At 69.5% G+C, this 56,965-nt stretch carries 48 protein-coding genes and 1 tRNA gene (2 of these 49 cut by a window edge); 26 read left to right on the forward strand and 23 right to left on the reverse strand.

All coding sequences use genetic code 11. The features are described from left to right. The 3 genes from hslU to KY572_RS23865 all read left to right on the forward strand — a co-directional run. A protein-coding gene (hslU, locus tag KY572_RS23855) for an ATP-dependent protease ATPase subunit HslU (RefSeq protein WP_317987891.1) crosses the window boundary here: on the forward strand, positions 1–213 show its end. 1,179 nt of this gene lie to the left of the window's left edge; 213 of the gene's 1,392 nt are visible here — the last part of the coding sequence; the start codon falls outside the window, past its left edge; it ends in the stop codon at positions 211–213. A 122-nt stretch (positions 214–335) separates the two neighbouring features. Continuing rightward, positions 336–1,517, forward strand: a complete 1,182-nt coding sequence (locus KY572_RS23860) for an acetylornithine transaminase (RefSeq protein WP_407659992.1) — start codon at positions 336–338, stop codon at positions 1,515–1,517. A 10-nt stretch (positions 1,518–1,527) separates the two neighbouring features. After that, positions 1,528–2,463: a J domain-containing protein gene (locus KY572_RS23865; RefSeq protein WP_224245251.1), complete on the forward strand. Its 936-nt coding sequence runs from the start codon at positions 1,528–1,530 to the stop codon at positions 2,461–2,463. A 157-nt stretch (positions 2,464–2,620) separates the two neighbouring features. Here KY572_RS23865 and KY572_RS23870 read toward each other — a convergent pair whose 3' ends face one another. The 4 genes from KY572_RS23870 to KY572_RS23885 form a co-directional block, all read right to left on the reverse strand. Continuing rightward, positions 2,621–9,199: a myxosortase-dependent M36 family metallopeptidase gene (locus KY572_RS23870; protein WP_224245252.1), complete on the reverse strand. Its 6,579-nt coding sequence runs from the start codon at positions 9,197–9,199 to the stop codon at positions 2,621–2,623. A 394-nt stretch (positions 9,200–9,593) separates the two neighbouring features. After that, positions 9,594–10,772, reverse strand: a complete 1,179-nt coding sequence (locus KY572_RS23875) for an SDR family oxidoreductase (protein ID WP_224245253.1) — start codon at positions 10,770–10,772, stop codon at positions 9,594–9,596. Between the two features lie 23 nt (positions 10,773–10,795). Next, positions 10,796–11,392: a dephospho-CoA kinase gene (gene coaE / locus KY572_RS23880; protein ID WP_224245254.1), complete on the reverse strand. Its 597-nt coding sequence runs from the start codon at positions 11,390–11,392 to the stop codon at positions 10,796–10,798. 7 nt (positions 11,393–11,399) lie between these two features. After that, a complete protein-coding gene (locus KY572_RS23885) occupies positions 11,400–11,864 on the reverse strand; it encodes a hypothetical protein (protein WP_224245255.1) in 465 nt (154 codons plus the stop codon). A gap of 146 nt (positions 11,865–12,010) precedes the next feature. Here KY572_RS23885 and KY572_RS23890 point away from each other — a divergent pair, with 146 nt between their 5' ends. The 7 genes from KY572_RS23890 to KY572_RS23920 all read left to right on the forward strand — a co-directional run bounded on the left by KY572_RS23890 (position 12,011) and on the right by KY572_RS23920 (position 20,172). Next, a complete protein-coding gene (locus KY572_RS23890; protein ID WP_224245256.1) occupies positions 12,011–12,505 on the forward strand; it encodes a multiheme c-type cytochrome in 495 nt (164 codons plus the stop codon). A 4-nt stretch (positions 12,506–12,509) separates the two neighbouring features. Beyond that, positions 12,510–13,130 (forward strand): ribosome biogenesis GTP-binding protein YihA/YsxC, encoded by a 621-nt coding sequence (gene yihA, locus KY572_RS23895; protein WP_224245257.1) that lies wholly within the window; start codon positions 12,510–12,512, stop codon positions 13,128–13,130. An 83-nt stretch (positions 13,131–13,213) separates the two neighbouring features. Continuing rightward, the gene (locus KY572_RS23900; RefSeq protein WP_224245258.1) at positions 13,214–15,145 is read left to right on the forward strand and encodes an NHL repeat-containing protein; all 1,932 of its coding nucleotides are present in this window, start codon (positions 13,214–13,216) and stop codon (positions 15,143–15,145) included. Positions 15,146–15,204: 59 nt separating this feature from the next. Next, positions 15,205–16,866 (forward strand): DUF6178 family protein, encoded by a 1,662-nt coding sequence (locus tag KY572_RS23905; RefSeq protein WP_224245259.1) that lies wholly within the window; start codon positions 15,205–15,207, stop codon positions 16,864–16,866. A 150-nt stretch (positions 16,867–17,016) separates the two neighbouring features. Next, positions 17,017–18,303, forward strand: a complete 1,287-nt coding sequence (locus tag KY572_RS23910; RefSeq protein ID WP_224245260.1) for an O-antigen ligase family protein — start codon at positions 17,017–17,019, stop codon at positions 18,301–18,303. Then, complete coding sequence (locus KY572_RS23915; protein WP_224245261.1) at positions 18,293–19,450, forward strand: glycosyltransferase; 1,158 nt, start codon at positions 18,293–18,295, stop codon at positions 19,448–19,450. The genes KY572_RS23910 and KY572_RS23915 overlap by 11 nt, the downstream gene beginning before the upstream one ends. Positions 19,451–19,929: 479 nt before the next feature. Continuing rightward, entirely contained in the window at positions 19,930–20,172 is a 243-nt protein-coding gene (locus KY572_RS23920; protein WP_224245262.1) for a hypothetical protein, read from the forward strand. A 14-nt stretch (positions 20,173–20,186) separates the two neighbouring features. On the opposite strand, the gene KY572_RS23925 is transcribed toward KY572_RS23920, so the two are convergent. From KY572_RS23925 to KY572_RS23945, 5 genes are all read right to left on the reverse strand, one after another. Further along, the gene (locus KY572_RS23925) at positions 20,187–21,428 is read right to left on the reverse strand and encodes a copper amine oxidase (RefSeq protein WP_224245263.1); all 1,242 of its coding nucleotides are present in this window, start codon (positions 21,426–21,428) and stop codon (positions 20,187–20,189) included. A gap of 126 nt (positions 21,429–21,554) precedes the next feature. Further along, on the reverse strand, positions 21,555–22,643 hold the full coding sequence (locus KY572_RS23930; RefSeq protein WP_224245264.1) for a quinone-dependent dihydroorotate dehydrogenase: 1,089 nt from the start codon (positions 22,641–22,643) through the stop codon (positions 21,555–21,557). Between the two features lie 30 nt (positions 22,644–22,673). Then, positions 22,674–23,669, reverse strand: a complete 996-nt coding sequence (locus tag KY572_RS23935; RefSeq protein ID WP_224245265.1) for an amidohydrolase family protein — start codon at positions 23,667–23,669, stop codon at positions 22,674–22,676. A 36-nt stretch (positions 23,670–23,705) separates the two neighbouring features. Beyond that, the gene (locus tag KY572_RS23940; protein WP_224245266.1) at positions 23,706–24,392 is read right to left on the reverse strand and encodes a Smr/MutS family protein; all 687 of its coding nucleotides are present in this window, start codon (positions 24,390–24,392) and stop codon (positions 23,706–23,708) included. A 44-nt stretch (positions 24,393–24,436) separates the two neighbouring features. Next, positions 24,437–25,285 (reverse strand): TerB family tellurite resistance protein, encoded by an 849-nt coding sequence (locus tag KY572_RS23945; RefSeq protein WP_224245267.1) that lies wholly within the window; start codon positions 25,283–25,285, stop codon positions 24,437–24,439. Between the two features lie 275 nt (positions 25,286–25,560). Here KY572_RS23945 and KY572_RS23950 point away from each other — a divergent pair, with 275 nt between their 5' ends. Further along, complete coding sequence (locus tag KY572_RS23950) at positions 25,561–27,666, forward strand: ATP-binding protein (RefSeq protein ID WP_224245268.1); 2,106 nt, start codon at positions 25,561–25,563, stop codon at positions 27,664–27,666. 15 nt (positions 27,667–27,681) lie between these two features. Here KY572_RS23950 and KY572_RS23955 read toward each other — a convergent pair whose 3' ends face one another. Together KY572_RS23955 and metF are read right to left on the reverse strand one after the other, a co-directional pair. Next, on the reverse strand, positions 27,682–28,095 hold the full coding sequence (locus tag KY572_RS23955) for a hypothetical protein (protein WP_224245269.1): 414 nt from the start codon (positions 28,093–28,095) through the stop codon (positions 27,682–27,684). Continuing rightward, positions 28,092–28,964 carry a methylenetetrahydrofolate reductase [NAD(P)H] gene (gene metF / locus KY572_RS23960; RefSeq protein WP_224245270.1) on the reverse strand — a complete coding sequence of 291 codons (873 nt, stop codon included), beginning with the start codon at positions 28,962–28,964 and terminating at the stop codon, positions 28,092–28,094. Before metF ends, KY572_RS23955 begins: the two co-directional genes overlap by 4 nt. A gap of 101 nt (positions 28,965–29,065) precedes the next feature. Between metF and gcvT the strand changes: the two genes are divergently transcribed. The 5 genes from gcvT to KY572_RS23985 all read left to right on the forward strand — a co-directional run bounded on the left by gcvT (position 29,066) and on the right by KY572_RS23985 (position 35,641). Beyond that, positions 29,066–30,151, forward strand: a complete 1,086-nt coding sequence (gcvT, locus tag KY572_RS23965; protein WP_224245271.1) for a glycine cleavage system aminomethyltransferase GcvT — start codon at positions 29,066–29,068, stop codon at positions 30,149–30,151. A gap of 21 nt (positions 30,152–30,172) precedes the next feature. Continuing rightward, the gene (gene gcvH / locus KY572_RS23970) at positions 30,173–30,562 is read left to right on the forward strand and encodes a glycine cleavage system protein GcvH (RefSeq protein WP_224245272.1); all 390 of its coding nucleotides are present in this window, start codon (positions 30,173–30,175) and stop codon (positions 30,560–30,562) included. Between the two features lie 81 nt (positions 30,563–30,643). Further along, entirely contained in the window at positions 30,644–33,541 is a 2,898-nt protein-coding gene (gcvP, locus tag KY572_RS23975; RefSeq protein ID WP_224245273.1) for an aminomethyl-transferring glycine dehydrogenase, read from the forward strand. Between the two features lie 90 nt (positions 33,542–33,631). Next, on the forward strand, positions 33,632–33,937 hold the full coding sequence (locus KY572_RS23980; RefSeq protein ID WP_224245274.1) for a hypothetical protein: 306 nt from the start codon (positions 33,632–33,634) through the stop codon (positions 33,935–33,937). A 297-nt stretch (positions 33,938–34,234) separates the two neighbouring features. Next, positions 34,235–35,641, forward strand: a complete 1,407-nt coding sequence (locus tag KY572_RS23985) for a serine/threonine protein kinase (RefSeq protein WP_224245275.1) — start codon at positions 34,235–34,237, stop codon at positions 35,639–35,641. A gap of 147 nt (positions 35,642–35,788) precedes the next feature. Here KY572_RS23985 and KY572_RS23990 read toward each other — a convergent pair whose 3' ends face one another. From KY572_RS23990 to KY572_RS24005, 4 genes are all read right to left on the reverse strand, one after another. Then, complete coding sequence (locus KY572_RS23990) at positions 35,789–36,043, reverse strand: hypothetical protein (protein ID WP_224245276.1); 255 nt, start codon at positions 36,041–36,043, stop codon at positions 35,789–35,791. Positions 36,044–36,073: 30 nt separating this feature from the next. After that, on the reverse strand, positions 36,074–36,991 hold the full coding sequence (locus KY572_RS23995; RefSeq protein WP_224245277.1) for a cation diffusion facilitator family transporter: 918 nt from the start codon (positions 36,989–36,991) through the stop codon (positions 36,074–36,076). A gap of 57 nt (positions 36,992–37,048) precedes the next feature. After that, positions 37,049–38,227, reverse strand: a complete 1,179-nt coding sequence (locus KY572_RS24000) for an energy transducer TonB (RefSeq protein WP_224245303.1) — start codon at positions 38,225–38,227, stop codon at positions 37,049–37,051. Between the two features lie 249 nt (positions 38,228–38,476). Continuing rightward, the gene (locus tag KY572_RS24005) at positions 38,477–40,204 is read right to left on the reverse strand and encodes a SpoIID/LytB domain-containing protein (protein ID WP_224245278.1); all 1,728 of its coding nucleotides are present in this window, start codon (positions 40,202–40,204) and stop codon (positions 38,477–38,479) included. A gap of 141 nt (positions 40,205–40,345) precedes the next feature. Between KY572_RS24005 and KY572_RS24010 the strand changes: the two genes are divergently transcribed. Beyond that, a complete protein-coding gene (locus KY572_RS24010; protein WP_224245279.1) occupies positions 40,346–42,010 on the forward strand; it encodes a right-handed parallel beta-helix repeat-containing protein in 1,665 nt (554 codons plus the stop codon). Positions 42,011–42,138: 128 nt separating this feature from the next. Further along, positions 42,139–42,294: a hypothetical protein gene (locus tag KY572_RS24015; protein ID WP_224245280.1), complete on the forward strand. Its 156-nt coding sequence runs from the start codon at positions 42,139–42,141 to the stop codon at positions 42,292–42,294. 93 nt (positions 42,295–42,387) lie between these two features. Here KY572_RS24015 and KY572_RS24020 read toward each other — a convergent pair. After that, positions 42,388–42,459 (reverse strand) — tRNA-Cys (locus KY572_RS24020). A gap of 129 nt (positions 42,460–42,588) precedes the next feature. Here KY572_RS24020 and KY572_RS24025 point away from each other — a divergent pair. The 4 genes from KY572_RS24025 to fdxA all read left to right on the forward strand — a co-directional run bounded on the left by KY572_RS24025 (position 42,589) and on the right by fdxA (position 45,777). Beyond that, the gene (locus tag KY572_RS24025) at positions 42,589–43,740 is read left to right on the forward strand and encodes an acyl-CoA dehydrogenase family protein (RefSeq protein WP_224245281.1); all 1,152 of its coding nucleotides are present in this window, start codon (positions 42,589–42,591) and stop codon (positions 43,738–43,740) included. A gap of 105 nt (positions 43,741–43,845) precedes the next feature. Further along, the gene (locus KY572_RS24030; protein WP_224245282.1) at positions 43,846–44,220 is read left to right on the forward strand and encodes a rhodanese-like domain-containing protein; all 375 of its coding nucleotides are present in this window, start codon (positions 43,846–43,848) and stop codon (positions 44,218–44,220) included. A gap of 30 nt (positions 44,221–44,250) precedes the next feature. Continuing rightward, complete coding sequence (gene asd / locus KY572_RS24035; protein WP_224245283.1) at positions 44,251–45,345, forward strand: aspartate-semialdehyde dehydrogenase; 1,095 nt, start codon at positions 44,251–44,253, stop codon at positions 45,343–45,345. Positions 45,346–45,435: 90 nt separating this feature from the next. After that, complete coding sequence (fdxA, locus tag KY572_RS24040) at positions 45,436–45,777, forward strand: ferredoxin FdxA (RefSeq protein ID WP_224245284.1); 342 nt, start codon at positions 45,436–45,438, stop codon at positions 45,775–45,777. Between the two features lie 69 nt (positions 45,778–45,846). Here fdxA and KY572_RS24045 read toward each other — a convergent pair whose 3' ends face one another. The 3 genes from KY572_RS24045 to KY572_RS24055 form a co-directional block, all read right to left on the reverse strand. Beyond that, on the reverse strand, positions 45,847–46,701 hold the full coding sequence (locus tag KY572_RS24045) for a hypothetical protein (protein ID WP_224245285.1): 855 nt from the start codon (positions 46,699–46,701) through the stop codon (positions 45,847–45,849). Between the two features lie 123 nt (positions 46,702–46,824). After that, positions 46,825–47,862 carry a hypothetical protein gene (locus KY572_RS24050; RefSeq protein WP_224245304.1) on the reverse strand — a complete coding sequence of 346 codons (1,038 nt, stop codon included), beginning with the start codon at positions 47,860–47,862 and terminating at the stop codon, positions 46,825–46,827. Positions 47,863–47,875: 13 nt separating this feature from the next. Next, positions 47,876–49,066 (reverse strand): MFS transporter, encoded by a 1,191-nt coding sequence (locus KY572_RS24055; protein WP_224245286.1) that lies wholly within the window; start codon positions 49,064–49,066, stop codon positions 47,876–47,878. A gap of 79 nt (positions 49,067–49,145) precedes the next feature. On the opposite strand from KY572_RS24055, the gene KY572_RS24060 reads away from it, so the two are divergent. Further along, positions 49,146–49,619: a GNAT family N-acetyltransferase gene (locus tag KY572_RS24060; RefSeq protein WP_224245287.1), complete on the forward strand. Its 474-nt coding sequence runs from the start codon at positions 49,146–49,148 to the stop codon at positions 49,617–49,619. Positions 49,620–49,622: 3 nt separating this feature from the next. Here the strand turns inward: KY572_RS24060 and hrpB are convergent, their stop codons facing one another. From hrpB to KY572_RS24080, 4 genes are all read right to left on the reverse strand, one after another. Next, positions 49,623–52,187, reverse strand: coding sequence for an ATP-dependent helicase HrpB (hrpB, locus tag KY572_RS24065; protein ID WP_224245288.1), 2,565 nt, complete (start codon positions 52,185–52,187; stop codon positions 49,623–49,625). A gap of 32 nt (positions 52,188–52,219) precedes the next feature. Next, on the reverse strand, positions 52,220–53,230 hold the full coding sequence (locus tag KY572_RS24070) for a hypothetical protein (protein WP_224245289.1): 1,011 nt from the start codon (positions 53,228–53,230) through the stop codon (positions 52,220–52,222). A gap of 69 nt (positions 53,231–53,299) precedes the next feature. Then, a complete protein-coding gene (locus tag KY572_RS24075) occupies positions 53,300–54,004 on the reverse strand; it encodes an HAD family hydrolase (RefSeq protein WP_224245290.1) in 705 nt (234 codons plus the stop codon). A 58-nt stretch (positions 54,005–54,062) separates the two neighbouring features. Further along, positions 54,063–54,698, reverse strand: coding sequence for a HEAT repeat domain-containing protein (locus tag KY572_RS24080; RefSeq protein ID WP_224245291.1), 636 nt, complete (start codon positions 54,696–54,698; stop codon positions 54,063–54,065). Between the two features lie 127 nt (positions 54,699–54,825). On the opposite strand from KY572_RS24080, the gene KY572_RS24085 reads away from it, so the two are divergent. The 3 genes from KY572_RS24085 to KY572_RS24095 all read left to right on the forward strand — a co-directional run. After that, entirely contained in the window at positions 54,826–55,218 is a 393-nt protein-coding gene (locus KY572_RS24085) for a DsrE family protein (RefSeq protein WP_224245292.1), read from the forward strand. Positions 55,219–55,383: 165 nt separating this feature from the next. Next, positions 55,384–56,652 (forward strand): adventurous gliding motility lipoprotein CglB, encoded by a 1,269-nt coding sequence (cglB, locus tag KY572_RS24090; protein WP_224245293.1) that lies wholly within the window; start codon positions 55,384–55,386, stop codon positions 56,650–56,652. A 62-nt stretch (positions 56,653–56,714) separates the two neighbouring features. Beyond that, positions 56,715–56,965 carry the 5' end (the start) of an ATP-grasp domain-containing protein gene (locus KY572_RS24095; RefSeq protein ID WP_224245294.1) on the forward strand. It continues 754 nt past the right edge of the window, so 251 of the gene's 1,005 nt are visible here — the first part of the coding sequence; the start codon lies at positions 56,715–56,717; the stop codon falls past the right edge of the window.

The following is a 56,965-nucleotide window of genomic DNA, read 5'->3' on the forward strand; positions in this document are numbered from 1 at the left end:
GACGAGCTCGCCCGCATCGCCCAGGTAGCCAACGAGCGCACCCAGAACATCGGCGCCCGGCGGCTCCACACCGTCCTGGAGCGCCTGCTGGACGAGGTGTCCTTCGGGGCCAGCGAGATGGGGCCCAAGACGCTGTCCATCGACGCCGCCTATGTCCGCGAGCGCCTGGGCTCCATCGTCCAGGACGAGGATCTCTCCCGTTACATCCTGTAGCCTTGCACCTGGGGCCTCGCACCGCCCCAAGAGAGGAACCTGACGTGCACACGCCCACCACGCCCACGAGCCCCGCCAAGACCCATCCCACCGCCGCCGCCGCGCCTCGCACCCAGAACGAGGTGTGGATCGAGAAGGCCAAGGCCCACCTGCTGCAGAACTACAAGCAGCAGCCCATCGTCCTGGTGCGCGGCAAGGGCGTGCGCGTGTGGGACGCGGACGGCCGTGAGTACCTGGATCTGCTCGGCGGCATCGCCACGTGCGCCCTCGGCCACTGCCACCCGGAGGTGGTCGCCGCCGCCAAGGCCCAGCTCGAGACGCTCTGGCACGTGTCCAACGTCTTCTACTCGGAGCCCTCCATCGAGCTGGCCGCGCAGCTCACGGCGCTCTCCGGCCTGCCGCGCGCCTTCTTCTGCAACTCGGGCGCGGAGGCCAACGAGGCCCTCATCAAGCTGGCGCGCAAGGTGATGAAGGATCGCGGCACCCCCGAGCGCTTCGAGATCATCACCTTCGAGAACTCGTTCCACGGCCGCACCCTGGCCACCGTCACCGCCACCGGCCAGGCCAAGTACCAGAAGGGCTTCGAGCCGCTGCCCGCCGGCTTCGTCCACGTCCCCTACGGAGACCTGGAGGCCGTGCGCAAGGCGGCCGGCCCCAGCGCCGCCGCCATCCTGGTGGAGCCCATCCAGGGCGAGGGTGGGGTGCGCGCCGCGCCGCAGGGCTTCCTCAAGGCCCTGCGCGAGCTGTGCGACGAGCGCGGCATGCTGCTCCTGGTGGACGAGGTGCAGACGGGCATGGGCCGCACCGGCAAGCCCTTCGGCTTCCAGCACGAGGGCATCCAGCCGGACGCCATCAGCCTGGCGAAGTCGCTCGGCAACGGGCTGCCCATCGGCGCCATGCTCTGCTCCGAGGCGGCCGGCAAGAGCCTGCCCTCCGGCACGCACGGCTCCACCTTCGGCGGCAACCTGGTGGCCGCCACCGCCGCCAACGTCGTGGTCCGCTACATCCGCGACCCGAAGATGCTCAGCGACATCCAGGAGAAGGGCGAGTACTTCATCGCCCGGGGCCGCGAGCTCCAGGCCCGGCTGCCCACCCTCATCAAGGACGTGCGCGGCCGCGGGCTGCTCCTGGGCATCGAGCTCCAGCAGGAGGCCGCTCCGGTGATCGCGCGCTGCCGCGAGCAGGGCCTGCTGGTGAACGCCGCCGGCGAGAAGACGGTGCGCTTCGCTCCGCCCTACATCGTCACCCGCGAGGAGCTGGACGAGGGCCTGCGCATCCTCGAGCGCGTGCTCACTCCCGCCTGAAGGTGGTGCCATGCCTGAGCTGGTGGATCTCGATCCCGCTCGTCAGAAGGAGATCATCGATCTGGAGAAGGCGCAGGAGGGCAGGGACTACTTCGCCCTCCTGGGGCTGAAGCCCGGCGCGCCCGTGGAGGAGGTGAAGCAGGCCTTCATCGAGGCGGCGCTCAAGTACCACCCCGACCGCTACGCCGGGCTGAACCTGGGCACCTTCCGGGCGCGCATCGAGCGCATCTTCCGCCGCATCTCGGAGGCGCACACCGTCCTCTCCAACCCGGAGAAGCGCGAGGCCTACCTGCGCGCCAACCCCCGCCTGCGGGGAGGGCCCGCCCCATCCCCCGTGCCCTCGGGGCTCGAGGAGCCGCTGCTCGGGGACGAGGAGCGCCGGGCCGAGCGCCAGTCACGCCTCTCGCGCCACCCCTACCTGGCGCGCACCCACCGCCTCACCGAGCTGCTGACGCGCGGCAAGGCGGCCTTCGCGCGCGGAGACTTCGAGAAGGCCTTCGCCGATCTGAACCAGGTGGTGAACCTGGACCCGAAGAACCGCGAGGCCACGGCGCTGCTGGCCGAGGTGCGCAAGAAGCACGACGAGCAGCGCTCCAAGGTGGAGATGCAGCGCGGCATGGACCTGGAGAAGCAGCAGGACCTGCCCAAGGCGCTGGAGTCCTACCGCAAGGCCTCCTCGCTGGATCCGCACCACGCGGAGGCGGCCTACCGCGCGGCCCGGCTGGCGAAGGCGCTCGGCATGGAGTGGAACGAGATCCGCATCCACGCCCAGCGCGCCGTGGACGTGTCCCCGGACACGGTGGCCTACCGGCTGCTGCTGGCCCAGGTGCTCCTGGATGGCAAGGCCGGCAACCTGGCCAAGCGCCACCTCGAGGCCGTGCTGAAGCTGGACCCGAAGAACGCCGAGGCCACCGCGCTGCTGCGCAAGTCCCGCTGGCCCTTCTGACACACCCCTGACGGAAGCCGTGCCCGCGCCCGCCCTCCCGGCGGAGCGCCCGCCTCCGTCATGCCCTCCGCCGGGCACCTGAGCCCAACCACGGCCCGCAAAAGAAGAGGGGCGACCCGAAGGCCGCCCCTCCCTCAACTACAGGTCTCCGCTCGGACTAGCGGAGCGTGATGCGGCGGCGGGACAGCGCCACACCGGCCAGGAGCGCGAGCAGCATCGCGCCGCCCGAGCTGGAGCCGGTGCTGGAGCAGCCCCCGTCACCGTCATCGTCATCCTTGGCCGCCGGCTTGATCTCCACGCTCACCGTCTGAGAGGCGGAGGCGCCGCTCGCGTCGGTGACCGTGACCTTGAAGGCCAGGGTGACGTTGCTGTCGGTGTCCGGAGCCTGGAAGGTGACGGTGGCCTGGTTGGTGGTGGACAGCGACACCTCGGGGCCATCCGTCTGCTCCCACTTGTAGCTCAGCCGCTCGCCGTCCGGATCCGTGGAGCCGAGCGCGTCGAGGGTGACCGTCTGACCGGCGGTGTCGCCGGCCACGTGGCGAGCCTGGGCCGCCGGAGCCTTGTTGACGTTCTTCACCTTGACGCTGACCGGGACGACGTCGGAGGCGAACCCGTCCGCGTCGGTGACGACCAGCGAGAACGACACCAGCGTGTCCGAGGAGACCTCGGGCGTGGTGAACTGGAGCGCGGCGGAGTCCTGGCCGGTCAGCTGCACCGCCGGGCCACCGGTCTGCACCCAGCGGTAGGTCAGCGTGTCACCGTCCGGATCCGAGCTCTGGCTCGCATCCAGGGTGATGGCCATGTTCTCGTTCTCCTCGAGCGACGTCGGGCCGCGGCCCACGGGGCGACGGTTGGCCTTCACGACGGTGATGGTCACCGAGGAAGTCGCCGTCTTGCCGTTGGCGGTGACGGTGAGGGTGAAGTGCAGCGCCGTGGGCTCCTTCACGTCCGGAGCCGTGAACGACGGCGTGGCCGTGTTGGCGCCGCTCAGGTTGACCTGCTGCGCGTCCGAGGCGGCCTGGGTCCAGGCGTAGGTGACCGCGTCGCCGTCCGGATCCACACCGAAGCCCTGGAGCGTGACGGCGTCACGGGCATTCACCGAGCGAGCCGCGCCGGCGTTGGCCAGCGGGGCCTGGTCGCCGGTGGAGCTGGTGGCCTTGACGGTGATGCTCACGCTGTCGGAGGCCGTCTTGCCGTTGGCGGTGACGGTGAGGGTGAAGTGCAGCACCGTGTCCGCGTTGGGCGCCGTGAAGGTCGGGCTGGCCACGCTGTTGGAGCTCAGGGCCACCTGCTCGGTATCCGAGGCGGCCTGGGTCCAGGCGTAGGTGATGGCGTCGCCGTCAGCGTCGCTGGCGAAGCCGCCCAGGGTGACGGTGGCGCCCGCGTTCGCGCTCTGGTCCGGACCCGCGGTGACCACGGGGGCGTGGTCCACGGGGGTGGAGCCGGCCTGAACGGTGATGGCCACGCTGTCGGAGGCCGTCTTGCCGTTGGCGGTGACGGTGAGGGTGAAGTGCAGCACCGTGTTCGCGTTGGGAGCCGTGAAGGTCGGGCTGGCCACGCTGTTGGAGCTCAGCGTCACCTGCTCGGTGTCCGAGGCGGCCTGGGTCCAGGCGTAGGTGATGGCATCGCCGTCAGCGTCGCTGGCGAAGCCGCCCAGGGTGACGGTGGCGCCCGCGTTCGCGCTCTGGTCCGGGCCCGCGGTGACCACGGGGGCGTGGTCCACGGGGGAGTTGGAGGCGGAAACGGTGATGGCCACGTTGTCGGAGGCCGTCTTGCCGTTGGCGGTGACGGTGAGGGTGAAGTGCAGCACCGTGTTCGCGTTGGGAGCCGTGAAGGGGCTGGCCACGCTGTTGGAGCTCAGCGTCACCTGCTCGGTGTCCGAGGCGGCCTGGGTCCAGGCGTAGGTGATGGCGTCGCCGTCAGCGTCGTGGGCGAAGCCGCCCAGGGTGACGGTGGCGCCCGCGTTCGCGCTCTGGTCCGGGCCCGCGGTGACCACCGGATCGTGGTCCACCGGGGTGGTGCCCGGCTGCACGGTGACGGTCACCGTGTCCAGGGTGCTCAGGCCGTTGGCGGTGGCGGTGAGCGTGAAGTGCAGCACCGTGTCCGCCGTCACGGTCGGAGCCGTGAAGGACGGGGTCTGCGTGTTGGCGCCCACCAGGGTGACCTGCTCGGCGTCGGTGACGTCCTGGGTCCACGCGTAGGTGATCGCGTCATTCTCCGGATCGCTGGCCGAGCCGAACAGGGTGACGGTCTTGCCGCTCTGCGTGAACAGATCCACGCCGGCGTTGACGTTCGGCGCCTGGTCCGGACGCACGGTGATGGTCACCGTGTCCGAGCTGCTGCCGCCCGAGGCCGAGGTGACGGTGAGCTGCAGGGTGACGGTGCTCTGCGTCTTCACGTCCGGAGACACGAAGTACGCGGTGGCCCTGTCGGCGTCCATCAGGGTGACGGAGGGGCCGTCCACCTGGGTCCAGGCGTAGGAGACCGCCTCGCCGTCCGGATCGCTGCCCGTGCCGGCGACGACGACGAGCTTGCGCCCATCCGCCGTCTGGTCCACGCCCGCGTTGGCGACGGGCAGGCGGTCCACGTTGGTCACCACCACGGAGACCTCCGCCGGCTCGCTGTCCGCGTAGCCGTCGTTGGCCACCAGCTCGAAGGTGAACGTGGTGTCCTGGGTCACCTCGGGGGTGGGGAAGGTCGGCCGCGAGGCGGTAGCGCTGCTCAGCGTCACCGCCGGGCCGGCCGTCTGCGTCCACGTGTAGGTGAGGATCTCGCCGTCCTCGTCCGTCGAACCGGTGGCGTCCAGCATGATGCTGGGCACGGTGCGCTCGGCCACCGAGCCGGGGCCCGTGGCCACCGCCACCGGCAGGCGGTTGATGTTGAGCACCGTGATGACGGCGGTCTTCGGCAGGCTGTTCTCCACCCCGTCGTTCACCACCAGCTGGAACGCGTAGGTGTTGTCGTACGGGGTGTCCGCCACGAAGCTCGGCGTGGCGGTGTTGGCGCCCTGCAGGTCCACCGGATCACCGGCCGTCTGCGTCCACTGGTAGGTGAGCGGCTGCCCGTCCGGATCGAAGCTCGCCGAGCCGTTGAGCGTGATGACCGTGGGGTTGCCCGCGGCGTCGAACTCGTTGTACCCGCGCGGCGACTGGCCCACGTCCGCCACCGGGCGGCGGTTGCAGACGGTGCCATCGCTCGTCTCGGCCACCAGGCTGCTGTACTGCCCGCTGGCGACGTTGCTCAGCTGGAAGTCGTCGATGTCGAAGCCGTACGCACCCGCGGCGCTGTCCGTGCCCATGCGGAAGCGGAAGCGGATCGGCAGTCCGGCCAGCCCCGTGCCGAAGTTGACGGTGGCGGTGCTCCAGGCCGGGAAGCCCGCGTTGGTGCCCACGTACGCCGCGCGATCCGACAGCGGGTTGTCACCCACCTCGAGGAACGAGGTGTAGCCCGGGTTGACGCCCAGATCGAGGTACAGATCGTACCAGGTGAGGTCGTCGACGGAGATCTCCAGCACCACGCCGTCATAGTAGGGCGCGGTCCAGCCGGCGGCGCTGTAGTCGGACTCCAGGGAGTGGCGGTACTTGAACGTCAGCACCGTGTTGCCCGTCGGGTTCACCTGCATCCACGGGGTGAGGAACGGGACGTCGGAGATGGTGCCCAGGTCCGGCACGTGGATGTAGCGGTTGAGCGTGCCGTCCGCGAGCCGCTCGGTGGCGCCCGCCCAGCCGGGCACGCGGTTGATGAGCCCGGAGGTCCAGCTGGTCATCTCCGTGTCGAACCGGTCCACCAGCGAGCCGCTCAGCGCCTCGTCATAGTGCACGCGGTTGTTGTACTCGGCCGTCTTCGACGCGGTGGGCACCGACGGCTCGGTGAGCGTCACGGTGATGCCCGCGCGAGGCGTGGCGCCGGTGACCGCGTTGAGCTTCACGGGCACCGTGCGCGTGGCGGAGGCGCCAGGCTGAATGGTCGAGAAGGCCAGGGTGTTGCCGTTGGGGAACTGCAGGGTGGCCGTGGCGCCGCTGGCGGCCACCGTGCCCGAGAAGGAGCCGAGCGCGCCCAGGCCGGTGTTCTTCACCGTCACGGTGAGCAGGCCCGTCTCGCCCACGTCCAGCACGCCGTCCTGGTCGCAGCCGGTGACGCTGTCATCCAGCCGGACGCTGGTGATCTCCAGGTTGTTGCCGTTGGCGAAGCTCTCCACCACGCCGATGTGGTCCGCGCTGTCGCGGTGGGGCGCCTTGGCGCCCACGCCCGCGCCGCGCTTGGCGAACGCGGCCAGGAAGCGGGCGTAGTCGGCCGGATCGCTGGCGGCCACCACGGACAGCAGCGCGTCGCGCGCCTCGAGCATGGTCGGCGAGTTCGGGGTCGCCTTGTAGCCGGCCACCAGGTACGACTTCATCCGGTGATGCGCTTCCGCGAACGAATAGGCGTTGAGCAGCGACGCGTAGCACTCCCACAGCATGCTGGCCCACACCTCACCGCTGTTGTGGACCTCGCCGTTGGCGCCGCCCGGCAGCGTGGAGTTGATGGGGTGGGTGGACGGCAGCGCGTTCCAGTTGCCGATGTGCTTGAACGTCAGCGCGTTCTTCGTCATGTCCGTGGAGTACGGGACGCGGCGGATGCCGTAGTAGTAGCCGTTGTTGGCGCCACCGCTCTCGACGTAGCCGGCCATGCCGTAGACGCCCTGGAACAGGTTGTTGCCCGGGCGGTTGCGGTCCTCGTCGCGCACCGCCATCAGCATGGCGTGGAAGTCCGCCCAGCCCTCGCCCATGGACCGGCCCTGGTTGTTGACCAGGCCGTTGGAGTTACCCACCAGGCGGTTGCTGATGTAGTGGCCCCACTCGTGCGCCACGATGGTGTTGTCCAGCGTGCCGTCGCGGTCCAGATCCGCGATCTTCTTCATGTTCAGCCGGATGGTGGTGTTGTTGGTCGCCACCTCCTGCTTCCACGCGACGCCCGTGTCCTGGGTGATGGAGAGCGTCGGGATGGTGACGGCCGCGTTGGTGCCGCCCAGGCCCGGCGCGGAGCCCGGCGCGTTGTTGACGATGATCACGCCCACGGCGCCCGCGGTCTGCGCGTTCTGCGCCTTGACGTTGAAGTCGCAGCTGCCGCGGTCGATGACGGCGATCTTCCCGTCGAACGTCCCGGCGGTGAACGGGGTGCAGCCCAGCGTGGTGCCCGCGGGGTTGGGGATGAGCGCGTTCGCGGTGACGTTGTAGACGGTGGCGCCGAACGACGCGCTGCCCGCCTCCCGGATGCCCGCCAGGTTGGCCGGCGACTCGACCGTCAGGGTCGGCACGCCGTCGAACACGTACATCTGCATGCGCGGCCGGTTACCGTCGGCCGGCGTGGACATGTTGGCGTTGTTGCGGCCGAGGTAGTCCTGGGCCTCCGCCTTGATCGAGTCGTTCTCCAGACCGCCGCGGCCGAAGTTGCGCGCCTGGGCGTTGCCGGAGATCTCGTCGAAGCCGACGTCGTAGTAAGCGTCGTGCAGGTAGTTGTTCAGGTAGAACAGGTTGACGACCGCCGCCCGGCGCTGGGTGATGCTGTCGCTCGGCGACTTGCTGAGATCGTACGTGTAGTCGAAGACGCCCGGCGCCGAGGTGGGCGCGCGCAGGTCCGTCTCCGGCTGGAAGCCGTCCGGCGCTCCCAGGTCCGCGTACGCGTCCGCGTTGTTTCCGTTCGTCTGCGTGGCGTTGGGCGGCAGCCACGGATCGTTGCGCGAGTACGGCACGTTCTGCAGGGTGATCAGGTTCGGGGCAACCCAGGGCGCCTGGTAGCCGTTCGGCGTGCCCGTGGGGTGCGGGGTGGGATCATTGCCCTGCGGACCGTCGTAGGGGATGAAGTCCGTGGGGTGGGCCCACACGCGGTAGGAGAACGCGTCCTCCGCCGTCTGGTTGTTGCGGAACAGCAGCGAGCCGTCCTTCGCGGAGATGACGAAGGAGTAGTAGTCCGACTCCGAGCTGCCCTTGGTGCCGACGGAGAGCTCCACGTAGAACGCGGGCTGCAGGCCGTCCGGCAGGGTGAAGTAGACCTTCTTGGCGCGGGCCGGCTCGGTCATCTGGTGCGGCACCACCGCGCTGACGCCCGTCTCGAAGGCGAAGCGGGTGTAGTCGCCCTGGGTGCCGACGCTCGCCAGCGACCGGGCGCTCAGGGTGGTGTCCGTCAGGTCCTTGAAGGCCCGGGCCACGGCGTCCGCGGCGCTCAGCTGGAAGTCCGTGCCCACGGTGCTCTTGCGGGCGGCCACCGCCTCGTGCGGCGTCATGTAGCCGGTGATCGCCACCAGGTTGTTCTGGCGGTCCATCACCACGCTGACGCCGCTACGGAACACCTCGATGCCGCCCACCTTCTGCTCGAAGCGGGCGATGATGGGGCCGAAGGCCGTCTTGTGCACCGACTGCAGGGTGGCGCTGGAGATGTCCTCGCTCGTCAGCCGGTAGAGATCGGCGAACTTCTGCAGGTGCACCCGCGCGGCCTGCTCCGGGCGCTGGGTGGCCAGGGCGCCGTTGCGCTCCGTGGCGTGCCGGTCATTCCACAGGACGGTGGGCAGGCCGAGCCGCTCCTCCATGCCTTCGACGCGGGCTCCCCGGGCCAGCAGCTGCTCAGGGGTCGCAGCCAGGCTCCGGGACTCGCGATTCACGAGGAATGCGTCGAAGTTGACGCGCTCCTTCGCCCAGGCGCTGGTGCCGGTGAGTGGCACCAGCAACAGGCTCGTCAACAGCTTTTCCTTCAAGCGCATGCGTCTTCCTTCTTCTGGTACTGCTCTTGGGGGAACTGCGAACCGCTACGGCACTCGGAGGGCTCACCGCGGCCGTGAGCGCTCCTACGTCTTCCAGGCTGAGGGATGACAGCCGGGAAAGAGACACGACTCGCGCTTCACGGCGAGGAGGCGCGGGCGAGAGAAGGGGGCGGTGGCGGGGCGGCGCGGGAGAGGCCTCAGGGGCCGGCTGTCAACGATCTCCGACAAGCGCTGCGCTCCCCGACACGGACGAGAGGGTAGCCTGTTGACTCCCCGGTGCTCGAATGCGGGCGCATGGTAACCAGGAGACTGTCGGGATGAAAAGGGCCCCCCTCCACTATTCGAGGGGAGCCGTCAAGTCTCAAAAAACTGAGAGCTGGGCTTAGCTCGTAATTCAAGAGACGGGACGCCGGACTCCCGGTGCGTCCTCTTCCGCTCCGGGAGCGGGCGAGTGGTCGAGCGGATCGTCCACCTCGAGGTTCTCGCGGCGCTTGCGGTACTGCTCGCGCACGTAGGCGACGAGCTGGTCCAGGTACGAGGCCAGGGGCGGGCAGCGGATGCCGGTGCCGTCCAGAAGCTCCAGGGTGTTGTGGCAGTTGTAGATGGCCAGGTGGTTGACGTAGCTGATGGCGGCGCGCTGGGGCCGGGCCAGCTTCTCCAGCACCGGCAGGCGCAGCATCACGTCCGCGGCCCGGGCCGACAGGTTGAAGCGCGGCAGCTTCCGGTTGGCCTTCTCCGCGATGAGCTCGTACACGCGGCGGGCGCTCATGGGGTTGGGGTCCACCAGGTGGAAGGTGCGGCCCACGCCGCGTTCGTCCCTCGAGATGTGCCACACGGCCGAGACGATGTAGTCCACCGGCACCACGTTGAGCGGGGCCACGCCGTTGCCGGGCAGCGGCAGCGGCACCACCATGGGCGACGTCACCAGGAGGATGCCCAGGTAGTAGGGGCCCTCGAAGCGGTCGATCTCTCCGGTGCGCGAGTCGCCCACCACCGAGCAGGGCCGGTAGATGGTGACGGGCAGGCTGGCCGAGGCGCGCTGGACGATCTTCTCGGCCTGGAACTTGGTCTCCTCGTACGGGTTGCGGAACGTCTGCCCGCGGTCCAGCTCGTCCTCGGCGATGACGCCCACCCGGTCGCCGGCCACGTAGCACGAGGAGAAGTAGTTGAAGCGGCGCAGCTGCTCGCAGTCGCGCGCCAGCTCCAGCATGTTGCGCGTGCCGTCCACGTTCACCCGCCACGCCGTCTCCTTGGGCGCGCTCAGGTTGGAGATGGCCGCCAGGTGGAAGATGTCCGTCACCTTCTCGCACAGGCGCTGGTACTCCTCGCCGGACAGGCCCAGGTGCATGTCCACCACGTCGCCGGTGAGCAGCTCCAGCCTGGCGCCCTGCACGCGGGCCGCGTGCTTCTGCGCGTCCTTGAGCATCTTCGGCTGCACCAGGGCGAAGATGTGGCCCTGGGGATCCTCGCGGGCGATGTGCTCGATCAGCCGCTTGCCGATGAACCCCGGGTAGCCGGTGACGAAGTACGTCCCGGGTCCGGAGCCCTCTGCCTTCTTGCGCGTCTCGCTCATGGGCGGCGCAGCATACCCGGCGCTCAGCCGCGCGCGAGCACCGCTTGCCACACCCGCTCCACCTGGGCTCGCGTGGAAGCCAGATCTCCCGAGTTGTCCACGATCCAGGTGGCGTGGGGGCGCTTCTCGTCCAGGGGGAGCTGGGCGGCCAGCCGAGCCTCGGCCGCCGCGTCGTCCAGCCCGTCCCGGGCCATCAGCCGCGCCTTCTGGAGGGGGCGGGGCACCCAGATGAGGATGACGCCGTCCATGCCGCCCTGGAGCCCGTTCTCGATGAGCAGCGGCACGTCATAGACGACGCGCTCCACGCCCTGGGCGGCCAGCTCCTGGACCCTCTCGAGGAAGGCCTGGCCGACGAGCGGGTGGATGATGGCGTTGAGGGCGGCGCGCTCGGTGGCGTCGCCGAAGACGCGCGCGCCCAGCTTCACCCGGTCCAGCCGGCCCTCCGGGGTGAGCACGTTGGGGAAGCGGGCGGCCACGGCGGCCAGGCCCGGGGTGCCGGGCTCCACCACCTGGCGGGCGAAGGCGTCCGCGTCCAGCACCTGCGCGCCCAGCTCCCGCAGCATCCGGCTCACGGTGCTCTTGCCGGACGCGATGCCGCCGGTCAGCCCATACAGCCGCAAGGCGGGCCTACTTGGCGGCCTTCAGCGTGGTGAAGATGAACGAGTGCACCGTCTTGCCGTCCTCGTTGAAGAAGATGGCCAGCCCCAGCTTCTGGTAGAGGTAGTAGGTGCGGAACTCGTCCGTCATCTTCTTGACGAAGCACGGGTTGGCCGGCTGCGGGCCGTTGGGGCACGCCCCCCCGTAGCTGTTCTCGATGGTCTCCTTGTCGATGACGGGACCGGGGAACACGTCGATGCGCTCGACCGTCTTGGTGGCGGTGTCCACCTTGAACTGGGCCTGGGTGGTGCCCTTGATGGCCTCCTTGCCGAAGTAGGCGATGATCTCCTTGTCGCCGGGGACGATGCGCGAGGGCTCACCGAACTTCTGGAGGACCTCGTCCCGCTTGGAGACTCCCGGCTCGATGCCCTGCCACGGCTTGGCGGCGGCGGGCACGGCGGCGATGAGCACGGCGATGACGGCGAGGGTACGCATCACGGATCTCCTGACCTTGTCGAGCACGCTATCTCACTAACGGATCGCCCAGGCAGGGCTCAAGGTTCCTCATATAGAACGCCGGCTTGCCCCCTGGATTCAAGATGCCTTGCCCCGCCTGGAGTGCTCTGCTAGGTGCGCTCCTGATGCGCACATCCGGCTTCTGGCTCCTGCCCCTGTTCCTGCTCGTATCCGCTTCGGCCGGGGCGGCCGACCTCGTCGGCCCGGAGAGCTGCAAGGGCTGCCACCCGGCGGCCTACACGGCCTGGCAGCTGTCCAAGCACGCGCGGGCCACCGACTCGCTCTCGGAGACACAGAAGAAGGACGCGCGGTGCCTGTCCTGCCACGCTCCGGACCAGGCCCAGGGGGTGACCAACGTCTCCTGCGAGACGTGCCACGGCGGGGGCCAGTACTACGCGCCCTCCTATGTCATGAAGGACCCGGAGCTGTCCCGGCTGGTGGGCCTGGTGGACCCGTCCGAGAAGCTGTGCCGCACCTGCCACGACGCCTCCTCTCCCTCCTTGCGGCCATTCAACTTCGTGGAGTCGCTCAAGGCCATCGACCACTGGTCCGCCGAGCGCGCGAAGAAGAACGCCCGCGCGGAGGCCCCTCCACCGCCCGAGCCGGCGAAGAAGAAGTAGCCGCGTGATCAAGCTCATCGACGCCCAGTTCGTCACCACCGCCGTGGAGCTCAAGGGGCTGCCCACCGGGCATGCCGCCGAGGTGGCCTTCGTGGGGCGCTCCAACGTCGGCAAGTCCTCCATGATCAACGCCCTGACGGGGCGCAAGAAGCTGGTGCGCGTCTCCAACACCCCGGGGCGCACGCGCACGCTCAACTTCTTCGACGTGGAGTTGGAGCGCGACGGGGTGCGCCACAAGGTGCGCCTGGCGGACCTGCCCGGCTACGGCTTCGCCAAGGCCAGCAAGACCGAGCGCGCCCAGTGGGAGAAGATGATCACCACCTACCTCGAGAACCGGCACCGGCTGGAGGTGGTCGTCAGCATCATCGACGCGGAGGTGGGCCCCACGCCGGAGGACCACGTCACGCTCGACTACCTGCAGCAGAAGGGCCGGCGCATCCTCGTGGTCGCCACGAAGATCGACCGGATCCCCAAGGCCCGCCGCAAGCCCCGCTTGCAGGCGCTCTCGCAGGAGCTCTCCCTGCCCCGCGAGGCCGTCATGGCCTTCTCCTCCACCGACAAGCTCGGAGTGGACGAGGTGTGGGATGCGCTGCTCGGAGTCATTGGGAGTGCAACCAGGGTTTGAGTTGACCGGCTCACCCCTTCCACTGTTTCCTGGCTTCATTGAGGGTTGATTCGCACCGGTATCCGGATGCGGGAGGCATGGGTATGCGTCAGTACTTGATCTTCGTGGCCTTCGCCGGAGCCGTGATCAGCGGCTGCAAGTGCTCGGATCCGCCGGGCGTGAAGCCGCCCTACGAGGTGGGCGGGAGCAGCACGGATGGCGGCACGGACGGCGGCGGCGGCGGTGGGGGCAACGACGGCGGCACCCTCCCGTATGATCCCGACGCGGGCACCACCCAGAACGGGCGTCCGGACGGCGGCTTCGTCCTGGACGGCGGCGCGGGCCCCCTGTCGGGCGGCGACAACGTCCAGCTCGACCCGGAGGGCAACATCATCCTCGGCGGCGGCTCGACGGAGCTGGCCTTCGCGTGGATCGCCAACAACGACCAGAACACGGTGTCCAAGTACGACACGCGCACGGGCAAGGAGGTGGGGCGCTACCACGCCGTCATCCCCATCGACGGGCGCACCAGGCCGGACGGCACCATCGGCTACCCCAACGGCCTGCGCGGCAACGAGGGCAACAACCCCAGCCGCACCGCGGTGGACCTCTTCGGTGACGTGTGGGTGGCCAACCGCGCCTCGAGCACCCAGGGCTCGGTGTCGAAGATCGCCAACAACAAGGTGAACTGCGTCGACCGCAACGGCAACGGCGTCATCGACACCAGCGAGGACAAGAACAACGACGGCGCCATCAGCAACAACCCGGCGGACCGGGAGATGATCTTCCCCACGGACTGGACGGATCCGAACCAGTACGACGAGTGCATCCTGTTCAGCACGCCGGTGGGTCCGCCGGGCAACGGCACCATCAAGGCGCGCGCCATGGCCATCTCCGCCGGCATCGAGGGCAGCGCGGGTGACGTGTGGGTGGGCGTGCACAACGAGAACTCGGTCATCAAGCTGGACCCCACCACCGGCCAGCAGGTGCCGGTGAACACCGCCGGGCAGCTCAAGCTCACCCTGTCGTTCGGCCCGTACGGCGCGGCCATCGACAGCCAGCAGCGGCTGTGGGTGGTGTCCTCCGCGCTGAGCCCGGCGCGCCTGTCGCTGGTGGACACGGACCAGGGAAGGATCGTGATCCCCAGCATCATCCCCCCGTCGAACCTGGGCTCCTCGGGCAACTACGGCATCGGCGTGGACGGCAAGGACCGGGTGTGGCTGGCGGGCTGGAGCTCCGGCCCGAAGGCCTTCCGGTACGAGCACCCGCGCGGCGTGGGCACCACCATCGGCACCTGGGCCGTGTTCGAGTTCTCCAACGCCGTGAGCCAGATCAACACGCGCATCGGGCGCCCGCGCGGCATCGCCGCGGATGACCAGGGCTTCGTCTGGATGAGCTCGGACCTCAACTCCAGCAGCCAGAGCTCCTCGCAGCTCATCGCCTTCAACGGCGACACCGGCGCCATCAAGAGGTTCAACCTGCCCACCGTGGGCGAGGTGGACTTCATCGACGCGACGAACACGCAGACCCGCGAGGCCATCGGCGTGGGGCTCGACACGGACGGCCACGCGTGGGTGAACAACCGCTCGGGCAACGCCATGCGCGTGCACCGCGAGACGGGAGAGATCCTCCGCACCCGCCAGCAGGGCGCGGGCCTCTACACGTACTCGGACTTCACCGGCTACCAGCTGCGCAACTTCACCGCGCCCCTGGGCTCCTACCGGCACACCTTCAGCGCCAACGAGTGCGGCCCCGACACCATCTGGCGCTACCTGGTGTGGGACGCCGTCGTCCCGCCGAAGACGTCCCTCCAGGCCTTCGTCACGGCGGCCAACGATCCGAACGACCTGAACAACGCGAACCTGCGCAAGGGCCCGTTCACCACCTCGCCGGCGGACCTGCAGGCCGCCGGTGTGCCCAAGAGCCGCTACCTGCGCGTCGAGTTCGTCTTCCGGTCCGATGACCGACAGAGCCAGGCCTCGCCCAAGCTCAAGTCGTTCGACGTGAACTACGAGTGCGAGGTCATCATCCAGTAGCGGGCGGTGCCTGCCGCGATCTCCTCCCGAGCCGGGGGGCGGTGTGGTAGGCACGCGCCGTGTCCGAGAACGGCAAGGGAAATGGCAAGGACGCGCAGCTGGCTCGCCAGCAGCTGCGCCGGCAGCTCTCCCAGCTTCCTCCCAGGAAGCGGATGGACGCACTGATCGAGTCCGCGGAAGCGCGGACCCTGGTGCGCTCCATGCCCGCGGAGGAGCTCTACACGACGATCCAGGAGGTGGGGCTGGCCGACGCCACGGAGCTCGTCCAGCTCGCCTCGCCGGCCCAGTTCCGCGCCTTCGTGGACCTGGGCGCCTGGAAGCGGGACAGGCTCGAGCCCCACGCGGTGCTCACCTGGCTGCGCGCCGCGCGCGGGGACGAGCCCGAGGAGTTCCTCCGCAAGCTGCACGGGCTGGATCTCGAGGTGCTCGAGTACCTGCTGCGCGAGTTCACCGCGGTGCACGATCTGGAGGAGAACCCGGACGTGAACCCGGAGGGCGTGACGCTGGAGACGCCCGAGGGCCGCTACCTCGTCGAGCTCAAGGTGGAGGGCGTGGAGCAGTCCGCGCTCCGGGCCATCCTCAATGACTTGATCGCGGAGAACCCCTTCGAGTCGGTGCGGCTGATGGAGGCCACGCGCTGGGAGATCCCCAGCGAGCTGGAGGAGGCGGCCTACCGCTTCCGCGCGGCCCGGCTGGAGGACCTGGGCTTCCCCACGCTGGAGTCCGCGATGCGCATCTTCAGCCGCGTGGACACCGGCCCCGCGCCCGCCCGGAGCACCCAGACGGCGCTCGCGCCCGCGCAGGGCCACGTGGACTACCTGGACGCCGCCTCTCGCGCGCTGACGGAGGTGGAGCGGGAGAACCTGGAGGACGAGCTGCGCGGGGTGGCCAACGCCGCCCTGGTGGCCGAGCTGGCGGACCCCGGAGACCTGGAGGCCGTGCGCCGGGTGGGAGAGATGGTGCGGGACTACCTCTCGCTGGGGCTGGAGCACCTGACGGGCGGAGAGCCCTCGCGCGCAGCCGAGGTGGTGCGCGACACGCAGCTCGAGCGCATCTTCCAGGTGGGCTTCTCGCTGACGCTGGCGCTCAAGTACCGGGCGGAGCGGCTGGTGAAGGCGCCGCTGGCCCGGCTGGACGACACGCTGCTGGTGTTCCCCGAGGAGGCCGCCGCCGTCGAGGCGCTGCGCCTGAAGCGGCCCCGCCGCGCGCTGCGGGTGCAGGGCGCCGAGCCGGTGCCGTTCCGCTCGCTGAGGGAGATCGCCTCCAGCGAGGCGCTGCTGGCGCGGGCGGAGGCCCAGGTGGAGCTGTTCCGTGGGCTGCTGGGCAGGAGCGAGACGCACGCGCGCGACGTGCTGGCGCGCTTCGGCGTGGCGCTGAACATGCTGGGCGTGGAGCGCCTCTTCACCGCCGCCGTCGCCCTGGCCGTGCTCGAGGGCCGGGTGGATCCGCGCCCTGTACCCCTGGGACGCACAGTGGAGCTCTGCGAGCGGCTCTTCGAGGGGACGGCTCAGGCACCTCGCCTGCGTCCCAGCGCCGCCGAGCGCGCCCGGGCCACGCTGGAGCCGGCGGTGGCCGCCGAGGCCCAGCCGGAGCTGCGCCGGCTGGTGGACCTCACCCTGGAGCGGATGCTGGGAGAGCTGGGCCCCCCTTATCTCCAGGAGGGCCGGTTGGATCCCACGCTGTCTGTGATCCTTCCAATGGAGGGCACTCCGACACCGTAATTCTTTCAGGCGCTCGCCCTGGGAGTGCTCGGTTTCCGTCGTAAGGGGCTGGATCCACGAGCCTTTGTCCCGCGGGGTGACTGGCATGTCGCCTGCTATGGCCCTGGACGCACGCGTTCGTTCCGACGCCGAGGCCTCCAGGAGGAAGGTATGGGTGTAGGGGAGCAGGGGCAGCAGCGAGACATCCTGGCGTTCTACGCGCTGACGGCGTTCGCGGTGGTGATGTACGCCGTGCCAGGCGAGTGGATCCCGGAGCTGGCGCCGCTGCGGCTCGCCCTGGTCACCTCGGGGCTGGCGGCGGGGCTGATGGCGCTGCGGCGCCTGGGGCGGGCCGAGCCGCTCTACTTCGACGGGGTGCGCGGCGTGTCGCTGCTGGCCTTCTCGGGGCTGGCGTTCGCGTCCATCGCCTGGTCGGTGAACGCGGACGTGACGCGGACCACGGGCATCGAGCTGCTGAAGCTCACCGCCATCTATCTGACGATCATCAACGTCATCACCACGGGCAGGCGGCTGGCGGTGATGTGCGGCGCGATGGTGATCGCCTCGATCGTGACGTCCATCGGCGTCATCGACTGGTACCGGGACGGGGTGGACCTGGTGGAGGGCTTCCGCTCGCGCTGGGTGGGCGTGTACGCGGACCCGAACCACATGGCCATGAACATGGCGCTGGTGGTGCCGCTGGCGGTGGCCTTCCTGGCTCGCAAGGAGTCCGGGTGGGTGATGCGCGTGGCGTGCGCGGTGGCGGCGGTGCTGGCGGTGGTGGCCATCGTGCTGAGCCACTCGCGCGGTGGCTTCATCGGCCTGGCGGTGGCGATGGGGGTGTGGGCCATCCGTGAGAAGCGGCGCATGCAGGCCATCGTGGTGGGCGCGGTGCTGGCGCTGGGCCTGGTGATGTTCGCGCCGAAGAGCTTCTGGCAGCGCAACGAGACGGTGACGTCGTTCCAGCAGGACGCCTCGGCCATGGGCCGCGTCTACGCGTGGCAGGTGGCCTCGCGCATGAGCCTGGACAAGCCGCTGCTGGGCGTGGGGGCGGGCAGCTTCCGCTACGCCTGGGCGCAGTACGCGCCCCCGGAGGCCACGCGGGCCTACGTGGCGCACAACATCTTCCTGGACGTGATTGGCGAGATGGGCTTCATCGGCCTGCTGTTCTTCCTGCTGTTCGCCGGAGGCGCCACGGGCGGTGCCTTCTCGGCCTCGAAGGACGACGAGATGGGCTGGCTGGGACGGGCGCTGGCCGCGTCCATGGCGGGCTACCTCGTGTGCGATCTGTTCTCGGGCTACATCCTGTCGGCGCACCTCTACGTCCTGTTCGGACTGGCGGCGAGCGCGGCGCGGATCGCCGAGGCGCGGGCGCGGGCAACGGAGTCGGTGGTGCAACGGGTGCCGGCGAGCAGGAGCTCGGCGGCGGCGTGGGAGGGGTCAGGGCATGCGGCGTGAAGCGGAGGCGGTGCTGGGCGCGGAGCCCATCCGCCTGGTGCAGTTCACCCGGTCGTTCTACATCGGAGGCACGGAGGTCCAGGTCCTGGAGCTGTTGCGCGGGCTGCCTTCCACCTATCAGCTCCAGGTGTCCGTGCTGCAGGAGGTGGGGCCGCTGGTGGGCGAGCTCCGCAAGCTGGGGTTCACCCCGGAGGAGTTTCCGCTCCACGGCTCGCTGGCCCGGCCCAACACGGCCTGGCAGATGGTGAGGCTGGCGCGCTGGCTGGAGAGCAACCGCGTGGAGCTGGTGCACGTGCACGACTTCTACGCGACGATGCTGGCGGTGCCGGCGGCGAAGCTGGCCGGGGCGAAGGTCATCGTCAGCCGGCTGGACCTGGCGCACTGGCATGGCAAGGCGCGCCGGGCGGTGCTGGCCCAGCTCACCCGCATGGCGGACCACGTGGTGGCCAACGCGGCCGCCATCCGCCGGATGCTGGTGGAGGAGGAGGGGCTGCCGGAGTCGCGCGTCAGCGTCATCCACAACGGCCTGGATCTGCCGCGCTTCGACGGGCGCATCCGCGAGGGGCTCCAGAAGCCGCTGCCGGAGACGGGCGGGGCGCCGGTGGTGGTGCACGTGGCCAACATGAACCACCCGGTGAAGCGGCAGGAGGATCTGCTCCAGGCGCTGGCGCTGCTGCGGCGCGAGGGGCTGAAGCTGCACGCCTTCCTGGTGGGGGACGGGCCTCGGCGGCCGGAGCTGCAGCGCAAGGCGGCGGAGCTGGGCGTGGCGGACCTGGCGCACTTCCTGGGGCACCGCGGGGACGTCCCGGCCATCTACGCCCGGGCGAACCTGGGCGTGCTCTGCTCCACGGCCGAGGGCATGTCCAACGCGGTGATGGAGGGCATGGCCGCGGGGCTGCCCATGGTGGTGACGGCGGTGGGCGGCAACCCGGATCTCATCGAGGACGGCGTGCGCGGCAGGGTGGTGCGCCCCGAGCGCCCCGGCGAGCTGGCCCAGGCCTTCCGCTGGCTGCTGGAGCACCCGGAGCAGGCCAGGGACCTCGGCGCCGCGGCCCGGGGCTTCGTGCGCAGGGAACTCTCCCTGGAGCGAATGGTGCAGCGGCATGACGCGCTGTACCAACAGGTGGCGCGGCCCTCTCGGCAATAGGCCAGGGGGGCGGGGCGTAGGGAGAGGGATTTCGAACCCCGGAAGCGAAATCTTGATAGAAGGGGTTGACGGGAATAGCCTACTATTCACAGTATTGTAGGAAGGAGAAATGAGGCGCAGCGGAACCCGTCCCGGGTGGAAGTCGTCCAAGAGCGGGTAGGGCGCGGAGTGACAGGGCGAGGACACACTTCCGGGGGAAGGGCCGCGCGGAGCGCGGTTGAACTTGAGCTCCGTGGAAGCCGAGGTAAAGACCACCGTGAGCGAGGAGCTCGTGGTGCGACAAGATTGAAGGTCAAGGGATCGGCACCATCAGGGCCGAAGCCCGGGGCGCTCGCCGGTCAAACTCCAAGGGGCCGGCGGGCGCCCTTATTTTTTGCGGCTCGAAGGTGCAGACTCGGTGCGTGTTCTGTCCGCACCCCGGCCCCTCGCCGCGACACGAAGCGAAGCACGAGTCCTCCGAGCCCCAGGGTGATGGGGGTGTGAAGCAGGAGGAGCGCCTGGACGACTTCGTGGGGGGCGGTCGCATCCGCTGCCCCAAGTGCGCCTGGAGGCCGCGCAAGGCCGACCGCTGGTCCTGCCGCTGCGGCTGCGCGTGGAACACCTTCGACACGGGCGGCCAGTGCCCGCAATGCCACAGGCAGTGGCGCCACACGCAGTGCCTGCGCTGCCAGGGGTGGAGCCCGCACGAGGACTGGTACACCGAGAAGCCCGCGGGGGCCTGAGCCTCCGTTCGCGCTCAGGGCTCGAGCGGGCTCTTGTGGTGGAAGCTCCGGGGGAAGAGCGAGAAGGACAGCCACTTGATGGGCATGTTGTCCTGGTCCTCGTCCCGAGGCACGTGCAGGTGGCGGTTGGCGTACCAGATCACCACGTCCTGCCCGTCCACGGACTCGCCGTTCACCATCGCGCTGACGTTCCGCGGCGAGGAGCCGCAGCTCGCGTCGATGTGCGGCGGGAAGTTGCCCACCGCGAGCGTCTCGCACCGGCTGAACCGGGTGACCCAGATCTCATGAGAGGACCAGGGCTCCGTGGTGGACGTCTGACCGCTCCACAGCCCTTCGATCTGGGGCATGAGCTCGTAGCCGATGTGGCGCCCTTCGCTGTTCATGAGCGCCTTGTCGTAGATGTGCCACGTCGTATAGGCCTCGGGGACGACGTCCTGCGCGGCCTCGGTGAGGATGGGCGTCATCATGTTGACGCCACAGGTGCCCGGCGTGGCGCAGGAGCTGTCGGGAGAAGGGGCGGTGGACGGGTGGAAGCTCATCCGCTCGACCACGTCGTTCGCCGCCCCGCCGATGTCGAGGTCCAGCCGGTAGTAGACGTTGTGCAGGTGGGAGATGCCGTAGGCGGGCGTCGCGCTCGTCTCGGAGTTCAGGCGGCTGCCATAGGGCGCATAGGCCGCCCCGGAGGAGACGCGCTGGAGCCGGCCCGTCATCCCCAGGCGGGGCCGGATGGTCCCGTCGTCGTGGAACTCCCACCGGTTGATGTACGTGTACTGGCCGAGCTGCGACGACTGGCTCACGGAGATGAGCTCGCCCTGCTGGAAGGTGTTCATGAACTTCCAGGCGTAGCCCCGGTCCTCGATGTTCTGGCAGATGAGGTTGTTGGCCAGCAGCGTCCCGCCCGCGCACTCGGCCGCGCTCAGCTGGACGGCGTTGGTGCCCATGCCGGCACCGGCGACGTCCAGGGGGCGCGGAGTGCCCACGGCATAGGGGACGTGGAGCTCGGAGATGCTCCCTTGCCCCAGCACCAGTCGTAGGGTGCCGTTCCGAGGCATGTAGTGGGCCAGTCGGATGACCAGTCCCTCACACGGGCAACTCTCGACGGCGAACCTCCACCGCGAGCCCGAGGTGAAGGTGTGATCGATCTGTGTGTAGCCGGTGCAGGCCGAGGGATTGCACCCTTGTGCCTCGGCAACGGGTGCGAAGCCAAGCACGACCATGAGACCCAGGAGCCCTGGGACGACGCGAGACCCGATCATGTTCCCCCCTGTTGGAGACGGACCGCGAGAGCAGGGCAGGAGGTAGGGATGGCGGCGTCGGAGCGGCAACGGTCTGGAGGGCAGCTCGCTGACGCGCGCAGGTCACATGGCCCGGCGTGAAGTCTGTCAGCGAGAGCTCGGAGCGCGGTGGTCCGCCCCGATGGCCTCCCGGACGGAGCGGAAGCCGTCTCGGGCGAGCAGGGGGCCCAGCTCCCGGACGATGCGGCGCACCATGCCCGGGCCCTCGTAGATGAAGCCGGTATAGGCCTGCACCACGGAGGCGCCGGCGCGCAGCTTCTCGTAGACGTCCTGGGCGGTGAAGACGCCGCCCACGCCGATGATGGGCAGGGCGCCGCCGCTGCGCTGGAAGGCCCGGCGGATGACGGCGTTGGAGGCCTCTCGCACGGGCGCCCCGGACAGGCCGCCGGCCTCCTTCGCCAGCGGATGCTCGAAGGGCCGTGCCACGGTGGTGTTGGTGGCAATCAGCCCCGAGAGGCCACAGGCGCGAGCCACATCCACCACCTCGTCCACGGCCTCGGGCGTGAGGTCCGGAGCGATCTTGAGGAACAGGGGCTTGCCGGGCGCCACCCGCTCCAGGCGCTCCTTCACCGCGCGCAGCAGGGCGGTGAGCTGCTCGGGCTCCTGGAGCTTGCGCAGGCCAGGGGTGTTGGGAGAGCTGGCGTTGACGACGACGTAGTCCCCGAGCGGCGCCAGCCCGTCCACGCAGGCCACGTAGTCCTCCACGGCCTGCTCCAGCGGCGTGTCCTTGTTCTTGCCCAGGTTCACGCCCAGCGGGGCGGGGTGCCACTGCCGCGCCCGCAGGTGCTGGGCGGCCACGGCCGCGCCGTGGTTGTTGAAGCCCATGCGGTTGATGAGGGCGCGGTGCTCGGGCAGGCGGAAGAGGCGCGGGCGCGGGTTGCCCGGCTGGGGGCGCGGGGTGACGGTGCCGATCTCCACCGCGGAGAAGCCGCAGGCGAACAGGCCATCCACGGCCTCGGCGTCCTTGTCCAGGCCGGCGGCCAGCGCGAGCGGGTGCTCGAAGCGCAGGCCCGCCACCGTCACCTCCAGCTCCACGGTGGCCTCCCGGAGCGCGCGAGAGCGGAGCCGCTGGCACAGGGCCGGCCACGCTCCGAGCAGGCGGAGCATGAACATGCCCAGACGGTGCGCGCGCTCGGGAGCCAGCAGGAAGAGGAGCGCGCGGATCAGAGAGTACATGGGGGCCCTTTTACACGAGGGCCGCCGACTTCAACCGGGGATGAACGAGTACTGGCGCGCCCAGGCGAGCGTCTGGTCCACCTGCTCGGGCGTGAGGATGCTGTTCTTCTCCACCAGATCGATCTCCCGGCGCATGTCCGTCTCCAGGAGGTAGGGGCCATCGGTGTTGATGGTGAACTTCACGCGCCGGTCCCAGAACGTCTTGATGATGTGGCGCAGCTCGTCCAGGCCCTCCACCGCCTTGGTGTGCAGGTTGGAGGTGGGGCACAGCTCCAGCACCACGTCCCGCTCCCGGAGCAGCTTCATGGCCGCTTCGTCATAAGCGGCGCGGATGCCGTGGCCGATGCGGTGCGGCTTGAGGCGCTCGACGACGGCGATGACACCCTCGGCGCCGGTGCCCTTCGTCTCGCCGGTGTGCACGGTGCACTTGAGGCCCGACTTGCGCGCCCGATCGAAGAGATCCTCGTACTGGCCCACCACCTCGGGGCGCAGCTCCAGGGCGTTCTTCTCCGTGCCCGCCAGATCGATGCCCACCACGCCGCGCGTGCGGTACTTGATGGCCTTCTCCACGATGATGGCGTTGAGCGGGTGATCGAACTCGCGCGCCAGGCAGAAGATGAGGCCCGCCTTCACGCCGTACTCCAGCCCGGCGCGGTCCATGCCGCGCAGCGCCGCGTGGATGATGTGGTCCAGGTCCAGCTCGGAGTTGAGGTTGCGCTTCATCGGGTTGAAGCGCAGCTCCATCTGCGTCACCCGGCTGCCGCGGTACTCCTTGCCGATCACCTCGTACACCGAGCGCTCGATGGCGCTGGGCGAGGACTGGATCTTCTCCGTCCAGGTGTGGAGGATCTTCAGGTAGTCCTCGAGGCTCCCCACCTTGCCGGGACGCGAGGTGATGAGCTCCACGAAGTCGAAGTAGTTCTTGACCGGCAGCTTGAAGCCCTGCTGGTGCGCGATGGACCAGAGGATGTGGGGCGCCACGGCGCCGCCCACGTGGATGTGCAGATCAATGAGGTCGCGAGCCATGGCGGTATGTATGCACAGTGCTGCCCGGGCGTCCAGCTACCTGCGAAGCAGCACGTAGACGGCTCCGGCTCCCCCGTCCTGGGGGCGAGCGGTGGAGAACGCCAGCACCATCTTCCCGATGCGCTTCTGGCTCAGCCATGCCTTCATCTGCTCCTTGAGCACCGGGATCTGATCCTTGGAGTGCAAACCTCGCCCGTGGACGATGAGGACGCAGCGTCTTCCGGCCCGGCGGCTCTCCGAGAGGAAGCGCTCCAGGGCGTCCCGGGCCTCCACCTGCGTCATGCCGTGCAGGTCCAGGCGGCCCTGGAGGTTGAAGTCTCCCCGGCGCAGCGCGCGCAGCAGGTTGCGGTCCGTACCGGGGCTGGCGCCCTCGATGAACTCGGAGGTGTCCGAGATGTCGAACTCTCCATTGCCGACGACGAGCTCCGAGAGCTGGGCGAGCGCCTCGGCGTTCTCGTCGATGATCTCGGGCAGGCGCGGGTTGACCACGGGAGGGGCCTCGCCGCGGTTGGTGAGCTGCTGCACTCCGTCCATGGCGGAGTAGAAGAGCGAGGCGTCATCCTCCTCCGGGGCGGGCTTCTTCTTCTGGGGAGGCGGGGGAGGGGCCTTGGTCTTCGCCGGTGGCTCCGGGGCCTTCTTCTGGATGGCCTTGATGGCGTCCTTGAAGGGGTTGTTGTGGAAGGCCTCTTCCTTCTTCTTGGGGGGACCGTTGCGTTGGCTCACTGTCTCTCCAGGGGCGGTGCCAGCTCTCAGGGTTTAACCACGCGTCACAGTCCGCGCAGGCGGCGGATCATCTCGTAGGCATCCTGGATCTCCTGGAAGCGGCGGGTGGCCTGCTCGACTGCTCCAGGGCCCAGGTGGGAGACGCGGTCCGGATGGTGCGCCGCGGCAAGCTGGCGGTAGGCGCGCTTCACCTCGGCGTCCGAGGCCCCAGGGGCCAGCCCCAGCCGGGCATAGTGGGTGGGGTCGGTGCCCAGGTAGCGCGCCGCCACGGAGCGGCGGTCCTCCTCGGTGAGGCCCAGTCCCTTGACCATCTGGCGCAGGGCCTCCTGCTCGGAGCGCTGGAGGGCGCCGTCCACGAGCGCCAGCTGGTACAGCGTGTCGACCAGGAGGAGGCGGTCGGCGGTGGGCAGCTCGTCCCGGCACGCCGCGAGGGACTCCTCGAGAGGGGGCGGCTTCGCGCGGAACTCCTTGAGGAAGACGCGGACCAGGTCCAGCGCCTCCGGGCCGTACTTCAGCTCGTCCTGGAAGTACTCGCGCACCACGCGCACCTCGTCCCGCGCCAGCGCGCCATCCGCCTGGGCCACCTCGATGAAGAGGGCGCACAGGTGGCGCGCGAAGTGCTCCTGGGCCTGGGTGTCGATGGCCTCCTGGGAGACGGGCTCGGGCGGAGCCACCAGGCCGCCCATGTCCTCCTCGAGCGCCGCGAGGGGGTTCTCCGGAGGCGCGGCATGGGCGTTGTCGTAGAGGTGGCCCACCACTCCGCCGATGAAGGTGAACATGACGATGGCCCAGGGAGGGCCGATCCACAGGCCCAGCATCAACCCCACGATCGCCCCGAGAACCTTGCCTGGCGCCACGTCCGCGTTCACCCCTTGCAGGGAGCAGTTTCGCATAGAGTCCGCCCGTCGATGGCTGAATCCAGGAGGGGGGATTGCCCTGCGGGGCAGGGAGCTCGTCGAGCCGATGGTCTCGGAGCTGATCCAGCGGATCGACAACACTTCGCGCCAGCGCCCGCCTGGAGAGATGGCAGGCTGAACAGAGAGGCTGTCGGAAAGCAGACGCGCGCCGGGGGGCCCCCTGAGGCGGAGGGCCCCGAGTGCTAAGAATCCCGGGCCGGGACCATCGCGTGACTGCTTACTCCGTAGCTCCCTCAGCTCCGTGGCAGGACGTGGCAGCGAGTGTCGCCCTCGCGGGGCTCGATGCGCTCTGGCATGCCCCCATCGGCATCGCCTTGATCGACACCGGACTGTGCTACCTGCGCGTCAACAAGGCGCTGGCGGAGATGAACGAGCTGCCCGCCACCGAGCACCTGGGCCGCCGGATCGACGAGGTGCTGCCCGCGGACTCGGAGGCGACCCGGGCGATCATCCGTCGCGTCGAGCACGTGCTGGCCACGGGACATCCGCTGGAGAACATCGAGGTGGAGTGGCAGAGCGCGGGCGCCACCCGCGTGCCGCACTTCTCACGCACCAGCTACTATCCCATCCAGAACGGCTCCACCCTCCTGGGCGTGTGCGTCTACGTCGAGGATCTGCGGGCGCAGCGGCGCGCGGAGCAGCAGCGGGACGAGCTGGTGGAGCGGGAGCGCCACGCCCGCGCGGAGGCGGAGGCCGCGGCCCAGCGGCTCTTCATCCTCGCCGAGGCCTCGCACGTCTTCGCCGAGGCCAGCGCGGATCTGCGCAGCGTCGTCAACGCCGTGGTGCGCATGGTGGCCACCATCATCGACGGGGTGTGCGCGCTCTTCCTGCTCTCCGAGGATGGGCAGGAGGTGGCGCCGGTGGCCGCCTACCACTCGGACCCGGAGGCGCGGAAGGCGCTCGAGGCGCTGGTGGAGCACGCCGGGCACTCGGTGAACGAGGGCGTCGCGGGGTTGGTGGTGCGCACGGGCCAGTCGCTGCTGGTCCCGCGCGTCTCGTGCTCGGAGCTGCGGGGGTTCCTGCCCGAGTCCCAGCGCTCCTATGTCGAGCGCTATCCACCTCGGAGCATGATGGTCGTGCCGCTCCGGGTCTACGGGCGCGTCATCGGCACGCTGCAGGTGTCGCGCGAGGAGACCGAGCGTCCCTTCAGCCCTCCGGATCTGGTGTTCCTGGAGGAGCTGGCGGACCGGGCGGGCCTGGCCATCCAGAACGCCCGGCTGCTGGAGCGGGAGAAGGAGTCGCGCGCCGAGGCGGAGAACGAGCGCGCGCGCCTGCACGCCCTGGTGACGCAGGCTCCGGCCGCGATCGCCATCATGCGGGGCCCGGACTTCGTCTTCGAGTTCACCAACCCGCTCTACGAGAAGTTCTCCGGGCGCACGGGGCTGGTGGGCAAGCCCCTGCGCGAGGCGCTGCCCGAGCTGGCGCAGCAGCCGGGCTACGTGGACGTGCTCTCGGCGGTGCTGCGGACCGGAGAGCCCTTCGTGGGCCACGAGTACCCGGTGGCCCTGGACAGGCGGGGAGACGGCACGCTGGAGGAGGCCTTCCTCAACCTGGTCTACCAGCCGCTCCACGACGCGCAGGGGCGGGTGGACGGGCTGCTGACGCACGCGGTGGACGTGACGGAGCTGGTGCGGGCCCGGCGGCGCGCGGAGGCGCTGGAGCAGCAGGCCCGGCGCCAGGCCGAGTTCGAGCAGCAGCTCATCGGCATCGTCAGCCACGACTTGCGCAACCCGGTGAGCGCGATCCTCATGTCCGCGCAGATGCTGCTCAAGCAGGAGGGGCTGGGCGAGCGGGCCTTCAAGGGGGCCTCGCGCATCCTCTCCAGCGCGGAGCGCGCCACCCGGCTCATCGGGGATCTGCTGGACTTCACCCAGGCGCGGCTGGGCGGCGGCATCCGGATCCAGCGCCGGGCCACCAGCCTGCACGAGCTGATGCGGCAGGTGCTGGAGGAGATCCAGGCCGCGTGGCCGGAGCGGGACATCCAGTCGAGCCAGGGCGGGGACGGGCAGGGCGAGTGGGATCCGGACCGGCTGGCGCAGGTGGTGACCAACCTGGTCACCAACGCGCTGCGCTACGGCGCTCCGGGAACGCCGGTGCGGGTGAGCACGCGGGCCGAGGAGGACGCGGTGCTGATCGAGGTGCACAACCTCGGCCGGCCCATCCCGCCCGAGCTGCTGCCCCACCTCTTCGAGGCGATGAAGCGGGGCTCCCACGATCAGGAGCGCTCGGGGCGCAGCGTGGGGCTGGGGCTCTACATCGTCCAGCAGATCGTCCGGGCCCACCGTGGCACGGTGTCCGTCCGCTCCACGGAGGCCGAGGGGACGACGTTCACCGTCCAGCTGCCACGCCGGGCCTGAGGCTCGGGCCGGGGCTCAGGGCAGGAAGGCCTTCTTCACCTCCGGGTTGCTGAGGATGAAGAGCGTCCAGCAGGTGGCGGGGATGCCCACGCAGACGGTGGGCGACAGGCAGAAGGACGCGGTGATGGCGCCCACGATGACCAGGCCGTAGCTGCGCAGGCTCAGCGCGCTCATGGCGCCCCAGACGCTCAGCACCCCGCAGACGATGGCGGCCGCGGCCGGCAGGAGGAACTCCGCCGCGGTGAAGCCCATCATGGAGAACGGCTGATCGTCCGTGAGGACCTTGAAGCCCGCCATCCCCAGCAGGATGACGCAGAGGATGAGGTTGAGCGAGCCCACGCACAGCAGCAGGAAGGCGGGCGCGCGTACCAGGCTCAGGGCGTGGTAGCGAGGGTCGCTCTTGGGCAGGTTGAGCCCGGGCCCGCTCATGATCGGCCCCTCAGCGCGCCCACGATCATCCGCGTCGCGGGAGACTTGTTGAGCGTGTAGAAGTGGATGCCGGGCACGCCGCGCGCGAGCAGCTCCATGCACTGCACGGTGGCGTGCGCCACGCCGAGCTGCATGAGGGCCTCGGGCTGATCCTTGACGCGCTCCAGCTGCAGCCCCAGCCGCATGGGCACCGTGGCGCCGCACATGCGGGTGAAGCGGTGCACCTGCTCGTAGTTGGTGATGGGCATGATGCCGGGGACGATGGGGACGTTGATGCCGGCGCGGCGGGCCCGCTCCACGAAGTCGAAGTAGAAGGCGTTGTCGAAGAAGAGCTGGGTGATGAGGAAGTCCAGCCCCGCGTCCACCTTGGCCTTGAGGTGCTTCAGATCCTCCTCCCGCGAGGCCGTGTCCACGTGGCCCTCGGGGTAGCAGGCCCCGCCCAGGCAGAAGTTGAAGTCCTCGTCGCGGATGAACTGCACCAGCTCCGAGGCGTAGCGGAAGCCTCCGGGCGCGGGGACGAAGTCCTTCTGGCCCTGGGGCGGATCGCCGCGCAGCGGCAGGACGTTGTCGACCTTCGCCTCGGCCAGCCGGCGGAGGATGTCTCGCAGCTCCTCCCGGCTGTGCCCCACGCAGGTGAGGTGGGCCATGGCCTCGATGCCGGTGGTCTGCTTGATGCGCGTCACCAGCTCCACCGTCCGGTCGCGCGTGCTCCCGCCCGCTCCGTACGTCACCGAGACGAAGCCGGGCTCCAGCGGCGCCAGGTCCTCCAGCGTCTTCAGCAGGTTCGCCGTGCCCTCGTCGGTCTTCGGGGGGAAGAACTCGAAGGAGAAGCAGGGGTTGGATGGATTCAAACGATTACGAATCTTCATGTTCGTCCTAGTGTAGCCCCTCCCCGAATGCCTTGATTGGAAGAGGTGCGCGGCTATAGTCCGCCCGCCTTTACCCCCACCCCTACCAGAGGAGAAGACTCATGGCGCGTCGCACGCCCCTGAACGAGGCCCATCGCAAGCTGGGCGCCCGGATGGTCGACTTCGTGGGTTGGGACATGCCCGTGCAGTACACCTCCGTCATCGGCGAGCATGAGGCGGTGCGCAACGCCGTGGGCCTGTTCGACGTCTCCCACATGGGAGAGATCGAGTTCCGGGGCCCGGGCGCCCTCGAGACGGCCAACCGGCTCATCTCCAATGATCTCGCCCGGTGCGCGGACGGCCAGGCCGTCTACGCGGGGCTGCTCAACGAGCAGGGGACCTTCGTGGACGACGTGGTCGCCTACCGCTTCTCCCCCGAGCACATCTTCATCTGCGTCAACTCCTCCAACCGCGAGAAGGACTTCGCCTGGATGCAGGAGCGGGCCTACGGGGTGAAGCCCGTGGACCGCAGCGACGACTTCGCGCAGATCGCCGTGCAGGGCCCCAAGGCGCCCGGCCTGGTGCAGCGGCTGACGAAGGCGGAGCTGTCGAAGCTGGGCACCTACCGCTTCACGGAGGGAGAGGTGGCGGGCGTGCGCTGCATCATCTCCCGGACGGGCTACACGGGAGAGGACGGCTTCGAGCTGTACTGCGCCCCGAACGACGCGGAGAAGCTCTGGAACGCGCTGCTGGAGGAGGGCCAGGCGGACGGCGTGAAGCCGTGCGGCCTGGGCGCTCGTGACAGCCTGCGCACGGAGATGAAGTACGCGCTCTACGGCAACGACATCGACGACGCGCACACCGCGCTGGAGGCGGGCCTGGGCTGGATCGTCAAGCTGGACAAGCCCGGCGGCTTCATCGGCAAGGAGGCCCTGGAGAAGCAGAAGGCCGCGGGAGTGCACCGCAAGCTGGTGGGCTTCGAGGTGACCGGCAGCGGCATCCCCCGCCACGGCTACGCCATCATGAAGGGCGGCCATGTGGTGGGCGAGGTGACGAGCGGTACCATGGGCCCCTCCGTGAAGAAGCCGATCGGCATCGGCTACGTGCCCGCCGAGTTCTCCACCGAGGGCTTCACCTTCGACGTGGACATCCGTGGCCGGCCGGTGCCCGCCAAGGTGGTCAAGACGCCTTTCTGGAAGAAGCCGTAGCCCTGATTCGAGGAGCAAGCCATGTCAGACACCATTCCCGCCGACCTGAAGTACACCTCCGATCACGAGTGGGCGCGCCAGCAGGGCAACCTCGTGGTGGTAGGTGTGACGGCCCACGCGCAGGAGGCGCTGGGTGACGTGGTGTACGTGGAGCTGCCCAAGGTGGGCTCCACCATCACCGCGGGCAAGCAGTTCGGCGTCATCGAGTCCACCAAGGCCGTGTCCGAGCTGTTCGCCCCCATCAGCGGCAAGGTGGTGAAGGTGAACGACGCCCTCTCGGACAAGCCGGACACGGTGAACGCGGATCCGTACGGCGCCGGGTGGATCATCGAGGTCGAGCCCTCGGATCCCAAGCAGCTGGACGGGCTGCTGAGCGCCCAGGCGTACGGCGAGCTGCTCAAGAAGTCGTAGTGGCCGCGGGGCACTGAATCCGCGCCGGCCGGCTGTTAGACACGGCCTCTGATTTCCCTCTGTAACGAGTGCTCGAACACCATGTCCCTTAACTGGAAGTATCAGGAGTCTTTCGCTGCCCGTCACGTCGGGCCGGATGAGCACGAGCTGAAGGCGATGCTGGACCTGCTGGGTGCCAGCTCGCTGGATGCGTTCATCGACCGGACGGTTCCGCAGGCCATCCGCTCCAAGGAGCCGCTGCGGCTGGCGCCGGGGCTGGGCGAGCATGATCTGCTGGCGCAGCTCGAGGCGATCGCCGCGAAGAACCAGCGCTTCAAGAGCTTCATCGGGATGGGCTACTACGACACCCACACCCCGAACGTCATCCTGCGCAACATCTTCCAGAACCCGGGCTGGTACACGCAGTACACGCCGTACCAGGCCGAGATTGCCCAGGGTCGGCTGGAGGCGCTGCTCAACTTCCAGACGATGGTGATGGACCTGACGGGCCTGGAGGTGGCCAACGCGTCGCTGCTCGACGAGGGCACGGCGGCGGCCGAGGCCATGGCCATGGCGCTGCACGTCAAGGGTGACGGGCGTGGCGGGGCCTTCTTCGTGTCGGACGCGTGCCACCCGCAGACGATCGACGTGGTGCGCACGCGCGCGGAGCCGCTTGGGGTGGAGGTGGTGGTGGGCGACCACCGCACGGTGGACCTGGGCGCGAAGAAGTACTTCGGCGCGCTGGTGCAATACCCGGCCACCGACGGCGCGGTGAATGACTACCGGGCCTTCTCGGAGAAGGTGCACGCGGCGGACGGGCTGGTGGTGATGGCCACGGATCTGCTGGCGCTCACGGTGCTGACGCCGCCGGGAGAGCTGGGGGCGGACGTGGCGGTGGGCAGCGCGCAGCGCTTCGGCGTGCCCATGGGCTATGGCGGTCCGCACGCGGGGTTCTTCGCGACGAAGAACGCTTATACGCGGCTGATGCCGGGCCGCATCATCGGCGTGTCCGAGGACGCGCAGGGCCGGCGGGCGCTGCGCATGGCGCTGCAGACGCGCGAGCAGCACATCCGCCGCGAGAAGGCGACGAGCAACATCTGCACGGCGCAGGTGCTGCTGGCGGTGATGGCGGGGATGTACGCGGTGTACCACGGGCCTCGGGGGCTCAAGGCGATCGCGGAGCGGGTGCACGGGCTGACGGTGCTGCTGGCGCAGGGGCTCACGAAGCTGGGCTACAAGCCGCGCTACGAGCAGTACTTCGACACGCTGCGGGTGGAGACGACGTCGGCGCAGGTGCGCACGGTGCTGGCGGCGGCCGAGGCGAAGGGGATGAACTTCCGCCGCATCGACGAGCGCTCCATCGGGCTGTCGCTGGACGAGACGACGCGCGCTTCGGACGTGGAGGCCATCCTGGGCACGTTCGCGGCCGGCAAGGCGCTGGGCGTGTCGCTGGACGAGCTGGGCGCGAGCCTGAGCAGCCCGGTGGAGGCGGGGCTGCGGCGGCAGAGCGCGTACCTGACGCACCCGGTCTTCAACAGCTACCACTCCGAGACGGAGATGCTGCGGTACATCCGGCGGCTCGAGTCGCGGGACTTGTCGCTGACGCACTCGATGATTCCGCTGGGCTCGTGCACGATGAAGCTGAACGCCACGGCGGAGATGATCCCCGTCACGTGGCCGAGCTTCGGCGGGCTGCACCCGTTCGCGCCGCCGTCGCAGGCGGCGGGCTACAAGGTCATCTTCGAGCAGCTGGAGAGCCAGCTGGCGGAGGTGACGGGGTTCGCGGGGTGCTCGCTGCAGCCGAACGCGGGCAGCCAGGGCGAGTACGCGGGCCTGCTGGTGATCCGGGCGTACCACCAGAGCCGTGGGCAGGGGCACCGGGACGTGTGCCTGATCCCGCAGTCGGCGCACGGGACGAACCCGGCCTCGGCGGTGATGGCGGGCTACCACGTGGTCGTCACGAAGTGCGATGAGCAGGGCAACATCGACATCGCGGATCTGCGCGTCCGGGCGGAGGAGTACAAGGATCGGCTGGCGGCGCTGATGGTGACGTACCCGTCCACGCACGGAGTGTTCGAGGAGGGGATCAAGGAGATCACCTCGATCATCCACGAGCGCGGTGGCCAGGTGTACATGGACGGGGCGAACCTGAACGCGCAGGTGGGGTTGATGAAGCCGGGACAGCTCGGCGCGGACGTGTGCCACATCAACCTGCACAAGACGTTCTGCATCCCGCACGGTGGTGGTGGGCCGGGGATGGGGCCGATCTGCGTGGCGCCGCACCTGGTGAAGTTCCTGCCGGGGCACCCGGTGATCGCGCAGAGCGGCTCGGAGCGGATTGGAGCGATCTCGGCGGCGCCTTGGGGCAGCGCGAGCATCCTGCTCATCTCGTGGGTGTACATCCAGATGATGGGCGGGGAGGGGCTGACGCAGGCGACGAAGATGGCGATCCTGAACGCCAACTACATCGCGAAGCGGCTGGATCCGCACTATCCGGTGCTCTACCGCGGGAAGACGGGTGGGGTGGCGCACGAGTGCATCGTGGACTTGCGGCACCTGAAGAAGACGACGGGCGTGGAGGTGGAGGACGTGGCCAAGCGGCTGATGGACTACGGCTTCCACGCGCCGACGGTGTCGTTCCCGGTGGCGGGCACGCTGATGATCGAGCCGACGGAGAGCGAGTCGAAGGCGGAGCTGGACAGGTTCTGCGACGCGATGATCGCGATCCGTGAGGAGATCCGGGAGATCGAGGAGGGCAAGGCGCCCAAGGACAACAACGTCCTGAAGAACGCGCCGCACACCTCGTGGGTGATCACGGCGCCGGAGTGGAACCGGCCGTACTCGCGTGAGAAGGCGGCGTTCCCGACGAAGTGGGTGCACGAGGGCAAGTTCTGGCCGTCGGTGGGGCGGCTGAACAACGTGCTGGGCGATCGCAAGCTGGTGTGCTCGTGCCCGCCGATCGAGGAGTACATGAATCCGGTGCCGCCGAAGGCGGCGTAGTCGCAGCCGGGTTCAGGCTCGAAGCACCGAGGCCGTCTCTCCCGCTCCGGAGAGGCGGCCTTTGTGTTTTGGCCGGAATTGGAGCCAGGAATGAGAACTGGAGCATCGGAGGACGACAAGAAGCGAGTCACGATCGAAGCGTGGGTGAAGCAAGTCGCTAAAGTGCTCGAGGAGTTGAATGCGCGTCCCGTTACGCCTGCCGGTGACCTGGAATGGCTCCTCTCGCGCTGTGACCAGACGCTCGGTTGGCCAGAGCATCAGCTTGATTGGGAACAGGCCTCGGCGCGGCAACTCATCAAGGACCTTGCAGATTTCGATGAGGAGTTTCGTGGGTTGCTTCCGCAAGAGGTGCTGACCTGCTCCGCCGAGTTGTTGGAGGCAGTGCGCGAGCGATGAGTCCACTGTCGTTGCTCCCCTCGGGCAGCCGGGCGCCGCCGCATCGCGAGCTCAGGTGTCAGGCTCGCCAGAGGTCCGTCACGGAAGGATGACCCTGGCCATTCAGGGTGACGAGCATTCCCCAAGGCCTACGGCTCTCCTCTCGGCCTTTCCACTCCTCGACGAGCCGCCGGAAGGACCGCGTCCCTGTCCTGGAGGGAAGCCATACGCATCAGGACGGGTGCCTTCAGCGTCACCCATGAAGTAGGGTAGTGTCCGGAAGGCGGAGGCCACTGCGGTTCCGCTGACGAGGCGCTCATGGTGAGCATCGAGCCGAAGCAGAGCCTGGCCTTGCTGCCGCCCGGCATGGGGGTGGGGCCATGGTGCGTGGTGAGGAGGCATGCCCGGGGCACCTACGGCACCGTGTACCTCGCGGAACGGGCCGGGCACCCGGAGGCAGGGCGGTTTGCCCTGAAGATGGCCAACGCACCGATGGATCCACGCTTCGCCAGGGAGACGGAGGTGCTGGCGCGGATACGCCATCCCCACGTCCCCCGGTTCGAGGATCGGGGCTGGTGGACGTACCAGGAAGGAGTGGTGTTCCCGTACCTGGTGATGGAGTGGGTGGAAGGCGTGCCGCTCTATGACTGGGCGAGCGAACACTCGGCTACCTCGCGCCAGGTGATGAAGCTGCTCGGGCAGGTGGCGCGTGCTCTGGAGGCCACCCATGCTGTTGGTTGTGTGCACCGGGACGTCAAGGGCGACAACGTGCTGGTGCGCTCCGTGGATGGCACCGCGGTGCTGATGGACTTCGGGGCAGGGGATTTCCTGGGCGCTCGGACGCTGACGGATGGGGTGCTGCCCCCAGGCACGAAGCGCTACCGCAGCCCCGAGGCGCTGCGCTTCGAGAGGGAACATGAGAGCGACTTTCACGCGCACTACGAGGCAGGGCCGACGGACGACGTCTACGCGCTGGGAGTAACGGCCTATCGCCTGGCTACGGGTTCGTACCCGCTGCCAATGAAGTCCTCCGGGTTGGAGGAGGACCGGTTCACCTGGCCCGAGTGGGTGCCGTCGGAGGAGATGGCGAACCTGAGCCCGGAGCTGGCAAGGCTCATCCACCAGCTGCTCGCGAAGGAGCCCTCGGTCCGAGGCAGCGCGGCGCGGGTGGCGGAGGCGCTCGAGCGCGCGGCACGGAGCGCCGGGGCTGAAGCGGATGTCCGCATCACGCCGCATCCTTCCCGGGAGCTGACGGAGAAGACGGAGCATCCGGGGCCACGGCCGCAGCGCTCGCTGAGGAGGTGGGTATGGCTTTCGGGAGCCTTCGGCGTCATGGCGCTGGCCGTGCGCATGGATGGGAAGGCCTCTCGCTCAGCCTTGGAACGCCCGCTCGAATCGTCCCGGGAGTCGGTGGCTCAGGGGGCGAATGACGGTGGCACGGCGGATGGCGGCTCCGCAGGCCTCGTGGACACCGCGTTTGCCTCCGTGAGCACGATGCCGCCTGTTCGAGGCCAGGTAGGCATTGGCCTCAACATGCCGAAGAATCCATTTCCAGGGCAGCGCCGCGCGCCGTGCGAGAAGCCTGAGGTCGAGGTCAATGGTGGGTGCTGGATTATCCTGGGGAATGAGACCCCGCCCTGTGGTCCTCGTTCATACGAATGGAGGAACGGGTGTTATTGGCCCTCGTTTGAGAATCCGCTTCCCGCGACCTCGGATCCCCCCTGAATCGCTTCAATCCAGGGGAGCCGTGAGCCGAGGGAGAGCGGGACGGCCGGTGCGGGAGGACCCGTCAGCGACGGGGGGACCCGCACCGAGACGAGGGACCCGCGACCTGTGCGCCCCAGACTGGAGGGCCCGTGTCCTTTCCGTCCTCTACCTCTCCGGCTCGCTCTGAGCTGGAGGCGCGCCCACCGAATCCATCATCGCCCGCTCTTCCTCGGCGTAGAGGTTCTCGCGCTCCGCCATCATGGCCTTCGCCACGCCGTACGCCCAGGCCGCCAGCTTGGCGCCGTTCTGCAGCTCGGCCTGCGTCGTGTAGGGGTGCGCCAGACGGGCCGCGAGCACCTGGCCGGCGAACCAGTCGCGCAGCGTCATTCCCTCGGCGATGAACATCGGTTGGTTCGACATGGCTCTCCTCGGAACAACGGGGGTTTCACGTCAATGCGCTGGCAGCGAGCCCGAAGCTCGCGCGGGCTCCACGTGCACCACCACGTCCACCACCTGGGGGAACGAGGCGTGGAGCCGGTGCTCCACCTGGTCCGCCACTTCGTGCGCCTGGGCCGTGGTGAGCTGCGGGTCCACCTCGATCTTCAAGTCCACGTAGACGCTGTCCTCCATGCCTCGGCTGCGCACGTCCCGGCAGGACAGCACTCCCGGCACGCCCATGGTGAGCTGGCCCACCCGCGCCGCGTCCAGCCGCGCCGTGTCCGAGAGGATGCCCACCGCCTGGCGGACGATGCCGTACGCCACGTAGGCCACGAAGATCATCACCAGCAGCGCCACCACGCCATCGGCTCGAGGGTAGCCCAGCCACACCAGCCCCAGCGAGAGCAGCACCGCCAGGGTGACGAACACGTCCGAGAGCGTGTGGTTGGCGTCCGCCAGCAGCAGCGTGCTCTTCAGCCGCTCGCCGTAGTGCCGCTCCACGCGCGTGACGACCAGGTTCACCACCAGGGTGAACACCATCACCCCCGCCATGAGCGGCGTCACCTGGGCATGCTTGTCATGCAGCAGCGAGTCGAGCGCCATGCGCCCCAGCTCCAGCATGCCGATGCCAATCATCGCCCCGATGCCCAGCGAGGCAATCGCCTCGAACTTGCCGTGGCCGTACGGGTGGTCCTCGTCCGCGGGCCGGGCCGCCGCCGCCATGGCCACCAGCCCCAGGATGTTGGAGCTCCCATCGATGAACGAGTGCAGGCCGTCCGCCGTCACCGAGGCGGACTGGGCCGCCAGCCCGAAGAGGAGCTTGGCGATGGCCACCGCCCAGTTGGCGACGAGGATGCCCGCAAGCACCTGCCGGACCTTCCGGCTGCGCTCCGCGTGGGCGTCCTGGCGGTTGGAAAGGGAGGCTTCCACGGAGCCCCAACCCTACCTGCCCCGGGGGGCTGACCGCGAGTGCGGAGTGATCAACTGTCAGTTGGACTGCCGGAACAGGCGCATCCGCGGGCCGCCGCCCATCTCCAGGAAGAAGCCAAAGGAGAAGCGCACCGTGGCGTCCGAGTCCAGCAACCCGGCCGGCGGGTTGGGGAAGGGCTGCGCCCGCTGGAACGAGGCGATGGCCTCCAGATCCAGGAAGTCTAGGCCGCTGCTCTTCTCCACCCGGATGTCCTGCACCATGCCCTTCTGATCCAGCGTCACGTTGACCAGGGTGTAGCGATCCCGCCCGCTGTAGATGGCGCCCGTGGGATCCCTCCGGCGCAGCTCGCCGTTGGGGTTCCAGTGCATGCCCACGTTCTGCTTCACGCGGTTGAAGAAGCTGGCGTACTTCCACTCGCGGGTGTTGAGGAAGGTGCCGTCGCCCTCCTCGGCGTCCTTGAGGTGATCATTGGGCGCCGCGCCGATGAGCTTGTCCATCACCGCCTGCGACGGCATCAGCGTGGCCACTCCAGGCAGCCCCGCGCGGCCGCTGGAGCCCGCCGTGTCACCCAGGCCGGAGCCCTGCTGGATGTTCAGCCGCTTGGAGTTGCCCTTCACCTCGTCGCTCTCGTTGCGGTTGGGCACCTGCATGCCCGGGCCCTGCGAGTCCGGCTCCGTCTTCAGCGCGATCTCCTGCTTGCGGTGGGCGTCGGGGACCTCGAAGGCCGGCTTGCGATCTCCTGGGCTCATGGGCTGGTCGTCCGAGCCCACGCCGTTGTTGCCCGCCACCTGGGGCTGCTCCTCGGTCTGGTTGCCCACGCCGTCGCGGGACTGGTTCGCCGTCCGCTGCGGCATGGCGTTGCGGTAGAAGGGCGTCTGCTCCCGGGCCTTCGTCTCCTTCTCCACCTTGTTGTCCTGCTCGGCCAGATACTTGGCGTCCGGGGCCTTCTGCTCGTTGCCCTTGGCCACGTCCACCACCTGTCCATCGGGCCGCTTCTCGTCCTTCTTCTTCTCCTCCTCCTTCTTCTTCTCGAGGCGGGGGCGCTCGGTGACGGTGGACTTGGCGGGCTTGGACTCGCCGCGGTTCTTCGCCCACTGATCCGCGGACAGCGGCCGCATGGCGACGGAGCTCGGGGGCCGCGTCAGCCGCTTCTCGGCCGGGGGCAGGTGCACCTCGATGTAGGACAGCAGCAGCAGCAGCCCGACGAAGACACCATGGGCCAGCAGGGCGAGCAGCAAGGCCACGAGGGACCGTCCAGGCCCCTCCCGCCTGCGCCTGCGCCTGTCTGGAGCCGATGTGTGCGTGGCCACGTGCTGAATGATAACCCTTGAAGCCTCTAGCTACTCCCGAGCCGTCGCCAGGAGAACAGGAGACCACGGAAATTTTCCGCGAAGAGGGTCGAAAATCGAGCGGGGAAGGGGGGGACGCACGTCCTGCTCCCTCGGGAGGGAGGGGGCAGGGGACCGCCGCAACCGCTCGGAGGCTCAGTAGATGGGCGCCACCTCCGCGCCGTTGTAGTAGTGGCGCAGGATGTCCAGGTAGCGCTGGCCGGCCTCGGCCCGCCCGATGGCGCCTGTCTGACACATCCCCACGCCGTGGCCCCAGCCGCCGCCCCGGAACCGCCAGCCGGTGATGCGGCCCTCGCCATCCCGCGTGGGCTCCACCACCGCCATGCTGCTGTTGAGCATCCCGAAGAGCCTGCGGATGTTCAGCTCGCCGCGGATCTGGGTGGCGCCCTTCTCGCCGGAGATCGTCAGCACGCGGGCCCGGCCGGACACCCCTCGCTCGGAGAGCTTCATGGCCTGCACCGGGCCGATCTTGAGCCCCTCCGTGAAGGCGTTCACCTGCGCGGCGGTGAAGGACTTCTCCCAGCGGAACTTGTTCGGCTGCGCGAAGCTGGAGAGCCGGCATGCCGCCGGCAGATCCGGGGTGCTCAGGAACGCCTCCAGGTCGGCGGGGCCCGGCAGCCCGTCGGGAGGCTCGAGCAGGTCCGGCTGGCCGCGCAGGCTCGGATCCGGAGGGCCGCCCCACACCACCTCGTTGTGCTCCGTGTGGCCGCCGCACACCGCGCTGTAGACGGAGTCCACCAGCCGCCCGTTCTGGGAGAAGAGGGCCTCGCCCCGAGTGGCCTCCACCGCGGTGGTGGTGCTGGCGGCCTCGCCGGTGCGGCCCCGGTACACGGCGCAGTGCTGCTCGGAGCACAGCAGGTACGGATCCGCCAGGTGCTTGGTGCCCACCTTGGCGAGCACCTCGCCCCGCGCCGTCACCGCCTGGGCCTTGAGCGCCTCCATGTGCGCGCGCGCGTAGATCTCCGAGGGCACCAGCCCCTTGAGCAGATCCTCCAGCCTCACCACGTTCACCACCGCCAGCGTGCCGAAGCGATCCACGGTGAGCTGCAGCGCGCCGCGGTAGCTGCGGTCCTCGAAGCCGTGGTTCTCGTAGCCCACGTGGTACTCCACCTGCCGCACGTCGAAGCCGGAGGCATCCGTCGTCTCCGCGAGCAGCGAGTCCTGCGCCAGCCCCATCACGCTGCCCGCCGCGTCTCGCACCTCGAGGATGCCGCGCGCCGGCGTCCGCACCTCCTCGAAGAGCGTCGTCCGCACGCCGAACTGGCGCAGCAGCTCCGCCTGCCGCTCCGCCGCCTTCTCCGGGGTGAGCTCCTCGTCCACCAGCAGCAGGTAGCGGCGGTTGTCGATCACCTTGCCGGCGATTCCATAGAGCGAGCCGAGCACCTGGACGCGCGTGGCCAGCCCGCGCGCCTGCCACGCCTGTTGCTCCTCCGCCAGCCCGGCCTTGTCCGAGAACCGGAACTCTCCCAGCTGGATGCTCGCGCTGAGCACCGCGGGTGTCCCATCCGTCACCCGGACCTTCCACACCGAGCCGGAGGGGGCCACCAGCACCTTCTCATCCGGTCCACCGAAGCGCAGCCGCATCCGCGCGCGCGGTGAGAACGTCACCTCGGGGCGACCCTCCATGAGGCGGATCGGCACCTGGGGCTCGCCGCCGCGGAAGTCGAGCCGCTTCACCTCCGTGGGAGAGGGCAGCCCATGGGGCGTTGGCGCCTCGGGTAGCGGAGGAGGAACGCTCGCGTCGGCCTTCGGAGCCGGGGGCGCGGGGGCGGGGGGCGGAGTACGCGGGTCGCTCGCCGGCCGCGGCGCACTGGCGCAGGCGGAGAGGAGCAGCGTGAGGAGGACAGTGACGGCCTTGTGCACGGCGGGACGACCGTACTCGCCTGTCCGTCAGGCCGCCACTTCAGGCCCTCGCCTGACCGCCCGCCCTGCGAACTCCGAGGCGAATAGGGCGGCCCCTGCCGCGCGTTGCCCCTGCTCATCGAACTTCACGGAGGCAACTGAATGCGGAAGTTTCCGGCGGCACTCCTGGCCGCCTGCCTGCTCTCGATGGGTCTGTGGGCCTGTCAGCCCGGCGATTCCGCCGGCGGAAGCGACACCGGTGCGCAGCGCATCGCAGGGGAGCCTCGCGGTGCCGTGCCGAGCACCGGTGCTGCTCCGACGACTCCGGGGACGCCCTCGACGGGCGGGGCCCCGGGCCAGCCTGCTCCCATTGGCGCGCAGCCCGTCCCGGACACCCCGGTGGCGGACCTTCCCGCTCACGAGGGGCACACGCCGATCGCGCAGCCCTCTCCCCAGCCGCCCACGCACGCCGACGAGCCCGCGCCGCCCGCGGCCAAGGTGGGCCGCGAGTGGGTGGTGAGCGCCTCGGGCAGCGACACCGCGGAGGGCACCGCCGCGAGCCCCTTCCGGACCATCTCCAAGGCCGCCAGCGTGGCGGGGCCGGGCGATCTCATCCGCGTCCTGGCCGGCACGTATGCCGAGCGCGTCATCCTGGGCACCGCCGTGAAGGCGGGCACGGCCGACGCGAAGATCACCCTCCAGGGCGAGGGCAAGCCGCGCATCACCCCGGGCCCCGGAACGGGCGCGCTGGTGCAGGTGCTCCGGCCGAACTGGATCATCGACGGCTTCGAGATCGACGTGCAGCGCCAGCCGACGTTCGCCGTCTCCTTCGAGGGAGACGTCACCGGCTCGGTGCTGGCCAACTCGGAGCTGCACCACGGAACGACGGGCGGGGCGATCACGACGTTCAACAAGGCCAAGGGCGCGACCATCGAGAACAACCACATCCACGACTTCGTGAAGAACTGGGGCGACCTGGACTCGCACGGCGTGGTGGTGCAGCCCACGTCGCGCGACATCACCGTGCGCAACAACGACATCCACGACAACTCGGGTGACTCGGTGCAGTGCCTGGGGCCCGAGGGCTTCAGCAACCTGCCGCCGGCGCAGGGGCTCGTGGTGGAGAACAACCACTTCTACGCCAACCGCGAGAACGCGGTGGACATCAAGACCTGCTACGACGTGGTCATCCGCAACAACCGGATGCACGACTTCAAGCCGACGTCGACGGCCAAGGGTGACGCGCTGGTGGTGCACATGTCCGCGCGCAACGTGCTCATCGAGGACAACGAGGTGTACGACTCGGGCAAGGGCATCTCGGTGGGCGGCAACCACCAGGGCCCGGTGCCCACGGGCATCGTCATCCGGCGCAACCGCGTCCACGATCTCACCACCGAGGGTGGCGGCGAGGGCACGGGCATCCGCCTGGAGAACTCCAAGGGCGCGCTGGTGGTGAACAACACCATCACGCGAGCGGCGGGCGCGGCGCTCGTCATCGGCCAGGGCACGGGTGGCGCCACGGAGAGCCCCCGGGTGGAGAACAACATCATCGACAGCCCGGTGGCGGTGAACCTGGGGCCCCAGCGTCCGGGGATGAAGATGGGCTTCAACCTCTTCCCCGCGTCGGCGCAGTTCAAGTCGGCGGGAGTGATGGTGGGGTGGGAGGCCTTCAAGCAGGCGGCGGGGGACACCACCTCGACCACGGGCGACACGGCCGTGGCGCCGGACTTCGCGCCGGCCACCCTGGCGGTGGACCGAGGCACGGACGTGGGCCTGCCGTTCTGCGGCAGCGCTCCGGACATCGGCGCGGTGGAAGTGGGCTGCTGAGGAAGCAGTAGAGTGGAGCGCTGGCGGGCCCTGGTTCGCCAGCACCTGAGCCTGCTCTGACCTCCTGGTCGGAGCAGGCTCATTGCCTGAAGGGGGTGCTGCCTCCGCCCTCGGGGCTGCAGGTGAGCATGGTAGGCTCCGACATGCGGGCCTCGTGGCAGGCCGTGCCGGGCTCCTCCAGCGGCTGCGGCTGCGGCAGCTCCCGTTTCGAGGCGGGGTGGATCGTGCTGCTGTGGCTGGGGTGGAGCGGCACCCGTCGGCGCCGCTCCGCTGCTCGTGGCTGATCGGGCCACCCCCGGGGTACGGGCGGCCTGCTCCAGGCCCCGGAAAGACGAAGGCCCGATGCGGCAGGTGCTCGCATCGGGCCTTTGCTTTTGAGGCGCCACCCGGATTCGAACCGGGGAATGAGGGTTTTGCAGACCCTTGCCTTACCACTTGGCTATGGCGCCACGAATCGGGGACGGTCTTATACGCAAGCCGGCTCGGGCCGGTCAAGGAAGCAACAGCGCCCACCCGCCGCCTCCTCCTCCATTACCATCGCCGTGGGACACACATGCCCACCAGAGAGGGGTGCGCGGATGCTGCACGGTTACGGACTGTACCAGGAGGAGCACGAGGCGTTCCGCCGCACGGTGCGTGCGGTCGTCGAGAAGGAGCTCCTCCCTCATGCCCAGGAGTGGGAGGCCCGGGAGGAGTTCCCCCGGGAGCTCTACCGCCGCTTTGGCGAGCTCGGCTTCCTGGGGCTCAAGTACCCCGAAGCGTACGGGGGCACGGCCGCCGGGGAGCTGTACGAGGCAGTGCTCCTGGAGGAGCTGGGGCGCTGCGGCTCGGGCGGCGTCTCCGCCGGCCTGGCCGCCCAGTTCACCATCTCCACCGGGCCGCTCCACCTGTTCGGCACGGATGAGCAGAAGCGGCGCTTCCTGGCCCCCGCCATCCGAGGCGAGAAGATCGGCGCCCTGGCCATCACCGAGCCCGACGCCGGCTCGGATGTGGCCGGCCTGCGCACCACCGCCGTGCGCGACGGGGACCACTACGTCGTCAACGGCTCGAAGATCTACATCACCAACGGGGTGCGCGCGGACTTCCTCGTCTGCGCGGTGAAGACGGACCCGAAGGCCGGCCACAAGGGCCTGTCCATGCTCATCCTCGAGAAGGGCATGCCGGGCTTCAGCGTGGGGCGCAAGCTGCAGAAGCTCGGCTGGCGCGCCTCGGACACCGCGGAGCTGTTCTTCGAGGACTGCCGCGTGCCCGCCGAGAACCTCCTCGGCCAGGAGGGGCAGGGCTTCTACCAGATCATGGGCAACTTCCAGTGGGAGCGCCTGTCGCTCGCCCTGGGCGCGCTCGGGGCCATCGAGGACATGCTCGAGAAGACGATGGCCTACGTGAAGCAGCGGCGCGCCTTCGGCCAGGGGCTCCACCAGTTCCAGGTGGTGCGCCACAAGCTGGCCGACCTCTTCACGGAATTCGAGTGCGCGCGCCAGCTCACGTACCACGCGCTGCGCCTCCACGTGGGCGGACAGTTCGCTGTGGCACAGACTTCCATGGCCAAGAAGGTCGCCACCGAGACGGCCTGTCGCGTGGCGGACGCGTGCCTCCAGCTCCACGGCGGAGCCGGCTACATGATGGAGTACGATATCCAGCGGCACTGGCGGGACGCTCGCCTGGGCCCCATCGGGGGGGGCACCAGCGAGGTGATGAACGAGATCATCGCCAGGCAGCTGGGGCTGTGAGGCGCGGCAGGGACTCCCCGAGCAGAGGCAGGCAGGCAGGCGGTCTGGAAGGGGTCCATCACACTCTGGGTTGGACCTAAGGGTAGTTCGAGGTGGAGGTCCCTCATGGAGGTTCGTATCCCCTGCGCCGAGCTGTACCTCAGGCTTGGGGACGACGATGTCCTGGTGCTCGACTGTCGCCCCCCAGATCGCTGGGAGCGGATCGAGTTCCACATCCCCGGCTCTCTCCGGATGACGCCGGAAGAGGTGGCCAGGGACTTGTTCATCCTCCCGGACGACGAGCTGATCGTCCTCTGTGGCTGTGAGGAGGACTGGGAGGATGTATGCCGCCTCGCCCGCTTGCTGCTGATGCGCGGGCGCAACGCCGTCTGTCTGGACGGGGGCATCCAGGCCTGGGTGGCCGAGGGCTTCCCGACCGAACGGCACCTGTGCCCGACTCCGTCCCTGAACGGCTCGCATCAAGCTGCCGAACGGTGCTAAGCAGCGGCGAATCACGGGAGATAACGCACCATGTCGAAGCTCCGCGCCGTCCTGATTGGCGCTACTGGCCTTGCGGGCCAGCAGTTCATCGCCGCCCTCCAGAACCACCCCTTCATCGAGCTGACGGGCCTCGCCGCCTCGCCGCGCTCGGCGGGCAAGTCGTACGCCGAGGCGCTGCGCACCGCCAACGGGATGACCGCGTGGTTCGTCCCCGAGCCGCTCTCGGCCGCCGTGGCGAAGATGACCGTGATCAGCGGCGATGACGTGAAGGGCAAGGACTACGACATCGCCTTCTCGGCGGTGGAGTCGGACGTGGCCAAGGATCTCGAGCCGCGCCTGGCCCGGGACATCCCCGTGTTCTCGGCCGCGAGCGCCTACCGCTACGAGGCGGACGTTCCGCTGCTGATTCCCCCCGTGAACGCCGCCCACGCACCGCTGGTGCGCGAGCAGCAGCGCCGCCGGGGCTTCAAGGGCTTCATCGTCCCCATCCCCAACTGCACCACCACGGGCCTGGCCGTCACGCTGGCGCCGCTGGCCGAGCGCTTCGGCGTCAAGGCCGTGCTGATGACGAGCCTGCAGGCCATGTCGGGCGCGGGCCGCTCGCCGGGCGTCATCGGCCTGGACATCCTGGACAACGTCATCCCCTTCATCCCCAAGGAGGAGCACAAGGTCGAGGTGGAGACGAAGAAGATCCTCGGCTCGCTGCAGGCGGACGGCGCGTCCATCGCCGGCCATGACGTGAAGGTGTCCTGCACGTGCACGCGCGTGGCGGTGCTCGAGGGCCACACCGAGTCCGTCTTCGTCTCGCTGGGCCGCAAGGCCACGGTGGACGAGGTGGTGGCCGCCATGCGCGAGTGGAAGGGCGCCGAGGTGGCACGCGGCCTGCCGTCCGCTCCGCCGCAGTCGCGCTGGATCGAGGTCCTGGACGACCCCTACCGTCCGCAGCCCCGGCTGGACCGGGACACGCACGGCGGCATGGCCACCACGGTGGGCCGGGTGCGCGAGGACGGGGTGCTGGAGAACGGCTTCAAGTACGTGCTCGTCTCCCACAACACGAAGATGGGAGCAGCCAAGGGAGCCATCCTGGTCGCCGAGCTGATGAAGGCCCAGGGCCTGCTGGGCTGAGGGCCAGGCCCCCTGAATTCAGGTGCGGCCCCTGCTAGAAACCGTTTAGTGTGCGCGGCCACGGACTGTCCGCGTTGAGGAGATTCATCGATGGCTTACGTCGTCGCCGAGCCTTGCATCAGGTGCAAGTACACCGACTGTGTCGAGGTGTGCCCGGTCAACTGTTTCTACGAGGGAGAGAACTTCCTCGTCATCCACCCGGATGAGTGCATCGATTGCGGTGCCTGCGAGCCGGTGTGCCCCACCAAGGCCATCTTCCCGGAGACGGAGCTGCCCGAGAAGTGGATGGAGTACAAGGCGCTGAACGCGGACCTGGCGACGAAGTGGCCGAACATCGCGGAGAAGAAGGAAGGCCCTCCGGACGCCGACGAGTACAAGGACAAGCAGGGCAAGCGCGGTCTGCTGAGCATGAAGCCCGGCGGCAAGGGCTAGCCAGCGCTCGGCTCCTCGCAGTGACGAGGGCTCTCCGCCTCCGGGCGTGAGGGCCCTCGGTGTTTCGGGCTACTCCGCGCGCAGGGAGCGCAGCCTCAGCCCCCGGGCTCCCAGCTCATCCCGGATGCGCGCGAGGTCCTCCTGGGCGAGCGGGCCATGGCGCCCCTGGATGCGCAGCGCCACCTCGCGCGGCCCCGTCCGCTCCACCTCCACCGTGGCCGACAGCGGCGAGCCGAGGCTCATGCGCAGCGCGGGCCGCTGGGCCTGGACGAACAGCTCGATCTTCTCGATGAGCTCCAGCGTGGCCTGGACCTTGAGCTGGGTGTTGGGGGCCTCGGAAGGGGCCGGGCCTGCGCCTGCGCCGGCAAGATGCGACGCGCCCGAGGTGGCGATGCCCTCCGTGGGCGTGGACGCCTTGGAGGCCTCGGGAGGTGGAGCGGGGGCATGGGCCGCGGGAGCAGGCGCCGGCTCGGAGCGGAGCGGTCGGGTCAGCTCTCGGGAGATCAGCTCGGAGAGGCGGTGCTCCGTCTTCTCCTGGGTGGCCGCCTGGGACTCGGTGCGGGCGGCCCTGAGCCGGCCGGCCTCGCCGTGCATCGCCTGGCGGGCGAGCCCGAGGTTCTCCGGGCTGGCGATCGCGCTCCGGGTCGTGGCGAGCACCGGGGCGCTGGCGAAGGCGGTGCCGGGAGGACGGGAGGTGCCGACGGGAAGCGGCGCGGCGCTCCGGGGAAGCGGCGAGCTGCTCTGGGGAGGAACGGAAGGCCGGGGCGGTGACTTGATCGGCGTCGGGGAGCCGGGGAGCCGGGAGCCCGTGGGAGGCCGCGAGGTGGCCGGAGGGGCTGCGGCCTTCTGGAGTGCTCGCTGGAACTGGCCGGGTGCCGGCGTGGGCCGGGCTGGCGCGGGGTGATCAGGACCGTCGACCTTCATGAACTCCTCACGGCTGGGGTGCAGCCGTGACGGGAGCATGGGGCATGCCAGGGGCAGTGCCTGGGGAAGCCCCGGGGCGAGCGTCCCCGCGGTGGACGGTCCGTCCGAAGCCGTGGACGGTGCTCAGCGTCGGCCGAAGCCGCCGGGCTGGGCGGGCGCCACGCCGGTGAGCTCGTTGTAGGCCACCGGGCAGGCGGCGGTGACGTTGGGGTCCACGAGCAGGACGCCCTGGGAGAAGTCCCGGTCCTCGAAGATGAGCGCGTCGCGGATCTCCACGTCCGTGATGCCCTTCTTGTACTCCCAGAGCCGGCCCCGCACGAGCATCCGGGTCCCTCGGGGGATCTGATCGAGGTTGATGTACTGCTTCTCCGCCAGCCGGGCGGTGATGTTCACGCCCTTGGGCTTCTCGACCTGGCCGCCGTAGATCTGCAGCTGGCCGGCGGTCGGATCCGGCGGGAACCAGATGAGCCGGGCGATCATGGCGGGGGGCTCGTCGTCCACCGGCGCGCCCTTCTTCTTCTTGACCTTCTTCTTCTTCTCGAGCCCGGCGTCGATGAAGGCGAGCCCGCCGAAGACGACCTCGCGGTCCACATAGGCGTCGCGGAAGACGCCCTCGGCGGTGCTGATGGCGGAGCTGTTGGCCCGCAGCACCTCCACCTCGTAGCGCTCGCGCAGGATGGGCAGGGTGAAGAAGAAGCTGTCGATGGGCTTCACGCCCTCGGACAGGAAGCGCAGCTTGTTCAGGTCCATGGCGGGGTAGTACGGCGCCAGCGCGACGGCGGTGTCGAGCCAGTCCAGGGGCAGCTTGCGATCGATGAGCACCCTGCGGACCATGGCCACGAAGTAGGTGGAGCCCGGGAACCGCGCGTTGGAGAGCTGATAGCTCAGCGCCTGGGTCAGCATGGGATCCAGGTAGAAGTTCTCGTCGCGCTTGTGGAAGTAGGGCGCCGTCTCACCCAGCAGCGTCAGCAGGCCGCCGAGCACCTGGGCGCAGTTGGGGTCCTTGGTCCCCTGGAGCAGGGACTGGTGGAGCTTCGACTTGGTGAAGCGCCTGTCGAGCTCCTCCTCCTTGAAGAGGGGCGGGGAGCCCGGGTTGAAGAGCTGGGCGGAGGCCGGCAGGGACAGCAGGCTGAGGGCAAGGGCGAGCAGTACGGGTCGCATCAACCCCAGTTTATCACGGAGCGCCGGGCTTCATGGCCTCGGTTGGCGTCGTGGGGGCCGGGGCGGGGGAGGCCTGGAGGACGAGCAGGGCAGCGATGACTTCGAGCACCCCGGCCACTGCGAAGAGCGCGTGTCCGCTGCCGAGCAGCGAGTAGCCCGCACCGGAGGAGGTGAAGCCGATGAGGCCGCCGATGCCGAAGGTGACCGCGGCGAAGATTCCCTGGCCGGAGGCGCGCAGGTGCTCGGGGACGCGGCGCGCCATGAAGGCCACGCTGGAGACGTAGAAGATGCCGAAGGTCATCGAGTGGAGCAGGCTGAGCGCCACCAGGGGGATGGGGGAAGACACGAGCGCCATGCCGCCCCAGCGCAGCGCACTCAGGGTGAAGGCGAGGCAGAGCAGGTGCCGGGGGGCGATGTGCTCGGCGAGGCGGGGGTACAGGAGCAAGGCCGCCACCTCCGCCGTCACGCCGAGCCCCGCGCAGAGGCCTACCACTGAAGGAGGCAGTCCGAGCGACAGGACATGAATGGCCAGCATGCCGTTGTAGGGCGTGCAGGCCATCCAGTGCAGGCAGGTGGCCGCCAGCAGCCAGCGCAGATCCTTGTTGTCGCGCACCAGCTGGAGGCCCGCCAGCGGGTGGGGCCTCGCGCCCGGCGGCGTCTGCGAGCGCAGGGAGAAGCTCCAGATGGCCAGCATGCTCAGCAGCGCCACGGAGACGATGATGGTGGAGCGATCCACCTGGCGGACGAGCAAACCGAAGGTGGTGGTGCACAGGATGAAGCCAACCGAGCCGAAGATGCGCAGGTGGGCATAGCTGCCACCCTTCCGGGCCACATGGTTGAGGGCGAGGCTGTCCACCATGGGGGTAACGGAGGAGGCAAAGAAGGCATAGGCGGCGAGCGTCGCGATGAGCGCGGGGAAGCTGTCCACCCGCAGCAGCGGGGCGAAGCAGAGGGCGGCGCCCACGGCGATGACGGTGAGCACGTGGCCGAGCCGGCCCGTGCGGTCGGCCAGGAGCCCCCAGAGTGGAGGGGAGAGCAGGGATGCCAGGGGCGAGAGGGCCAGAAGGACCCCCACCTGGGTCGTCGAGAGGGCGAGAGAGCGCAGGTAGGCGGGCAGGAAGGGCTGGGTGATGCCCACCGTGCCGAAGTAGAGGAGGTAGAAGCCGACGAGCGGTATCCGCCCGGCGACCTGGGGAGGGGTCATCGCGAGCCCAGGCCCTTATCACGCCCGGCGTCTTTTCCGACTGTTTGCGGTGCAGGCTTTTGTGTACCTTGCCAGGGACATGCCCGACTCGGAGAACATCCAGCCCGTCACCATCAGCCCCATCCAGAACGAGGCGGAGCTGTTTCAATCGTTGGCCATCCGCGAGGTGGTCTTCATTGAGGAGCAGCACGTCCCCGAGGGCATCGAGCGCGACGCCGAGGACGCCAAGGCCTACCACGTGCTCGCGTTCCAGGGAGGCCATGCCATCGGCACGGGCCGCCTGGTGATGTTGCCGCAGGCACCGGACGGGCAGGCGGGCACCTGGGCGCAGATCGGCCGCATGGCGGTGCTCCAGTCGCACCGCAAGGCGCGCGTGGGCTCCAAGCTGCTCACGGCGCTGGAGGAGGAGGCCAGGCGCCGAGGCGTCACCGGCATCAAGCTGCACGCGCAGCTGTTCGCGCTCGATTTCTACAAGAAGCACGGCTACGAGCCGCTGGGCGCCGTCTTCATGGAAGGCGGCATCGAGCACTTGGAGATGCAGAAGAAGTTCTGAGGCTCAGCGGCGCGGAGGGCGCGGCGCGGGAGGCTGCGCGTGGCGCGGATCCTCGGGCCAGCTGTGCCGGGGGTACTTGCGGCACAGCTCCTTGCGGATGGCCGGGTAGTGCCGCTCCCAGAAGCCGGCGAGATCGGTCGTCACCTGGACGGCGCGCATGTTGGGTGCCAGCAGGTGCAGCACCAGGGGCACGCGGCCGGCGCAGACGCTGGGGCCCTGGGCCATCCCGAAGAAGTCCTGGAGGCGGGACTCCACCCAGGGAGGCTTGCCCGGCTCGTAGTGAACCTTGACGCTGCGGCCTCCGGGGAGGGTGACGCGCTCGGGGGCGTGGTTGGACAGCAGCCGCGCCTGCTCGGAGGTGAGGCGCGCGTAGAGCGCATCCAGCAGGGAGACGCCCTCCAGGTCCGCGAAGCTGCGTGCCCCGGAGCACAGGGAGGCCAGCGAGTCGCGCAGGAAGGTGTTGTCCACGGTGGGGAAGCTGGCCTGCGGGAAGGCCTCGGCGACGAGGGCCACGCGGGTGCGCCACTGCGTCAGGGCCTCGGGATCGGCGAAGCGCTCCGGGCCTGCGGCGAGCGCGGCCTCCACCAGCACCCGAGCGGTCTCCTCGGAGGGCGGGGCCGGGGTTCGGGTCTCCTCGAGCACGAGGTTGCCGTAGGCCAGGCGGGTGATGCGCTCGACGCGGCGGGCCTCGGAGTTCCACTGGAGGGCGTCCATCTCCTCCAGGGCCTCCGGGTAGAGATCCAGGAGCCACTCGGGCTCCACGGCGCTGGCGAGCCGGACGACGGCGCCCTTGCCGGGGCGCTCCTCGGCGTCGACGGCGATCATCAGCTCGGCGTCCTGCACCACGCTCATCTCGGAGAGCGACGCGGTGCCACCGCCGAAGAGGAGGAGCTCCGGGGCGCGGGGCCTGCGCCGCTTCGCGACGCGATCCGGGTAGCCGGCGAGCGCGCTGAGCATCAGCGCCTCTTCGCGAGCCTCGGGGCGCTCGGGTCGTGAGCCCTTGTCGCGCACGGCGCGGCGGAGCTGGCGCTGCACCCGGTCCACCGCCTGGACGGCGCCGGGCTCCAGGGAGAGCGAGTGGAGACGGCCAGAGGCGAAGTCGGCGCGCTCGGCCTCGCGGAAGCGCTCCAGGAGCTCGAGCAGATCCGAGGGCCCGCTGACGACGGCGGCCGAGCGACCGGGGCCGCTCAGGTTGGCGCGAGCCTCGCGGCGGATGTCCCGCTCGCCCATGAGGGCGGCGAGCACGGCGGCATCGGCGCCCACGCCCCGGCGTTCGCCCTCGACGATGATGCGGGCCTGGCGCGGGTGGAGGGGGAAGCGTAGGAGGCGCTGGCCGATCTCCGTGACGCGGCCCTCGGAGTCCACGGCCCCGAGCCGGCGCAGCAGCGTCTCGGCGGCCTCGAGCGCGGCGGCGGGAGGCGGCTCGAAGAAGGGGAAGGAGGAGAGGTCCCGAACGCCCGAGGCGCGCAGGGCGAGCACGGTCTCGGCGAGATCCACCCGGCGGATCTCCGGGGCGTCCTGCTCGGGGCGGCCGTCGAAGTCGTGCTGGGTGTAGAGGCGCACGCAGTGGCCGGAGCGGGTACGGCCGGCACGGCCCGCGCGCTGGGTGGCGGAGGCGCGGCTCACCTTGGAGAGCTTGAGCGTGGGCAGGCCGGACCAGGGCGAGTGCGAGGCCACGCGAGCCAGTCCACTGTCGATGACCACGGCGACGCCGTCGATGGTGACGGACGTCTCGGCCACGTTGGTGGAGAGGATGATCTTCCGGCGGGAGCTGCGGCGCACGGCGCGGTCCTGCTCGGCGGGAGACAGGTCACCGTGCAGGGGGAGCACGTCCGCGCCATGGCGCTCGGCGAACTCGGAGCAGGCATCGCGAGCGCGGCGGATCTCATTGGCGCCCGGGAGGAAGACGAGCACATCGCCATCCAGGCCGGCGGTGAAGATGCGCTTGATGGCCGAGAGCACCTGGGCATCGAGGTGGCGGTCGTCGGCGGTGGGCAGATACTCCAGGCTGACGTCGAAGCGACGGCCTTCGGAGCGCAGGCGGGGGCAGCCACCGAGGTAGGCGCGGATGGGCTCGGCATCGAGCGTCGCGGACATGACGACGAGCTTGAGGTCGGGCCGAGGGCCCTCCTGGAGCCGGCGCAGCATGGCGAGCGAGATGTCCGCCGAGAGGTGGCGCTCGTGGAACTCATCGAGGACGACGATGCCCACATCCTTGAGCTGGGGGTCGGTGAGCAGGCGGCGACCGAGGACGCCCTCGGTGACGAAGGACAGCCGGGTTTTCGGGCCGCGAACGTCCTCGAAGCGGACCTGGTAGCCGACGGTCTCGCCGACGCGCTCGCCGATCTCCTCCGACACGCGCTGAGCGGCAAGGCGGGTGGGGAGTCGCCGGGGCTGGAGGACGACGATCTCCTTGCCCGGAGAGAGCCCGGCCTCGAGCAGGGCGCGAGGCACCCGGGTCGTCTTGCCCGCGCCCGGAGGGGCCTCCAGCACGAGCGACCGCGCGCCGCGCAGCGTGGCGACGATCTCCGGAAGGAGCGGGTCGATGGGGAGGGCGACTTCGGGCATGGCCGATTCTCTAGCGAGAGGCGGGGTGACGCTCAGGGCGTCTCGGGGGGAGGCTTGGGCTCGGCCTTCTTGCGGCCCCTGCGGGCCGGCTTGGCGTCGGAGGTGGCGGCCTCGGCGGTTGTTGTGGCCTCGGCGGGTGCGGTCTCGGCCGGAGCAGTCTCAGCGGGGGCCGCCTCAGCGGGAGCCTCGGGCGCGGGAGCCTCGGGCGCGGGAGCCTCGGGAGGAGGAGCGGCAGGCTCGGAAGCCGCCTGAGCGGGAGTGTCCGAGGCCTCGGCGGGCACTTCGTCACCCGGCTCCTCGGGAGAAGGCTCCGAGCTGATCTCCTCGAAGCCGAAGGGCAGTCCCCGGCCGGCGCGGCGCTTGGGCTTGGCGGCGAGCCCCGAGGCGTCGAAGGCACCCGCCAGGGGCACGAGCGCGGCCTCGGCGAGCAGCCGCGCCTGGCGCACGGCGACATCCAGTCGGGAGCCGACGGAGATCAACTCGGAGCGCAGCGGAGCCAGCTGCGCGTCGGAGAGGCTCGCGGGGTTGAGGCTCGCCTGCCACGCGGCGAAGGCTCTGGCCACCTGGTCCACGACGGGACGAACGAAGGAGAAGTCGTCCTGGGCGAAGATGCGGGTGACGTAGCTGGACTTGTAGCGCCGGTCATACGCGCTGGCGAACTCGTTGACGGTGTCCTGGGGCGCGCGGCGGAGCTGGGGGAACTTGAGGTGGGGGAAGAGGGCCTCGATGACGGGGGCGCGGCTGCTGGCGCAGAAGGTGATGCCGGCGTGGAGCTTCTCCAGGGCATCCACCCAGAGGTTCTGCTGCTGGAAGGAGAACTCCTCGCGAGCCTCTTCGAGCTCGGGCAGGTCCTTGGCGCGCTCGAGCAGGGCCGGGGCGGGAGCCAGGCTGGTGCGGACGAGCTTGAGGGCGGTGGCCATCCACTCCTTCTCGGGCTCGAGACCCTCTCTGTCCATGAGGGTGTCACTGGCGGTGACGAGTCGGGCCTCGAACGCCTCGGCGAAGCGGATGAGATCGTAGGCTTCCAGCGTGGACAGCGACATGCGATGGGGCTCCTCGGAGGGTGGCGGAGATACCACACCCGGCGGCGCCTCGGAGCAGGGGAGCGAGCGTCAGCGACCCTGCAGGAGCGCGTCGAGCGCGCCCTGCGAGGTGAAGTCAGGGAAGGCGAAGTCGGCGCCGGCCTCGATGAGGGCCTGGGGGGTGAAGTTGCCGGTGCCCACGCCGATGCAGATCGCGCCAATGCCCTTGGCGGCGAAGACATCCTTGGGGGTATCGCCGATGACGACCACGCGGCACTTCTCCAGGGGAGCGTCGAGGAGCTGAGCGCCGCAGCGAGCCCCATGGCGGATGAGCTCCACACGGTCCTCGTGGTCGCACCCGAAGCCGCCGAAGGCGAACTGCTCGTAGATGCCCACGCGCTCCAGCTTGACGCGAGCGCCCTCGCGCACATTGCCGGTGCCGAGCCCCACGGCGATGCCAGAGCGGGAGCGAGCCTCGGCCACGGCCTCGCGCATGCCGGCATGGACGAAGTAGAGCCGGTCCTCGGTCCGCTTCACCTCTTCGTTGAGGAACGAGAGGTATCCGTCGATGACGGCGTCGATGGCCTCGGGAGTGGCCTCGACGCCGATGATGCCCAGGGCCTTGCGAACGATGGCGCGGTCGGTCATCCCGGACAGGCTGAAGGAGTCACAGGCGTCGAGGCGGCCATGGAGCTTCTCGAAGGAGCGCGAGATGGCGCGGCGCCCCGCGCCACCGGTGGTGACGAGGGTGCCGTCGATGTCGAAGAGGAGCACGGTCGGACGCATGCCCCCCATCTAACGGAAGGCCATGCCTGAAGCGAGCCTGGAAGTGGAGAGGGCGCCCGGTGGGTGCTCAGGGCACGCTGAAGGTGAGGGCCTGCTGGAGCGCCTCTCGGACGAGCGGGTCCTGCTCTTCGGGGAGGCGCTCTTCGAGGGCCTGCTGAACCTGGGGGCCGCCCAGGCGACCGAGCGCACGGGCCACGGCCTTCCGGACATGACCGTCGCGGTCCTGAAGTAAGGGGAGCAGGGCCGGGATGGCCTCGGAGCCGACGCGGAGGCTGAGGGCGGTCGCGGCGCTGGCGCGAAGGGGAGGCTCGGTCTGGGTGTCCTGGAGCAGGGAGCGCAGGTGGTCGGTGGCCTGCGGATGATCCACGGCGGCCATGGAAGTCACGGCGTGGGTGCGCTGGGGCGGGGGCGCTTTCGGATTGGAAGCCAGCTCCTCGAGGACGCCGAGCGCCGCGGGACCCAGGGGCTTCCAGCGCGCCTCATAGGGAGGGAACGCATCGGGCCGCTCGAGCAGGGAGACCACCTCCGCGCGCAGCGCCTGAGGAGGCGGAGCCGAGGGGGCCTGCGAGGAAGGCTCGGCGGGAGCGGCCTGGAGCAGGGGCCCGTGGCCGAAGAGGAGCACGGCGGCGAGAGCGACGGCCCCCCGCTTCACGGAGGCGGTGCCCGTGCGGCACGCACCGGGAGGGGCTGGCGGCATCGTCATGCGAGGCTCCTGCGGTCGAGTTCGAGGGTTATATGCCAGGCGGGCGGTTGGGCTCGACCCGTCAGGTCACTTTCGCTGGAAGTGGATAGTTGAAGCGCGCGGGCTGGCCGGTATGTTCAGGGGCCGAATGGCCGGACGCGTCTTCTTCTTCCTGCAGCACGCCACCTACGAGCCCGCGTTCCAGGCGGCCTCGATGGGCATCACCGCGACGGCGATGGGCGACGAGGTGTACTTCGTCTTCGCCTTCGATGCGCTGCGCCAGCTCGTGCGGGGCACGTTCGGCCTGCCACACAGCGAGAAGGAGCGGGCCGAGAGTGCTCGTGCGGAGGGCATGGGAGTGCCCACGCCGGCGCGGATGCTCGAGGAGGCCCGAGCGCTGGGAGCGAAGCTCATCGCCTGCGACACCACGGTGCGTATCTGCGGATTCGTCCCACAGGAGCTGGCCGGCACCCTGGACGAGGTGATGGGCTTGGCCTCGCTCTGGCGGCTCACGGAAGGCGCCCGGACGCTTGCCCTCTGAGCGCCTTCGGTTTGGATTGGAACTTCACAGCTTCACTTCATTCGAATCGCGGGTGTACTCCTGTGAGGCTGTAGCCGGAGTGCCGGGGGCCAGATACTCTCTCGGGGTTGTTTTTCCCTGTTCGAGCTGCGGGTGCCGGTACCCGCCTGAGGAAGAAAGCACAGTATGCGCGCCAAGTTGACCCTTCTGAGCGCTCTCGCCGTCGGTATCGTCGGGGGCGCGCTCGTGTCGGCCTGCCAGACGTACGACTTCGAGCCGGTGGAGCCACTCGCCCTCGCGCAGACGACGGTGGGTGACGTGATCACGGCCAAGTCGTCGAAGCCCAACCTGATGGTGCTGCTGGACACCTCCGGCTCGATGAAGCTGCCGGTGAACCCGTCGCTCGCGGCCTGCCAGACGCCGAGCGGCTATCCCTGCGGCGATCCGCGCAGCGGCGCGGACTGCAACATCAACACGTGCCCCACGCGGTGGAGCGAGCTGCAGGGCGCCATGGCGACCTTCCTTCAGGCCAACGGGGCTACGGCGCGCATGGGGCTGACGACCTATCCGCAGCCGACGGGAACCTCGACTGCGGGCCAGTGCGGGGCATCGACGTCGGTGCGTATTGCGATCCCACAGCTCGAAGACTCGAACACGGCGGGGCTTCAGGCGGCCGCCAAGAGCATCTCGGACGTGATTCTTAGCATCCCGAACAGCGGGACGGGCTCTCCGGTGGGCGGTACGCCGACGAGCGTGAGCCTCAAGTTCGTGGGTAATCAGGCGGACCTGCAGACCGCGGAGCGCAAGGACTTCATCCTGCTGCTGACGGATGGTCTGCCCAACTGCAACCCGGATAACCCCAACTCGGGCATCGCGAACCCCCAGGCGTGCCAGTGCACCCTGACCTCGTGCACGTCCGCCAGCGTCGAGCGGTACGGGTGCCTGGACAAGGATGTCTCGGCCACGGCGGTGGCCGATCTGCGCTCGCAGAAGGACATCCAGACCATCGTGATTGGCTTCGGCGCCGAGACGGCCGAGGGGGCTGGCCCCGCCACGCTCAACGCGATGGCGGAGGCGGGTGGCTTCGCGCGCAACTGCCGGGACGATGCCAATGCCTGCGGCGCGGGTGATACGTGTGATCCGACCACGAAGCTGTGCGGCAAGCGCTTCTACCAGGCGGCCAACCAGGCGGAGCTGGCCAATGCGCTTCGGCAGATCATCGACCTGGTGGGCAACACGGACCCCTGCCTGCTCGCGCTGGATCCGGCCCAGGCGCCTTCGGAGCCCGGCCTGATTGTTGTCTATGTGAATGACAAGCCGGTGGCTGCGGGCGACAACACGTGGAGGCTGACGGCCGCGGGCGTGCAGTTCCAGGGCTCGACGTGTGAGGCCATCCTGGCCTCGACGGATCAGAACCCGATCAAGTTGGAGGCCCGAGCGGTTCAGCGGAAGTAGCCCGAGGTTGCTTTACCCGGCGCGGGGCGGCGATTAAGAGGAGTCGGGTCGCCGCCCTGCCCATGAAGATCACGATCCTCTCGCGCTCCGCATCCATCCCGTCCACCCGGCGTCTGGTCGAAGCCGCGCGCGCGAGAGGCCATCAGGCCCGCGTGTTGAACCCCGGGCGGGTGGACATGCACCTGGACGGGAGCAGCGCGAGCCTCTTCTACAAGCGCAAGAAGCTGCCGCCGTGTGACGTGGTGCTCCCGCGCATCGCGCAGTCCATCAACAGCTATGGGCTCGCGGTGGTGAACCAGTTCGGGATCCGGGG

It is taken from the genome of Hyalangium gracile (assembly GCF_020103725.1).
Classification (GTDB): Bacteria; Myxococcota; Myxococcia; order Myxococcales; family Myxococcaceae; genus Hyalangium; species Hyalangium gracile.

Excerpts from the sequence above, each read along its gene's own strand:
- KY572_RS23885 (WP_224245255.1), bottom strand. The coding sequence starts at position 11,864 with ATGCGTACCCTCGCCGTCATCGCCGTGCTCATCGCCGCCGTGCCCGCC.
- KY572_RS24085 (WP_224245292.1), top strand. The coding sequence starts at position 54,826 with ATGGCCGGACGCGTCTTCTTCTTCCTGCAGCACGCCACCTACGAGCCC.
- KY572_RS24010 (WP_224245279.1), top strand. The coding sequence starts at position 40,346 with ATGCGGAAGTTTCCGGCGGCACTCCTGGCCGCCTGCCTGCTCTCGATG.
- KY572_RS23870 (WP_224245252.1), bottom strand. The coding sequence starts at position 9,199 with ATGCGCTTGAAGGAAAAGCTGTTGACGAGCCTGTTGCTGGTGCCACTC.
- KY572_RS24070 (WP_224245289.1), bottom strand. The coding sequence starts at position 53,230 with ATGTCGCTGTCCACGCTGGAAGCCTACGATCTCATCCGCTTCGCCGAG.
- KY572_RS24045 (WP_224245285.1), bottom strand. The coding sequence starts at position 46,701 with ATGAAGGTCGACGGTCCTGATCACCCCGCGCCAGCCCGGCCCACGCCG.
- fdxA (WP_224245284.1), top strand. The coding sequence starts at position 45,436 with ATGGCTTACGTCGTCGCCGAGCCTTGCATCAGGTGCAAGTACACCGAC.
- metF (WP_224245270.1), bottom strand. The coding sequence starts at position 28,964 with ATGAAGATTCGTAATCGTTTGAATCCATCCAACCCCTGCTTCTCCTTC.
- KY572_RS23890 (WP_224245256.1), top strand. The coding sequence starts at position 12,011 with ATGCGCACATCCGGCTTCTGGCTCCTGCCCCTGTTCCTGCTCGTATCC.
- KY572_RS23945 (WP_224245267.1), bottom strand. The coding sequence starts at position 25,285 with ATGCGAAACTGCTCCCTGCAAGGGGTGAACGCGGACGTGGCGCCAGGC.
- gcvH (WP_224245272.1), top strand. The coding sequence starts at position 30,173 with ATGTCAGACACCATTCCCGCCGACCTGAAGTACACCTCCGATCACGAG.
- KY572_RS23935 (WP_224245265.1), bottom strand. The coding sequence starts at position 23,669 with ATGGCTCGCGACCTCATTGATCTGCACATCCACGTGGGCGGCGCCGTG.
- gcvT (WP_224245271.1), top strand. The coding sequence starts at position 29,066 with ATGGCGCGTCGCACGCCCCTGAACGAGGCCCATCGCAAGCTGGGCGCC.
- KY572_RS24050 (WP_224245304.1), bottom strand. The coding sequence starts at position 47,862 with ATGCGACCCGTACTGCTCGCCCTTGCCCTCAGCCTGCTGTCCCTGCCG.
- KY572_RS24025 (WP_224245281.1), top strand. The coding sequence starts at position 42,589 with ATGCTGCACGGTTACGGACTGTACCAGGAGGAGCACGAGGCGTTCCGC.
- KY572_RS23930 (WP_224245264.1), bottom strand. The coding sequence starts at position 22,643 with ATGTACTCTCTGATCCGCGCGCTCCTCTTCCTGCTGGCTCCCGAGCGC.
- KY572_RS23955 (WP_224245269.1), bottom strand. The coding sequence starts at position 28,095 with ATGAGCGGGCCCGGGCTCAACCTGCCCAAGAGCGACCCTCGCTACCAC.
- KY572_RS24015 (WP_224245280.1), top strand. The coding sequence starts at position 42,139 with ATGGTAGGCTCCGACATGCGGGCCTCGTGGCAGGCCGTGCCGGGCTCC.
- KY572_RS23910 (WP_224245260.1), top strand. The coding sequence starts at position 17,017 with ATGGGTGTAGGGGAGCAGGGGCAGCAGCGAGACATCCTGGCGTTCTAC.
- cglB (WP_224245293.1), top strand. The coding sequence starts at position 55,384 with ATGCGCGCCAAGTTGACCCTTCTGAGCGCTCTCGCCGTCGGTATCGTC.
- KY572_RS24080 (WP_224245291.1), bottom strand. The coding sequence starts at position 54,698 with ATGACGATGCCGCCAGCCCCTCCCGGTGCGTGCCGCACGGGCACCGCC.
- KY572_RS24060 (WP_224245287.1), top strand. The coding sequence starts at position 49,146 with ATGCCCGACTCGGAGAACATCCAGCCCGTCACCATCAGCCCCATCCAG.
- KY572_RS23925 (WP_224245263.1), bottom strand. The coding sequence starts at position 21,428 with ATGATCGGGTCTCGCGTCGTCCCAGGGCTCCTGGGTCTCATGGTCGTG.
- KY572_RS24055 (WP_224245286.1), bottom strand. The coding sequence starts at position 49,066 with ATGACCCCTCCCCAGGTCGCCGGGCGGATACCGCTCGTCGGCTTCTAC.
- KY572_RS23915 (WP_224245261.1), top strand. The coding sequence starts at position 18,293 with ATGCGGCGTGAAGCGGAGGCGGTGCTGGGCGCGGAGCCCATCCGCCTG.
- KY572_RS23865 (WP_224245251.1), top strand. The coding sequence starts at position 1,528 with ATGCCTGAGCTGGTGGATCTCGATCCCGCTCGTCAGAAGGAGATCATC.
- KY572_RS24030 (WP_224245282.1), top strand. The coding sequence starts at position 43,846 with ATGGAGGTTCGTATCCCCTGCGCCGAGCTGTACCTCAGGCTTGGGGAC.
- KY572_RS24075 (WP_224245290.1), bottom strand. The coding sequence starts at position 54,004 with ATGGGGGGCATGCGTCCGACCGTGCTCCTCTTCGACATCGACGGCACC.
- KY572_RS23875 (WP_224245253.1), bottom strand. The coding sequence starts at position 10,772 with ATGAGCGAGACGCGCAAGAAGGCAGAGGGCTCCGGACCCGGGACGTAC.
- KY572_RS23900 (WP_224245258.1), top strand. The coding sequence starts at position 13,214 with ATGCGTCAGTACTTGATCTTCGTGGCCTTCGCCGGAGCCGTGATCAGC.
- KY572_RS23980 (WP_224245274.1), top strand. The coding sequence starts at position 33,632 with ATGAGAACTGGAGCATCGGAGGACGACAAGAAGCGAGTCACGATCGAA.
- asd (WP_224245283.1), top strand. The coding sequence starts at position 44,251 with ATGTCGAAGCTCCGCGCCGTCCTGATTGGCGCTACTGGCCTTGCGGGC.
- KY572_RS23990 (WP_224245276.1), bottom strand. The coding sequence starts at position 36,043 with ATGTCGAACCAACCGATGTTCATCGCCGAGGGAATGACGCTGCGCGAC.
- gcvP (WP_224245273.1), top strand. The coding sequence starts at position 30,644 with ATGTCCCTTAACTGGAAGTATCAGGAGTCTTTCGCTGCCCGTCACGTC.
- KY572_RS23985 (WP_224245275.1), top strand. The coding sequence starts at position 34,235 with ATGGTGAGCATCGAGCCGAAGCAGAGCCTGGCCTTGCTGCCGCCCGGC.
- hrpB (WP_224245288.1), bottom strand. The coding sequence starts at position 52,187 with ATGCCCGAAGTCGCCCTCCCCATCGACCCGCTCCTTCCGGAGATCGTC.